Consider the following 56404-nt stretch of genomic DNA (forward strand, 5'->3'; position numbering starts at 1 on the left):
ACCTGGCGGGGCAGCGAACCCGACCACAGCTCGTGCATCCCGCCCTCCGGGTCGCACACCGACATCGGCTGCCAGGTGTCGCCGTGGTAGCCGCCGCGCCAGGTCAGCAGCCGCCGCTTCTCCGGACGCCCGGCCGAACGCCAGTACTGGAGGCACATCTTGACCGCGACCTCGACCGACACGGACCCCGAGTCGGCCAGGAACACGTGCTGGAGCGGCGCGGGCGTGATCTCCACCAGCTTGGCCGCCAGCCGGACGGCGGGCTCATGGGTGAGCCCGCCGAACATCACATGGCTCATCCGGTCCAGCTGCCCGCGGGCGGCCTCGTTGAGGACCGGGTGGTTGTAGCCGTGCACCGCCGACCACCAGGACGACATGCCGTCCACCAGCTCGTCCCGGCCCTCGACGGGTTCGGCGAGCCGCAGCCGCACTCCGGCTGCCGACTCCACGACCAGCGGCTCCTGGCGGCCCGGCATCGGACCGTAGGGGTGCCAGACGTGGGCGCGGTCCAACGCCCGCAGCTCGTCGGGGGCGTACGGCCGTCCGGCGCCGGACACCGGGCGTGCGGGGGCGTGCGGATCAGGCATTGGGCGCGAGATCCGTCCCCGCACCGCGACGGCGCACGGCCACCAGATCCGTACGCGCCTGGCCGCCCGCGCCCGTCCGCGCGGCCGGGACCTCCGCCGCCACCGGCTCGCCGTCGTCCGCGACCGGAGCCGCCTGCGCCCCGTGCCCGCCGCAGGGGCCGCAGCCGCCGTCGTGCGAACCGCACCCGGACTGCTCCGCCGCACCCCGCGAACCGCAGCCTCCGCCGGCCACCGCGTCCGCCCGGTGGCGGGGCAGGGTGGTGGTGCCCGCGCCCTCCACCTCGAACCCGGCGTCCGCGATCATGTCCAGGTCGGCCTGACCGGCCTGGCCCTCACTCGTCAGGTAGTCGCCCAGGAAGATGGAGTTGACCAGGTGGAGCGCCAGCGGCTGCATCGAGCGCAGGTGCACCTCGCGGCCACCCGCGAGCCGCACCTCGACGTCCGGGCAGACGAAGCGGACCATCGCCAGAATGCGCAGGCAGCGCTGCGGGGTGAGGTTCCACTCCTTGGCCAGCGGGGTGCCCTCGAACGGGATCAGGAAGTTCACCGGCACCGAGTCCGGGTCCAGGTCCCGCAGCGCGAACACCACGTCCACCAGGTCCTTGTCGCTCTCGCCCATCCCGGCGATCAGCCCGGAACACGCCGACAGCCCCGCCGCCTGGGCCTGCTGCACGGTCTCCACCCGGTCCGCGTAGGTGTGGGTGGTGGTGATCGCCCCGTACGTCTCCTCGGACGTGTTGAGGTTGTGGTTGTACGCGTCGGCGCCCGCCGAACGCAGCCGCCCGGCCTGCCCGTCGGAGAGCAGCCCGAGGCAGGCGCACACCTCGACGCCCTCGTTCTCCTCCTTGATGGCCTCGATGGTCCGGGTGACCCGGTCCACGTCCCGGTCCGTGGGGCCGCGCCCGCTCGCCACCAGACAGACCCGCTTCGCGCCGCCCGCGACCCCGGCGGCCGCCGCCTTGGACGCCTCCTCCGGCTTCAGCCAGGTGTACTTGAGGATGCCCGCCTTCGAGCCGAGCCGCTGCGAACAGTAGGAGCAGTCCTCCGGGCAGAGCCCGGACTTCAGATTGACCAGATAGTTGAGCTTGACGCGTCGCCCGAACCACTGACGGCGCACCTTCCCTGCGGCGGCCACCACGTCGAGCAGCTCGTCGTCGGAGGTCGCCAGCACGGCGAGCGCTTCTTCGCGGGTCGGCAGTTCGCGCCGCAGCCCCTTGTCCACCAGCGTGTTCAGCAGGTCCATGAGAGATGATCCTGGCTTACCGCACCGCCTCCAGCCAAGGAGGAACCAGACAGCAGAGCCGGGCGCGGGTGTGTGTATTGCCACACCCTGACCTGCTGCGCACCCCGCTAGGGTCTGTTGGCTGCCTACAAACGGACCGTGTGCCGCGCCGCCCGCCCCCTCGCCGGGCCGGGCCGCGCCGCCGTCCGCCGAGCGCCCGTCTACCCCAGGGACCGCCCCATGCCCTTCGCCCCGTTCGACTGGATCGACGAGGAGGCCCGCCGCCGGGCCGCCGCCGGACTCGTCCGCACCCTGCGCCCGCGCGGCGCCGGACCCCAGCCGCTGGACCTCGCGAGCAACGACTACCTCGGGCTGACCCGGCACCCGGAGGTCACCGCCGCCGCTGCCGCGGCCGCCCACCGCTGGGGGGCCGGGGCGACGGGGTCCCGGCTGGTCACCGGCTCCACCGCGCTCCACGCCGAACTGGAAGGCGGGCTCGCCGACTTCTGCGGTTTCGAGGCCGCCCTCGTGCTCTCCTCCGGATACGCCGCCAACCTCGCCGCCCTGACCGCGCTCGGCGGGCACGGCTCGCTCATCGTCTCCGACGCGGCCAACCACGCCTCGATCGTGGACGGCTGCCGGCTCTCCCGCGCCGCGACCGCCGTCGTCCCGCACGCCGACCCGGACGCCGTCGCCAAGGCGCTCCACGGCCATGAGGGCCGGGCGCTCGCCGTCACCGATTCGGTGTTCTCCGTCGACGGCGACGCCGCGCCGCTGCCCGCGCTCGCCGCCGTGTGCCGCTCCGCGAACGCCGCTCTGGTCGTGGACGACGCCCACGGCCTCGGCGTCCTCGGCGACGGCGGCCGGGGCGCGCTCGCCGCGGCGGGCCTGGCGGGCGGCGACGGGGTCGTCGCCACCCTCACCCTCTCCAAGTCGCTGGGCAGCCAGGGCGGAGCCGTCCTCGGACCGGCCCGGGTCATCGAGCACCTGGTCAACACCGCCCGTACGTTCATCTTCGACACCGGCCTCGCCCCGGCGGCGGTGGGCGGCGCGCTCGGCGCGCTCGGGGTGCTGCGCCGGGAGCCCGAACGGGCGGCCAGGGCACGGGAGGTCGCGGCCGCGCTGTACACCCGGCTCACCGCCGCCGGGCTGACCGCCGCCCGCCCCGACGCGGCCGTCGTCTCGGTGCGGGCGCCCTCGGCGGACGCGGCGGTGCGCTGGGCGGCCGACTGCCGTACGGCCGGGACGGCCGTGGGCTGCTTCCGCCCGCCGTCGGTTCCCGACGGGGTCTCCCGGCTGCGGCTGACGGCGCGCGCCGACCTGACCGAGGAGCAGATCACGGCCGCGGTGACCACGGTCGCCGCCACCGCTCCCCGGGAGGCGTCAGGGTGAGGAGCGGGCATGGTCGCGGCGGATACCGGCCATGAGGTCCCGGGAGCGCTCGGGCGACAGCGCCCGCTCCTGGAGAGCGCGGAAGGCCGCCCCGTACGTCCGCAGATCCTCCCGCCGCTCCAGGTAGAGGCCGCTGGTGAGGTGATCGAGGACGATCACGTCCAGATCGGCGGTGGCCGGGAAGGAGAAGATGGCGAAGGACGTCGTCAGCCCCGGGTAGCCGCCCGACGAGAAGGGCAGTAAGCGGACCGTGACGTGCGGCAGCCGGGACATCTCCTGAAGATGCCCCACCTGGTCCCGCATCACCGCCGGGCCGCCCACCTCGCGCCGCAGCACCGCCTCGTCCAGCACGGCGGTGAACCGGGGCGGCCGCGTCGCGCGCAGCACCCGCTGCCGGGTCAGCCGCACCTCCACCAGGGAGTCGAGGGAGTCCAGGGCCGCCGCCCGGTGGTCTGCCGTCCTATCCGGCGAAGTCCCGTCCGGCTCAGTCCCGTCCGGTGGGGCCCCGTCCAGCGAGGCCCGGATCACGGCCCTCGCGTACCCCGCGGTCTGGAGCAGTCCCGGAACCACCGAGGTCTCCAGCGTCCGGACCGCGTCGGCCTGCGACTCCAGACTGATGAAGTCGCCGAGGTGCGGCGGGATCAGCCCCCGGTAGGCGTGCCACCACCCCGGGCCGCCGCGGCCCGCCGACCCGGCGAGGACTTCCAGCAGAGCCCGTGACGGGGCGTCACGCACCCCGTAGACGTCCAGCAGCCGCGCCACGTCGCCCGAGGAGACCCCGCTGGCACCGGTCTCGATCCGGCTCACCTTCGACTGGTGCCAGCCCAGCAGGCGCGCCGCGTCCCGGCTGGTCAGCCCGGAGGCGTGGCGCAGGCTCCGCAGCTCCTCACCGAGTCTGCGCCTCCGTACGACGGGGCCGTGCGGCATACCGGTCTCCTTCCGCCTGGCGGGAGGACCCGGCCCTGTCGCCGGACCGGCCCGTGCCGGAACCGGCCCCGCAGGGAGGTCAGTGTGCCGCGCGCCCACGGCGTACGGGTTCCGAATTCACCGCTTCGGGCGACAGATATATGCACATCTTGGCCGAACACCGTTACAGGGAGCTGCATCAATGGCAGTCTGGCGCGAAGCACGATCCCGGTCGGCCGAGGGCCGACCGGGACGGGAAAGGGACGGCGTCGCCATGGCGGACCATCAGGAAGCAACCCTCACTCTGCCGAGCGATCCGGCGTCGGTCTCCTCGGCCCGCAGATACGTGGCCAGGACCCTGGCCGAGTGGGGACTGCCCGACGACACCGATTTCGCCGACACCATCCGGCTGATCGTCTCGGAGCTCGCCACCAACGCCGTCCAGCACACCTTCGGCCAGTCGCCCACCTTCACCGTGGACCTCCTCCTCGAACGGGACGAGGAGCTGCACCTCGGCGTGACGGACAGTCACCCCCGCTGGCCTCAGCGACTGCCCGCCGCCGTGCGCCAGGACAACGGCCGCGGCATGGTCATCATCCGGAGCCTGGCCAAGGAGCGCGGCGGGCGCCTCCAGGTCACGCCGACCGCCGAGGGCGGGAAGACGGTCTGGATCGTGCTGCCCTGGGCGGTCACGGTCCAGAGCTGACCCGGGGCCGCCGCCGCGCCGAGATCGCCGGGGAGCGGCGAGGCCGCCGGGTGAGCGGCGGGCGGCCCGCGAAGGTGCGCGCACCGCCCGTGCCGCCCGCGTCCTCCGCACGGGAAGACTCTCCGGCCGGTGGGTCAGCGGACCCGTCCGTACCAGACGCTCTTGGACCAGATCTTCGCCAGTCGCACCACGTCCCCCGACTTCGGGGAGTGCCAGATCTTCCCGGCCCCGGCGTAGATGCCCACGTGGTAGACGCCCCGCCGCGAGTGGAAGAAGACGAGGTCGCCGCGCTTGCGGTCCGACTTCGGGATGTGGCGGGTCTTGTTGTACTGCTGCTGGGCCGTGCGGGGGAGCTTCTTCCCGGCCTTCTTGAACGAGTAGGCCGTCAGCCCGGAACAGTCGAAACGGCTCGGACCGGCCGCTCCGTACTTGTACGGAGCCCCCTTCTTCGACGCGGCGACCTTGAGCGCCTTCGTCGAGTGGGTGGCGGCCTCGGCCTCGTGCACCAGGCCGGGCGCCAGCATCGTGGACGTCACCGCGAGGGTGAGCACCGAGGCCGTACCGACCCGGGCGAACAGAGACGGGACATGAACCTGCGCAGGCATGCGCAACCCTTCGTCAGCCGCCTGTGAAGGATGACCTGTCGGGTTCGGGCTGGCGAAGTCGCCCGGCCGCTACGCGGCTTCACCCCGAGGGCTTTCCGGTCTCCCGGTCGGCCCGTTGTGCTCGGGTCCTCCACTCCTGCCGATCCACTTCTGTCGACCAGTCATCCGCGCGGCGGCAGGACTCGGCGTCCGCCCGGACCGCCCCGCCGCGGCGGCGGGGGCTTGTCGTCCCAGGGATCTTGACCTACTCACCGCCGGATTTCCGAGCTGAAACGGTGATTTGTGAGTCTCCTCACCACTGATCCATTCGGGTGGACAGGGCGATTCGGACACCGCCGACGAGCCCTCCGCGGCGCCCCGCACCAGCGAAGAAGGCGGACATTCCGAGTACGGCGCGGACGCCGGGCGCAAGTCGGGCCGTCGCTCGCGCGAGTGATCCCGTACGCCGAACGAGCGAGGAAATTCGATCGCCACACCGGGCGTGTCACGCGGTGCGACGGCGGCGGCCGTCCCGTAGGGGCCCGGCCGGGGGTGATCCCGGGCGGTTCGGCATCGCCGCCGAGCACCCCGGCCCCGGGGACCGGGACGCCTGATACCCGGCCGCCGCGCGGGTCCGTATACGACGCGCGGCCGGGACGGCGGAGAACGGGTGAAGCCGTCCGTGTCCCACGGCCGCGCAAAAGATCAGTTAACGCAACGGAAAAACTTCCGCCCTAACGTGCAATACCTGGTCGCGAGGTCCGGATTCCCCGTTCAACGAACTGTTGAAGGCGGATAGGGTCCCGCTGCGCCCGGAGCCAGGAACCGGGCGGTGGACGATGAGGTGGAAGCGTGCAACTGACCCCGCACGAGCAGGAACGCCTGCTCATCCATGTGGCCGCCGACGTGGCCGAGAAGCGCCGGGCACGCGGGCTGCGGCTCAACCACCCCGAGGCCGTCGCCCTCATCACCGCCCACCTCCTGGAAGGCGCCCGGGACGGTCGTACGGTGGCCGAACTCATGGTGTCCGGCCGCGCCGTGCTCACCCGGGACGAGGTCATGGACGGCATCCCCGAGATGCTCCACGACGTCCAGGTCGAGGCCACCTTCCCGGACGGCACCAAGCTGGTCACCGTCCACGACCCGATCGTCTGACGGGCGGCCGCCGATGATTCCCGGAGAGATCCTGTACGGGGACGGGGACATCCCCCTCAACGAGGGCCGGAGCGTCACCCGCCTCACCGTCCTCAACGCCGCCGACCGGCCCGTCCAGGTCGGCTCCCACTACCACTTCGCCGAGGCCAACCCCGGGCTGCGCTTCGACCGGGCGGCCGCGCACGGACGGCGCCTGCACATCGCGGCCGGTACGGCGGTCCGCTTCGAACCCGGCATCCCCGTCGACGTCGAACTCGTCCCCCTCACCGGCCGCCGGGTCGTCCCCGGCCTGCGCGGCGAAACCGGAGGTTCCCTCGATGCCTGACCTCAGCAGGGCCGTGTACGCGGACCTCTTCGGCCCCACCACCGGCGACCGCATCCGGCTCGCCGACACCGACCTGCTGGTCGAGATCGAGGAGGACCGCTCCGGCGGCCCCGGACACGCGGGCGACGAGGCGGTCTTCGGCGGCGGCAAGGTGATCCGCGAGTCCATGGGACAGGCCCGCACCACCCGGGCCGAGGGTGCTCCCGACACCGTCGTCACCGGGGCCGTCGTCATCGACCACTGGGGCATCGTCAAGGCCGACATCGGCATCCGCGACGGCCGGATCACCGGCATCGGCAAGGCCGGCAACCCCGACACCATGGACGGGGTCCACCCCGACCTGGTGATCGGACCGGAGACCGAGATCATCGCGGGCAACGGGAAACTGCTCACCGCCGGAGCGGTCGACGCCCACGTCCACTTCATCTCGCCCACCCTCATCGACCAGGCGCTCTCCAGCGGCATCACCACGCTCGTCGGCGGCGGCACCGGACCCGCCGAGGGCTCCAAGGCCACCACCATCACCCCCGGCCCCTGGCACCTGGCCCGGATGTTCGAGGCCCTGGACGGCCTCCCCGTCAACATCGGGCTGCTGGGCAAGGGGAACACCATGTCCCGCGACGCCATGTACTCCCAACTGCGCGGCGGAGCCCTGGGGTTCAAGATCCACGAGGACTGGGGGGCCACCCCGGCGGCCATCGACGCCTGCCTCACCGTCTGCGAGGAGACCGGCGCCCAGCTCGCCATCCACACCGACACCCTCAACGAGGCCGGGTTCGTCGCCGACACCCTCGCCGCCATCGCCGGGCGCACCATCCACGCCTACCACACCGAGGGGGCGGGCGGCGGACACGCGCCCGACATCATCACCGTCGTCTCCGAGCCCCACGTCCTGCCCAGCTCCACCAACCCGACCCGCCCGCACACCGTCAACACCATCGAGGAACACCTCGACATGCTGATGGTCTGCCACCACCTCAACCCCGCCGTGCCCGAGGACCTCGCGTTCGCGGAGTCCCGTATCCGGCCCTCCACCATCGCGGCCGAGGACATCCTCCACGACCTCGGGGCCATCTCGATCATCTCCTCGGACTCGCAGGCCATGGGCCGGATCGGCGAGGTGATCCTGCGGACCTGGCAGACCGCCCACGTGATGAAGAAGCGGCGGGGCGCCCTGCCCGGCGACGGACGGGCCGACAACCACCGGGTCCGTCGCTATGTCGCCAAATACACCATCAATCCGGCCGTGGCCCAGGGCATGGACCGGGAGATCGGTTCGGTGGAGACCGGCAAGCTGGCCGACCTCGTGCTCTGGGACCCCGCCTTCTTCGGCGTCAAACCGCAGACCGTCATCAAGGGCGGCCAGATCGCCTACGCGCAGATGGGCGACGCCAACGCCTCCATCCCCACGCCCCAGCCGGTCCTGCCCCGGCCGATGTTCGGCGCGCTGGGCCGGGCGGCCTCCCAGGGCTCCGTCAACTTCGTCTCCACGGCCGCGATCGAGGACGGCCTGCCCGAACGCCTCGCCCTGCACAAGCGGTTCACGCCGATCACCAGCACCCGGAGGGTCACCAAGGCGGACATGCGGGAGAACGACGCCCTGACCCGCGTCCACGTCGACCCCGACAGCTTCGCCGTCACCATCGACGGCGAACCGGTCGAGCCCGCGCCCGCGGCGGAACTGCCCATGGCCCAGCGCTACTTCCTCTTCTGAGCCGGAGCGGACCACCACCCATGTCCCGCGCAGCCCTCCTCGTCCTCGCCGACGGCCGGTTCCCCGCCGGCGGCCACGCCCACTCCGGTGGCGCCGAACCGGCCGTCGGCGAGGGGCGCGTCCACGACGCCGACACCCTCGCCGCCTTCTGCCGGGGCCGTCTGCACACCACCGGGCTCACCTCCGCCGCCCTCGCCGCGGCGGCCGCCCGCGGTCTCGACCCGCTCGCCCTGGACGAGGCCGCCGACGCCCGGACACCCTCACCCGCCCTGCGGGCCACCGCCCGCAAGCTGGGCCGCCAGATGATGCGGGCCGCCCGCGCCACCTGGCCCAGCCCCGCGCTCGCCGAGCTCGCCGCGGCCCGGCCGCGCGGCGCCCACCAGCCCGTCGTCCTCGGGCTCGCGGCGCGGGCGGCGGGACTCGGGCCCGAGGACGCCGCGCACTGCGTCGCCTACGAGACCGTCAGCGGCCCGGCCACCGCCGTCGTCCGGCTGCTCTCCCTGGACCCCTTCCACGCCACCGCCGTACTCGCCCGGCTCACCCCCGAACTGGACCAGGTCGCCGCACGGGCCGCCGAGGCCGCCCGGCAGGGCATCGACGCCCTGCCCGCCGCCTCCGCCCCGCTGCTCGACATCACCGCCGAGGCCCACGCCGCCTGGCCCGTCCGCCTCTTCGCCTCGTAACCCGCACCCACTGGAGTCCCCATGCACCTCGGCCACACCCACGACGGCCCCGCGGCCGTCGGCGCCGACGCCACCCGCCCCGACGGCACCCGGCGCGCCCTGCGCATCGGCCTCGGCGGACCCGTCGGCTCCGGCAAGACCGCCACCGTCGCCGCCCTCTGCCGCGCCCTGCGCGACCGGTTCTCCATCGCCGTCGTCACCAACGACATCTACACCCGCGAGGACGCCGACTTCCTGCTGAACAACGCCGTCCTGCCGCCCGAGCGCATCCAGGCCGTCGAGACCGGCGCCTGCCCGCACACCGCGATCCGCGACGACATCTCCGCCAACCTCGAAGCCGTCGAGGACCTGGAGGACGCGGTCGGACCGCTCGACCTGATCCTCGTCGAGTCCGGCGGGGACAACCTCACCGCCACCTTCTCCAAGGGACTCGTCGACGCCCAGATCTTCGTCATCGACGTCGCGGGCGGCGACGACATCCCCCGCAAGGGCGGCCCCGGCGTCACCACCGCCGACCTGCTGGTCGTCAACAAGACCGACCTCGCCCCGTACGTCGGCTCCGACCTGGAGCGGATGGCCCTGGACGCCAAACGGCAGCGCGGTGAACTCCCGGTCGTCCTCACCTCGTTGACCTCGGCGGAGGGTGTCGGACCGGTCGCCGGCTGGGTCCGAGCCCAGCTCGCCGCCTGGACGGCGTGAGCGTCCGCGCCACGGCGCGGATCGCCGCCGGGCCCGACGGGCGGGGCGGCACCGCCCTGCCCGTCCTGGAGAGCGCCGGACCGCTCGCGCTGCGCCGCACCCGCTCCCGCTGCCCCGGCCGCGCCCGCGTCACCGTCGTCGGCGCGATGAGCGCGCCCCTGAACGGCGACCACCTGGCCGTCGAGGGGCGCGTTACCGACGGCGCCCGGCTGACCGTCGACGCGGCGGCCGCCACCGTCGCGCTGCCCGGCCCCCGGGCGGACGGCGAGAGCGCCACGTACACCGTGGACCTGAGCGTGGGGGAGGGGGCCGCCCTGCACTGGCTGCCCGAACAGCTGGTCTCCGCCCACGGCAGCGACCTCCGCCAGCTCACCCGGGTGGAACTCGCCGCCACCGGACGCCTGCTGCTGCGCGAGGAACAGGTACTCGGCCGCCACGGCGAACCCACCGGCGCGCTCACCACCCGGCTCACCGTCCACCGTGCGGGCCGCCCCCTGCTCGACCAGCAGCTGGCGTACGGGCCGGGCGCCCCCGACGGCTGGGACGGCCCCGCGGTGCTCGCAGGCCACCGGGCGGTGGGCCAACTGCTCCTGGCCGACCCGTCGTTCGAGGAAACCCCGCTGCCCGCCCGGCTGCTCGGGCCCACCGCCGCCCTCACCCCGCTCGCCGGCCCCGCCGTCCTGGTGACCGCCGTGGCGGCCGACGCCCGGCTGCTGCGCGGGATCCTGGACGAGGCGGCGCACGAACTGCTGGACGGCCTGAAGGCCGTCCAGCGCGGAGGCTGAGTCCGTTCAGCGGACGTTCTTCACCGGTTATGGGTTCGGTAAAGAAACAGATGTACGCCCTGGCCTCCGCGACCCCGGTGCCGCGAGGATTCCCCGGACACACCGATGACCACGTCGCCGACGGCGACGATCGGACGAAGGGGGAAGTTCCACGTGCGACGTACCACTGTGCTCGGCTCGGCCGGGGCACTCGTCGCGGGCACGCTCATAGCCGGAGCGCTGGCCGCGCCCGCGGCCGGAGCCCAGACCCGCCACCACGACAGGGGCGGCCCCGAGGCGCGCGGGGTCGCCCTCGCCGCGCAGCGGGCGGAGCGGGCCGGGATCGACTGGCAGGACTGCCCGCCGGACTGGGGACTGACCGCCCCCATCCAGTGCGGCTGGGTCACCGTCCCGCTCGACTACGCCAAGCCGGACGGACGGAAGATCAAGCTCGCCGTCGACCGGCACGTCAGCACCGGCACCCAGGGCGAGCGCCAGGGCGCGCTGCTCTACAACCCGGGCGGCCCCGGCGGTTCCGGGATGCGGTTCCCGACCCGGGTCACCACCAAGAACCCGCTCTGGACCAAGACCGCGAAGGCGTACGACTTCGTCGGCTTCGACCCGCGCGGGGTGGGCCGTTCCACGCCCATCTCCTGTGCCGACCCGCAGGAGTTCGTGAAGGCGCCCAAGGCCGACCCGGTGCCCGACGACGAGGCCGACAAGAGGGCGCAGCGCAAGCTGGCCCGCGAGTACGCCGAGGGGTGCGCGGAGCGCAGCGGCTGGATGCTGCCGCACATGACCACCCCCGACACCGCCCGCGACCTGGACGTCATCCGGGCCGCGCTCGGCGAGAAGAAGCTCAACTTCCTCGGCGTCTCCTACGGCACCTACCTCGGCGCCGTCTACGCCACCCTCTTCCCCGCCCACGTACGGCGCCTGGTCGTCGACAGCGTGGTGGACCCCTCGCAGGACAGCATCTGGTACCGGGCGAACCTCGGACAGAACGTCGCCTTCCAGACGCGCTGGGAGGACTGGAAGGCCTGGGTGGCGCGGCACGACTCCGTCTACGGGATCGGCGACACCCCGCGGAAGGTGGAGAAGGCGTGGCGCGAGCTGCGCGCGGCGGCCAAGAGGGAGCCGATCGGCGGGCTCGTGGGACCCGCCGAGCTGACCGGCTTCTTCCAAAACGCGCCGTACTACGACTCCGCCTGGGCCTCCACCGCGAAGACGTGGAGCGCCTACCGGGCCGGTGACACCCAGGCGCTCGTCGACGCCGCCGCCCCCGACCCGGACGACCGCGCGGGCAACGCCGCCGCCGAGAACGGCAACGCCGTCTACACCGCCGTCGAGTGCGCGGACGCCACCTGGCCCACGGACTGGCGCACCTGGGACCGTGACCACACCCGGCTCCACCGCGACCACCCGTTCATCACCTGGTCCAACGCCTGGATGAACCTGCCCTGCGCCACCTGGCCCGCCAAGCAGCGGACCCCGGTGGAGGTCAGGAGCGGCAAGGGACTGCCGCCGGTCCTCATCGTGCAGGCCGAGCGCGACGCCGCCACCCCCTACGAGGGCGCCGCCGAGCTCCAGCGGCGGTTCAAGGGGTCGCGGCTCATCACCGAGAAGGACGCCGGGTCCCACGGCGTCACCGGACTGGTCAACCCGTGCGTCAACGAGCGGGTGGACACCTATCTGCTCACCGGGAAGACCGGACGGCGCGACGTGACGTGCTCCCCGCACGCCACGCCGAAGCCGTAGGGAGTGTCCGCAGGGCCGGGACCGCTCAGCGGCGGTCCCGGCCGTACGCCGCCGGCCGGGCGTCCCGCGCCGCGTCGGAGCTCCGCCGCCCGCCCGGACCAGCCGGGCTCTGCCGCGGGCCGGTCCGCGCTCAGCGCCGCAGCTTCGGGAACTTCCGCGGCGGTGCGGCCTCCTGCTCGGCCGCCTTCACCTTCGCCGCGTACTCGTCCACGTACTCCTGACCGGACAGGGCGAGGATCGCGTACATGATCTCGTCCGTGACCGCCCGGATCGCGGCCTTCTGGTTCTCCAGGCCCGCGTAGCGCGAGAAGTCCAGGGGCTCCCCGAAGCGGATCGCCACCCGCTTGATCTTCGGCAGGACCTGGCCCGGCGGCTGGATCTCGAAGGTGCCGACCATCGCGCAGGGGATCACCGGAACGCCCGCGGTGATCGCCATCACCGCCACCCCGACCTTGCCCTTGTAGAGCCGTCCGTCGTGCGAGCGGGTGCCCTCCGGGTAGATCCCCAGCAGCTCGCCCTTGCCGAGCACCCCCAGCCCCTCGCGGATCGCCGCCTGTCCGGCGTCCTTGCCCGACCGGTCCACCGGGATCTGCCCCGCGCTGTGGAAGAACGCGGCCGTCAGCCGCCCCTTGAGCCCCGGGCCCGTGAAGTACTCGGCCTTCGCCAGGAAGGTGATGCGCCGCTTGAGGATGGCGGGCATGAGGAAGTGGTCGGAGAAGGAGAGGTGGTTGCCCGCGACGATCGCCGCGCCCTCCTCGGGGATGTTCTCCAGCCCCTCGATCCGGGGACGGAACAGCACCCGCAGCAGGGGCCCCAGCACGACATACTTCAGGACGTAATAAAACACCTTGTGGGTGCTCCTCGCTCTGCCGGGTCGGCGTCAGGGCTTACCGCCGGTCACCGTCGTGCCGGGGACCCACAGCGTAGATCCCCGGCGCCACCGTGCGACCGTAGCGGACCGATCTTCCGGCTCGTACCCCGCACCCGGCGCGAGCAGGCACCGTCCGTCGTGGACCGGGCGGTCAGGTGTCCTGGGTGGCCAGCATGCCGAGGGTGCACAGCCCCAGCACCACCCAGCCGAACCAGAGCCAGCCGCTGCTGCCGAGGGCCACCGTGTAGGCGGTGGTCACCACCAGGGCCCCGGCGGTCAGGTATCCCATGGTCTTCGTCGATCCGGACATGCGCGTACCCTCCTCGTCGGCCGCGCGGCCGTTCACCCCATGGTCACCCCGGATACACCTCCGGCGCTACTGTCGCGCCTGCAATGACGCGAGATAGGCGTTGTACGCCGCCAGCTCCTTGTCGCCGTCGCGGTCGGCGGCCCGGTCCGAGCGCCGGGCGGCGCGCTGCTCGGAGTGGTACCACTGGTAGACCAGTGCGATCAGCACCAGCACGGAGGGGATCTCGCTGAACGCCCACGCGATGCCGCCCGCCCAGTTCTGGTCGCTCAGCGCGTCGATGCCCAGCGAGGCGGGCGGGTTCTCGTAGGTCTTCACCATCGGCGTCGACGCCATCATCAGCGCGATCCCGAAGAACGCGTGGAACGGCATCCCGGCGAACAGCTCCAGCATCCGCATCACGTAGCCGGGGCGGTGCGGGCCCGGGTCGACGCCCATGATCGGCCAGAAGAACACCAGGCCGACGGCGAGGAAGTGGACCATCATGCCGATGTGGCCGGGCCTGGAACCCATCAGGAAGTCGAAGAGCGGCGTGAAGTACAGCGCGTAGAGGCTGGCGATGAAGACCGGGATCGTGAACGCCGGATGCGTGACGATCTTGATGTAGCGGCTGTGCAGCAGCTTCAGCAGCAGCTCGCGCGGGCCGGTCCGGCCCCGTCCCGCCGGGGGCAGCGCCCGCAGCGCCAGCGTCACCGGGGCGCCGAGCAGGAGCAGGATCGGCGACAGCATGCTGATCACCATGTGCTGCACCATGTGCACGCTGAACATGACCATGCCGTAGTCGTTCAGCTTGGTGCACATCACCAGCGCGATGCTCAGCACGCCCACGGTGAAGAACACGATCCGGTTCACCGGCCAGCCGTCCCCGCGCCGGCGCAGCCGTGCCACGCCCCAGCCGTACAGGGCGAGCGCCAGAAGACAGCCGGTCAGGAAGAACGGCTCGACGGAGAGCTCCAGCCCCCGTCCCAGCGTGAACGGCGGCAGATCCATGTTCATGCCGTGCCCGCTGTGATCCATCTGCTCACTCCCGCTGGGGACAGCTCCCCGTTTCGTGCCAGGTTGTCCGGTACAGCGTAGAACTGCCCCCGGCCGCGCTCACGGCCGGGGGCAGCTCTCGGGGACCGGGTGGCTCAGAGCACGCACTCCGCCTCGGCGTACCGCTCGGCGGGCACCGTCTTCAGCGTCCGCACCGCCTCCGCGAGGGGCACCATGGTGATCTCGGTGCCGCGCAGCGCGGTCAGCATCCCGAACTCGCCCCGGTGCGCCGCCTCCACCGCGTGCCAGCCGAACCGGGTCGCGAGGACCCGGTCGTACGCGGTGGGGGTGCCGCCGCGCTGGACGTGGCCGAGGATGACCGGGCGGGCCTCCTTGCCGAGCCGGTGCTCCAGCTCGCCCGAGAGCTGCGTGGCGACACCGGCGAACCGCTCGTGGCCGTAGATGTCCTTGACGCCCTGCTCGAACTGCATCGAACCCGCACGGGGCTTGGCGCCCTCGGCGACCACCACGATGGCGAACTTCTTGCCCGCCGAGAACCGCTTGCCGACCAGCTCGGTCAGCTCGTCGATGTCGAAGGGGCGCTCGGGCACCACGATGGCGTGGGCACCGGCGGCCATCCCGGAGTGGAGTGCGATCCAGCCGGTGTGCCGCCCCATCACCTCCACGATCAGCACCCGCTGGTGCGATTCGGCGGTGGTCTTCAGCCGGTCCAGCGCCTCGGTGGCTACGCCGACGGCGGTGTCGAAGCCGAAGGTGACGTCGGTGGATGCGATGTCGTTGTCGATGGTCTTCGGGACACCGACGATGGGCAGCCCGGCCTCGGAGAGGAGGTGGGCCGCCTTCAGCGTGCCCTCGCCGCCGATCGGGATGATCGCGTCCAGACCGAGGTCCGCGACATGGCCGCGGGCGCGCTCCACACCGTCGCGCAGATGCGCGGGCTGGACACGGGAGGAGCCGAGGATCGTGCCGCCGCGGGCCAGGATGCCGGCCACCGCGTCGAGGTCGAGCTTGCGGTAGTCGGCCTCCAGCAGGCCCTTCCAGCCGTCGTGGAAGCCGATGACCTCGTCGCCGTGGTCCACTGCCGCGCGGTGCACGACGGAGCGGATGACGGCGTTGAGGCCGGGGCAGTCGCCGCCGGAAGTGAGTACGCCAATGCGCATGGCCCGAAAACCTTTGCAATGTGAGGTCGACGGCCGGACCCCGTCGTCCGGCTGGATCCCCGCCACCCTACCGGCGCGGGGTGGCGGGACCGAACCGGACGTCCGCCTGCTGGACTGCGCTCAACCGAGCGGGAATTGTCTCATCAGGCGGGCTGCGTCGCCGCCGCGATCCGTTCCGTGCGCAGCGCCTCGTACCAGCGGTCGTCGGTGGGAGGCAGCGCGTTCACGTCGAGCGCCAGCTTCAGCAGGTGGTCGGCGATCTGCGGATTGCGCGCCAGCACCGGACCGTGCATGTACGTCCCGAAGACCGTGTCGTTGAACGCGCCCTCGGTGCCGTCCCCGGTGCCGTTGCCGTTGCCGAACCGCACCCGGGCCAACGGCCGTGCCGTCGGGCCGAGATGGGTGACGCCCTGGTGGTTCTCGAACCCGGTCAGCGGCTCCAGGCCGAGCTGCGGGTCGATGTCGCCCAGTACGTCGCCCACGCACCGCGCACCCTCGCCGCGGGTCGAGATCACGTCGAGCAGACCGAGGCCCGGCTCGCGCTGCCCGAGGTCGTTGATGAACTCGTGGCCGAGGATCTGGTAACCCGCGCAGACCGAGAAGATGATCGCGCCGTTGGACGCGGCGCGGGACAGCCCGCCGTCACGGCGCAGCCGCTCCGCCGCGAGGCGCTGCGGCCGGTCCTCGCCGCCGCCGATCAGGTAGATGTCGCCGGATGTCGGCACCGGCTGGTCGCTGCGCACGTCGACGCGCTGCACGTCCAGCCCGCGCTGCCGGGCCCGCCGCTCCACGACCAGGGCGTTGCCCTGGTCGCCGTAGGTGCTGAGCAGGTCGGGGTAGACCCAGACCAGACGCAGACCGTTGTTGCTCATGCTTCGTCCTCTCCGGAGGTGGCCGTGGCCGGGGTCAGTTGCCGACACGACGGCGCAGATCCTGGAAGGCGGTGTAGTTGGCGATGACCTCGATGCGGCCGGGCGGGGCGTACTGCACGGCCTCGTCGAGGTTCTCGCAGACCCGGAAGTCGAGACCGGCCACTTCGAGGCGGACCGCGAGGTCCAGCTTGCGGTCGCCGAGCACGAGGATCGGGTGACCGGCCAGCTGGGTGTAGTCCACGTCCCACAGCCAGGAGGTGTCCGTGCCGTCCGCGCCGCGGGCGTTGACCGAGAGGACCACCGGGGTCGGCGGCGGGTCGATCAGCGAGAACGTCTCCAGCCAGCCCGCCGGGTTCTTCGCCAGCAGCAGCCGCAGCTCACGGTTGTTGAAGCCCACCACGTCGTAGCGTCCGGCGACCGCCTGCACCTGGTACATGCGCTCCAGCGCGACCTGCGGCGGCACACCGAAGACGGCGGCCACGGCGGCCGAGCTGGTGGCGTTCGCCTTGTTGGCGCGGCCCGGCAGCTGGAGGTGGATCGGCCAGGCCGAACCGTGCGGGTCCAGGACGTAGTCGCCGTTGAGCGCCCAGCTCGGGGCGGGGCGGCGGAAGCCGCACTGCCCGCAGAACCAGTCGTCGCCGGGGCGCTGCATCACGCCGCCGCAGGACGGGCAGGACCAGGCGTCGTCCTTCCACGCCTGACCGGCCGCCACCCACACCACGTTGGGCGAGGAGGAGGCCGCCCAGACGACCAGCGGGTCGTCCGCGTTGGCGATGACCACGGCCTTCGAGCCGGACAGGCCCTCGCGCCAGTGCTCGGCCATCATCCGGGTCTCGGCCGCGCGGTCCAGCTGGTCGCGGGAGAGGTTGAGCAGCGCGATCGCCTTGGGGGTGGTGTCGCGGGCGACCCCGGCCAGGTACTTCTCGTCCACCTCGATCACGCCGAACTTCGCGTCCGAGCCGCCGGCCAGCGCCGAGGTGATGCCCGCCGGCATGTTCGCGCCGAGCGCGTTGGAGACCACGGGCCCCGCGGCCCGCAGCGCCTCGGCGATCAGCCGGGTGGTGGTCGTCTTGCCGTTCGTCGCCGACACGAGGATCACGTCCAGGTGCTGCGCCAGCCGCCCCAGCAGGTCGGGGTCGAGTTTGAGCGCCACCCGGCCGCCGATCACCGATCCGCTGCCCCGCCCCGCGGCGCGTGACACCGCCGCCGCGGCCTTGCCCGCCGTCACGGCCAGTTTGGCCCGCGGCGACAACGGCTCCGTGTTGCCTGCCATCGTCCTAGATCCTCCTTGCATCGGTCCGCGCCCAGCCTATCGATGTCCGGCGCGGCGGCCGCACCGCGGCACCACGGGAACTGCCGGGTCCGGCGGAACGTACGCTTGCCCGCATGCGAAACCGCCCGATCCCCGGCAGTTCCGGACGCGTCCGTACGATGACGCTGCTCGGCGATCCGTTGCTCCACCGGGCCTGCGACGAGGTCACCGACTTCGGCCCGGCGCTGGCGGAGCTGGTCGAGGACATGTTCGCCACGATGTACGCCGCGCGGGGTGTCGGGCTCGCCGCCAACCAGATCGGCGTCCCGCTGAGGGTGTTCGTCTACGACTGTCCGGACGACGACGATGTCCGCCATCTGGGACACGTGGTCAATCCCGAACTGGTCGAGGCGGACGGAGTCACCGTACGCGGACCGGAGGGCTGTCTGTCGCTGCCGGGCCTGGAAGCGGGCACCGAACGCTTCGACCACGCGGTCGTCGAGGGGCTGACCCTGACCGGCGAACCGGTGCGGATCGCGGGCACCGGGTGGTTCGCCCGGTGCCTCCAGCACGAGTGCGACCACCTCGGGGGCCGGGTCTACACCGATCGGCTGACCGGGCTGCGACGCACCCGGGCGCTGCGCGCGGCCCGCCGGGCGCCGTGGGCCCGGCGGGAGGGTCAGGGCACCCCGAAGGTCCCGTGAACCGGCGGCGGCCGGGTGAGGGCGGACCCTAGAACCCCGGGCCGCCGTGGCCGTCGCGGTCGCCCACCTCCGCGAGCCGCCCCCACAGCAGGTCGGCGAGGCTGCGCACCAGTTGCTCGCGGGAGCAGGGCCGGTCGCCGAGCCACCAGTCGCCCGCCGCGTGCATCATGCCCACGATGCCGTGCCCCCAGATGCGGGCCGTCTGTGCGTCGTCCGGGCCGAGGTCCACCCGCTCGGCGATCACCTGGCCCAGCTCCTCGCCCAGGCGGCGCAGCAGCGGGGCGGAGTGCCGGCCGACGTCGAAGCCCTGCTCCGGGACGGGGGCGGCGTCGGAGCCGTCGGCCGATCCGTCGGAGGGGTGCATCAGGAAGCGGTAGACCTGGGGGCGGGCCTCGATCGCCGCGAGATAGGTGTCGAGCGTGGCCTCCACCCGCGCGCGGCGCTCCGCGGGGGCGTCGAGGGCCGCCCGCAGGGCGCTGAGGAGTGCGTCGGTGTGGCGCTTGGCCAGCGCGCGGTAGAGACCGCCCTTGTCCCCGAAGTGCCGGTAGAGGATCGGTTTGGTGATCCCGGCCTCGGCGGCGATCGCGTTCATCGAGGCCTGCGGGCCGTCCCTGAGCACCACCCGGTCCGCGGCTTCGAGCAACTCGCGGCGTCGGCGCTCGGCCGTACTCCGCTGTCGCTCCGCGCCTCGTGCGGTCTCCATGTCGTTTCTCCCACCCCTGGCCGCGCGATGCCGTCGCACCGCTCCTGCACGCCTGGCAACGTAACACCCCGCCGGACGGGGAGGCCGGGCGTCACCGGGGCTGTTGACAGTTGCTACTTGCCGGTAACACACTGGTGTTACCGCAAGTAACGCACGGGTTTTCGCCGCAGTGCCTGGAGGGGAAACATGGCCGAGTTCACGCTTGACCTCAATGACGACCAGAAGCAGGTCCGCGACTGGCTCCACGGCTTCGCGGCGGATGTCATCCGCCCCGCCGCCGCGGAATGGGACGAGCGTGAGGAGACGCCCTGGCCCGTCATCCAGGAGGCGGCCAAGGTCGGCATCTACTCCCTGGACTTCTACGCCCAGCAGTTCTTCGACCCTACGGGGCTGGGCATCCCCGTGGCTATGGAAGAGCTGTTCTGGGGCGACGCCGGAATCGCGCTGTCGATCGTCGGTACGGGCCTGGCGGCCGTCGGCGTCCTCGCCAACGGCACCGAGGAGCAGATCGGCACCTGGATCCCGCAGATGTACGGCGACGCCGACGACGTGAAGGTGGCCGCCTTCTGCTCATCGGAGCCCGACGCCGGATCCGACGTCGCCGCCATGCGCACCCGGGCCGTCTACGACGAGGCCAAGGACGAGTGGGTGCTCAACGGGACCAAGACCTGGGCGACCAACGGCGGCATAGCCGGCGTCCACGTGGTCGTCGCCGTCGTCGACCCCGGTCTCGGCTCCAAGGGCCACGCCTCCTTCATCGTGCCGCCCGGCACCCCCGGCCTCTCCCAGGGCCAGAAGTTCAAGAAGCACGGCATCCGCGCCTCGCACACCGCCGAGGTGGTCCTGGAGGACGTCCGCGTCCCCGGCCACTGCCTCCTCGGCGGCAAGGAGAAGCTCGACGAGCGCCTCGCCCGCGCCCGGGAGCGCGCCAAGGCGGGCGGCGAGCGGGTCAAGAACGCCGCGATGGCGACCTTCGAGGCATCCCGCCCGGCCGTCGGCGCGATGGCCGTGGGCACCGCCCGCGCCGCCTACGAGGTCGCCCTGGACTACGCGAAGACCCGCAGCCAGTTCGGCCGCCCGATCATCGACAACCAGGGCATCGCCTTCCAGCTCGCCGACATGCGCACCCGTATCGACGCCGCCCGGCTGCTGGTCTGGCGCGCCTCCTGGATGGCCACCACAGGCAAGCCGTTCACCTCGGCCGAGGGCTCCATGTCGAAGCTGTACGCGAGCGAGACCGCCCGGGACGTCACCGCGCAGGCCGTCCAGATCCTCGGCGGCAACGGCTTCACCCGGGAGTATCCCGTCGAGCGCATGCACCGCGACGCGGCCATCTACACCATCTTCGAGGGCACCAGCGAGATCCAGCGCCTGGTCATCGCCCGCACCCTGTCGGGCATGCCGATCCGCTAGCGGAGACGGGGGAGGGGGCCGTCACCGACGGCCCCCTCCCCGCCGCGCGGCTCAGCCCGGCAGCTGCGCCTCGATCGCCGTGACGACCTCCGCCGCCTCCGGCTCGGTGCGCGGGCGGATCCGGGCCACCGGCTCACCGGCGGGCGAGATCACGAACTTCTCGAAGTTCCACTGGACGTCCCCGGCCTCGCCGTCCGCGTCCGCCACCTTCGTCAGCTCCGCGTACAGCGGGTGCCGGTCCGCCCCGTTGACGTCCACCTTCTCCAGCAGCGGGAAGCTGACCCCGTACGTCGTCGAGCAGAAGGTCTGGATCTCCTCCGCGCTGCCCGGCTCCTGACCCGCGAACTGGTTGCACGGCACGCCGAGCACGGTCAGCCCCCGGTCCCCGTACGTCTGCTGCAACCGCTCCAGCCCCTCGTACTGCGGGGTGAGCCCGCACTTGGAGGCCACGTTCACCAGCAGGACGGCCCGGCCGCTGTACGCGCCCAGCGTCGTCGGCTCGCCCGCAAGGGTGCGCAGCGGAATGTCGTGCAGCGTCATGAATCTCTCCTTGTTGCCTGTTGCCTGTTGCCCGTGTTCCGGCGTGTGACCATCGTGCCGCCCGCCGCTCACGGTGCGGCGAGCTGCTTGTAGTAGAAGGTGGTCGGCCGGAGACTGCCCGAGGGGTCCGCCGCGTATCCCGGCACCGAGCCGACCCGCGTCCAGCCCGCCTTGCAGTAGACCTGCTCCGCGAGGCTGCCGGACTCCGTGTCCAGGATCAGCAGCGTGATGCCCTCGCTCGCCGCGTACGCCTCCACCGCGTCCAGCAGCGTCCGCCCGACGCCCCGGCCCCGGGCGGAGGAGCGGACCATCAGCTTGGCGACCTCCGCGCGGTGCCGGGCGTTCGGCAGCGGCGCGCGGACCAGCGCGATCGTCCCCAGCACCCGGGCGCCCTCGCGGGCGATCCAGGTGTCGATCCGCCCCGCTCCGGTGTCCCCGGCCCGCTCCCGCCACCAGTCGGCGGCCGTCTCCCGGTCCAACGGGGCCAGGAAACCCACCGACGACCCCTCCTCGACGGTCTCCACCAGCAGCTCGGCCATCTCGTCGGCGTAGGTGACCAGTTCGGGAGCGGAGACATGGACGATCTCGGTCATGGGCGACGGGGTCCTTTCGAGCGGAACGGTCACGGGTCGGGGGAGGCGCGGACACCGGCCAGGGTGGATCATGGACCCCTGCGCTGTCCGCGATGAGGAAGGATCTTGCCGTGCGGTCTCCCGAACCCTTCCCCGAACCGCTGCCCGCAGTCGATCAGGAGGGGCATTCCGGTGACGCGGCCGACCGCGTCGTCCGCTGCCGCCTCTGCGGCCGCCCGCTCACCGGCACCGACTCGCGCCGCACCGGCCTCGGCCCGACCTGCGACGCCAAGCTGCACCCCGCGCCGCCGGACATCCGCACCCGCCGCCACGAGGTGGAACAGGACCCGCTGCCGGGCACCTGAGACCTACGGCCGCTCCAGCCGCCGGAACAGACCCTCCTGCACCACCGACACCAGCAGCTGACCCGAACGGTCGTAGATCCGGCCGCGCGCCAGCCCCCGGCCGCCCGTCGCGATCGGCGACTCCTGGTCGTACAGGAACCACTCGTCCGCCCGGAACGGCCGGTGGAACCACATCGCGTGGTCCAGGGACGCCATGTCGAAGCCGCGCGGCCCCCACAGCGGCTCCACCGGGATCCGCACCGCGTCCAGCAGCGTCATGTCGCTCGCGTACGTCAGCGCGCAGGTGTGCACCAGCGGGTCGTCGCCCAGCGGGCCCACCGCGCGCATCCACACCGCGCTGCGCGGATCGGCCTCCCTGATCTCCTCGCTCGTCCAGCGCAGCCGGTCCGCGTACCGGATGTCGAAGGGCTGGCGCCGGGCCATCCGCTCCAGCGCCTCGGGCAGCGCGCCCAGGTGCTCACGCACCTCCTCCGCGACCGTCGGCAGCTCCTCCGGGTCCGGGACGATCCGGGCGGGCGGCAGCTGGTGCTCGAAGCCCGCCTCCTCGGGGCGGTGGAAGGACGCCGTCAGGTTGAAGATCGTCCGGCCCTCCTGGACGGCCGTGACCCGGCGGGTGGTGAAGGAGCGGCCGTCGCGCACCCGCTCCACCTGGTAGACGATCGGCACCCCGGGGTGGCCCGGCCGCAGGAAGTAGGCGTGCAGCGAGTGCACCGGCCGCTCCCCGTCGGTGGTCCGGCCCGCCGCGACCAGTGCCTGGCCCGCCACCTGCCCGCCGAAGACCCGTTGCAGGGACTCCTCGGGGCTGCGGCCCCGGAAGATGTTGACCTCGATGCGCTCCAGATCGAGAAGGTCGACCAGGTGCTCGGCCGGATTCGTCATGCCGTGTCTCTCCGCTCCAGTGCCAGGGGGTTGTTCACAGCTGGCCGACCTCGGTGACCCGGACGACCGCCCGGCCCTCCTCGTCGGAGGCGGCCAGGTCCACCTCGGCCCGGATGCCCCAGTCATGGTCGCCCGCCGGGTCGGCGAACGCCTGCCAGACCCGCCACAGACCGTGCGCCGGGTCCTCGTCGATCTTCAGCAGCTTCGGGCCGCGCGCGTCGGGGCCGGTGCCGATCTCCTCGTGGGCGTCCCAGTACGCGTCCAGCGCCTCGCCCCACGCGTCCTCGTCCCACCCGGCCTCGCCGTCCAGCTCGCCCAGGTCACCGGCCCGGTCCAGCGCGGCCAGCTCCACCCGGCGGAACATCGCGTTGCGCACCAGCACCCGGAAGGCGCGGGCGTTCGCGGTGACCGGCTTGACCTCGTCGGCCTTCTCCTGGGCCTCCTCGGCGGTCTCCACCTCCGGGTTGGCCAGCTGCTCCCACTCGTCCAGCAGACTGGAGTCCACCTGCCGCACCATCTCACCCAGCCAGGAGATCAGGTCCAGGAGGTCCTCGGACTTCAGGTCGTCCGGGACCGTGTGCTCCAGCGCCTTGTACGCGCTCGCCAGATACCGCAGCACGATGCCCTCGGTGCGGGCCAGCTCGTAGTGCGAGGTGAACTCCGTGAACGTCATGGCCCGCTCGAACATGTCCCGGATCACCGACTTCGGCGACACCGGGTGGTCGCTCACCCACGGGTGGCTCCGGCGGTACACGTCGTAGGCGTGCCACAGCAGCTCGCTCAGCGGCTTGGGGTAGGTGACCTCCTGGAGCCGCTCCATCCGCTCCTCGTACTCGACCCCGTCCGCCTTCATCTGCCCCACGGCCTCGCCGCGCGCCTTGTTCTGCTGGGCCGCCAGGATCTGCCGGGGGTCGTCCAGCGTCGACTCCACGACCGAGACCATGTCCAGCGCGTACGACGGGGACTCGGCGTCCAGCAGGTCGAACGCGGCCAGCGCGAACGTGGAGAGCGGCTGGTTGAGCGCGAAGTCCTGCTGGAGGTCGACCGTCAGCCGGACGATCCGGCCCTCGGCGTCCGGCGTCTCAAGCCGCTCCACCACCCCGCCGTCCAGCAGCGAGCGGTAGATGGCGATGGCCCGGCGGATGTGCCGCAGCTGCGCCCGGCGCGGCTCGTGGTTGTCCTCCAGCAGACTCCGCATCGCCTCGAAGGCGTTGCCGGGGCGGGCGATCACCGCGAGCAGCATCGTGTGGGTGACCCGGAAACGGGAGGTGAGCGGCTCCGGCTCGGACTGGATCAGCTTGTCGAACGTCGTCTCCGACCAGGCGACGAAGCCCTCGGGGGCCTTCTTGCGGACCACCTTGCGCTTCTTCTTCGGGTCGTCGCCCGCCTTCTTCAGCGCCTTCTCGTTCTCGATGACGTGCTCGGGGGCCTGCGCCACGACGAACCCGGCCGTGTCGAACCCGGCCCGCCCCGCGCGCCCCGCGATCTGGTGGAACTCCCGCGCGCGCAGGGTCCGCACCCGGGTCCCGTCGTACTTGGTGAGCGCGGTGAACAGCACCGTGCGGATCGGCACGTTGACGCCGACGCCGAGCGTGTCCGTCCCGCAGATCACCTTCAGCAGGCCCGCCTGCGCCAGCTTCTCCACCAGACGGCGGTACTTGGGCAGCATCCCCGCGTGGTGCACCCCGATCCCGTGGCGTACGTAACGGGAGAGGTTCTGGCCGAACTTGGTGGTGAAGCGGAAGCTGCCGATCAGATCGGCGATCTTCTCCTTCTCCTCCTTCGTGCACATGTTGATGCTCATCAGCGACTGCGCCCGCTCCACGGCCGCCGCCTGCGTGAAGTGCACGATGTAGACCGGCGACTGCCGGGTGTCCAGCAGTTCGGTCAGCGTCTCGGTGATCGGCGTGAAGCGGTACTCGTAGCTCAGCGGCACCGGGCGGGTCGCCGAGCGCACCACGGAGGTCGGGCGGCCCGTGCGGCGGGTCAGGTCCTTCTCGAACATCGAGACGTCGCCGAGCGTCGCGGACATCAGCACGAACTGCGCCTGCGGCAGCTCCAGGATCGGGATCTGCCAGGCCCACCCCCGGTCCGGTTCGGCGTAGAAGTGGAACTCGTCCATCACGACCTGGCCGATGTCGGCGTACTTCCCGTCGCGCAGCGCGATCGAGGCCAGGACCTCGGCCGTGCAGCAGATCACCGGGGCGTCCGCGTTGACCGAGGCGTCACCGGTGAGCATCCCGACGTTCTCGGTGCCGAAGAGCTTGCACAGGTCGAAGAACTTCTCCGAGACCAGCGCCTTGATCGGAGCGGTGTAGAAGGTGACCTTGTCCTGGGCCAGCGCGGTGAAGTGCGCGCCCGCCGCCACCAGGCTCTTGCCCGACCCGGTCGGGGTGGACAGGATCACGTTCGCCCCGGAGACCACCTCGATCAGCGCCTCCTCCTGTGCCGGGTACATCGTGATGCCCTGGCTCTCGGTCCATGACGAGAAGGCCTCGAAGAGGGCGTCCGGGTCGGCGGTCTGCGGCAGCTGGTCGATGAGGGTCACGCCCCCATCTTGCCTGCCGTGCGACCGGATCAGGGAACCGGCCGACGCGACCAAGATCATGGGCGATACGCTGCGCTCTCAACCAGCCCGCGCCGCACCGGCGATGGGCCCGTGACGCACTGGGGGCTGAGGCGACCATGATGGGACCGGCACACTCGCTGTCAGGGGCGGCGGCCTGGCTGGGGGTGGGCGCGGCGGCCGCCGCCACGGGGTACACGATGCCCTGGCCCGTCCTGGTCGTCGGGGCGCTGATCAGCGCCGGAGCCGCGCTCGCCCCCGACCTCGACCACAAGGCCGCGACCATCTCGCGCGCCTTCGGCCCCGTCTCCAAGGCGCTCTGCGAGATCACCGACAAGCTCTCGTACGCCGTCTACAAGGCCACCAGGAGCACGGCCGACCCCCGCCGCACCGGCGGCCACCGCACCCTCACCCACACCTGGTTCTTCGCCGTCCTGATGGGGGCGGCCTGCTCCTTCGCCGCCGTCTCCGGCGGACGCTGGGCGGTCCTGGCGATCCTCTTCGTCCACCTGGTGCTCGCCGTCGAGGGGCTGCTGTGGCGGGCCGCCCGGGTCTCCAGCGACGTCCTCGTCTGGCTGCTGGGGGCGACCAGCGCCTGGATCCTGGCCGGAGTCCTGGACCAGCCGGGCCACGGCGCCGACTGGCTCTTCGACGCCCCGGGGCAGGAGTACATGTGGCTCGGCCTGCCCATCGTGCTGGGAGCGCTGGTCCACGACATCGGCGACGCCCTGACCGTCTCGGGCTGCCCGATCCTGTGGCCGCTCCCGATCGCCGGCAAGCGGTGGTATCCGCTCGGCCCCCCGAAGTTCATGCGCTTCCGGGCCGGGAGCTGGGTGGAGAACAAGATCCTGATGCCCGTGTTCATGCTGGCCGGGGGAGTGGGCGGGGCGGCCGCGCTCAACTACATATGACCCGGCGCGAGCGCCGCCCCGGGCCCCGGCGGGCGACGCGCCCGCAACCCCGCCGGCGGGCGGTGCGCCCCGGCGCGTAGCACCATGGCCGCATGCTGCTCGCCGAGCTCGCCCAGGTCTCCCTGGAAGTCGCCGCCACCTCCGCCCGCTCCAGGAAGGTGGCGCTCCTCGCCGGTCTCTTCCAGGACGCCGGACCCGAGGACGTGCCCGTGGTCATCCCCTACCTCGCCGGACGGCTGCCCCAGGGCCGCATCGGGGTGGGGTGGCGGTCCTTCGGCGACCCGGTGGAGCCCGCGTCCGAACCCACCCTCACCGTCACCGGCGTCGATGCCGGACTGACCGCCCTCGCCGCCGTCTCCGGCCCCGGCTCCCAGGCCCGGCGCAAGGAGCACCTGCGCGCCCTGTTCGCCGCCGCCACCGAGGACGAGCAGCGGTTCCTGCGGGCCCTGCTCACCGGCGAGGTCCGGCAGGGCGCCCTGGACGCGCTCGCCGCCGACGCCCTGGCCCAGGCCGCACAGGCCCCGCCCGCCGACGTCCGGCGGGCCGTGATGCTCGCCGGGTCGCTCCAGGAGGTGGCCACGGTCCTCCTCGCGGACGGACCCCCGGCGCTCGCCGCCTTCCGGCTGACCGTGGGGCGGCCCGTCCAGCCGATGCTCGCGCAGACCGCCGCCTCGGTCGGCGAGGCCGTCGACCGGCTGGGGCCCTGCGCGGTGGAGGAGAAGCTGGACGGCGTGCGGGTGCAGGTGCACCGGGACGGCGACCGGGTCCGCGCCTACACCCGGACCCTCGACGACATCACCGACCGGCTGCCCGAACTAGTCGCCGCCGTCGCCGCGCTCCCGGCGGACCGCTTCATCCTGGACGGCGAGGTCATCGCCCTGGGGGAGGACGGCAGGCCGCGCCCCTTCCAGGAGACCGCCTCCCGGGTGGGCTCCCGGCGGGACGTGGCCGGTGCCGCGGCGCACGTGCCCGTCGTCCCGGTCTTCTTCGACGCCCTCTCGGTGGACGGCGAGGACCTGCTCGACCTGCCCTTCGCCGAACGTCACAGCGCCCTCGCCCGGCTGGTCCCCGAACACCTGCGGGTCCGGCGCGTCCTCGTCCCCGACCCGGCGGACCCGGGGGCCCGCGAGGCCGCCGGAACGTTCCTCGCCGACACCCTGGAGCGCGGCCACGAAGGCGTCGTCGTCAAGGACCTGGCCGCCGCCTACAGCGCGGGGCGGCGGGGCGCGTCCTGGCTCAAGGTGAAGCCCGTGCACACCCTGGACCTGGTGGTGCTGGCCGTCGAGTGGGGCAGCGGCCGGCGCACGGGCAAGCTCTCCAACCTGCACCTGGGCGCCCGCCGCCCCGACGGTACGTTCGCGATGCTCGGCAAGACCTTCAAGGGGCTCACCGACGCCCTGCTGGAGTGGCAGACCGAGAAGCTGGGCGCCCTGGCCACCGGCGACGACGGGCACGTCGTGACCGTACGCCCGGAACTCGTCGTCGAGATCGCCTACGACGGACTCCAGCGCTCCACCCGCTACCCCGCCGGGGTGACCCTCCGCTTCGCCCGCGTCCTGCGCTACCGCGAGGACAAGAGGGCCGAGGAGGCCGACACCGTGGAGACCGTGCTGTCCCGGCAGCGCTGAGCGCGCCCCACCGGGCCGGCGGGGCGCGCTCAGCGGACGGCGGTCAGTGCTGGATGACCGCCGACTCGGTGTACTTCCTGACCTGCTCGGGCGTCAGATAGCCGTCCGTGTACTCGAAGTCCCGCAGCGTCGCCGGCTTGCGGGACTGGAACCCGGTCCGGACGAAGTCGTCCCCGGCGACCGCGTTCAGCAGCCAGTTCGTCATGACCCGGGTCTTGGCGACGTTCGTCCGCAGCGCCGACCAGTGGTAGCCGCGCGCCACCGCCTGCGCGGGCGCCCCGCGCAGCTCGACGCCCAGCGGCTTGGACACCGCGTCCCGGCCGCCCAGGTCCACGACCAGACCCAGGTCCCGGTGGACGTAGTCCTTCAGCGGCTGCGCCCGCAGCGAGGCGATCAGGTTGTCCGCCATCACCCGCCCCTGGCGCATCGCGTGCTGGGCGGTCGGCGGGCAGACCGCCCCGTCGCCCTTCGCCAGATCGGGCACCGCCGCCGCGTCTCCGAGCGAGAACACCCCGTCCGCGCCGGGCAGCCGCAGCTGCGGCGTCACGGCGAGCCGTCCGCGTACCGTCTCCGCGCCGAGCGTGGCGATCAGCGGGCTCGCCGCGACCCCCGCGGTCCAGATCAGCGTCCGGCAGGGCAGCACCCGCCCGTCGGTGAACGTGACCTCCTCCGCGTCGGCCTTGGCGATCGAGACCCCGAGCGACACCTCGATGTTCCGCTTGCGGAGCACCTCCAGGGCGGCCTGCCCCAGCTTGTCGCCCAGCTCCGGCATCAGCTTGGGAGCGATGTCGATCAGGTGCCACTTGATCAGCTTCGGGTCCAGCCGCGGATAGTGCTTCACCGCGTTGGTGGTGAGCCGCTCCAGACAGGCGGCGGTCTCCGTGCCCGCGTATCCGCCGCCGACCACCACGAACCGCAGCCGGGAGGCCCGCTCGGCCTCGTCCCGGCTGGCGTCCGCCAGATCCAGCTGCGCGATGACGTGGTCCCGGACGTACGCGGCCTCGGCCAGTGTCTTCATCCCGCGCGCGTGGTCCAGCAGCCCGGGGATGTCGAAGGTCCGGGTGACGCTGCCCGCCGCCAGCACGATGAAGTCGTAGGGCTCGTTCACGATCTCGTCCGTGATCTTCCTGATCACGCAGACCTTCGCCTTCGTGTCCACGCCGATCGCCCCGCCCGGCACGATCCGGGTCCGGTGACGGCGGCTGCGGCGCAGCGACACCGCGACCGACTGGGGCGTCAGCACCCCGGAGGCCACCTGGGGGAGCAGCGGCAGGTAGAGCTGGTACGAGAACGGTGTGACGAGCGTGATCTGAGCCTCGCCCGGAGCCAGCCTGCGCTCCAGGCGCCGTACGCATTCGACGCCTGCGAAACCGGCGCCGACAACGAGAATCCTGGGTGGTGCCACGGTCTGCGTCCCTTCTCGGGCTTGCGTGGTTCTGCGCTCGCCTGCCCCGTATCCCGGGTGATTCACCCCTCATCCTCACCGGACGTCTCGTCATCCGCCTCCCGGCGGGGGTGAAACGGGGCCCGCCCACCGGGCGCGCGGCGGCCCGAAGCTCCCGGCGGCGCCCTGCGGATCGGCCTGCCCGCACGGCCCGTTGGGGCCGGGACCACCCGTTCCGCCCCGTGCGAGGATGCTGCCGTGACCCCACCGTCCTCACCGCCCGTGGCGGACCTCCCCGCTCCCGGCCGCGGCCTGGGCCCCCGCGCCGCGGCGGTCCTCGTCTTCGCGTCCTCCGCCGCGGTCCTCGTCGTCGAGATCGTCGCGCTGCGGCTGCTCGCCCCCTACCTCGGCCTCACGCTGGAGACCAGCACCCTGGTCATCGGCATCGCCCTCTCCGCGATCGCCCTCGGCTCCTGGCTCGGCGGGCGGCTCGCCGACCAGGTCGACCCGCACCCGCTGATCAGCCCCGCGCTCGGCGTCTCCGGTGTCGTCGTCGCGCTCACCCCGCTGCTGCTGCGCACCACCGCGGAGTGGGCCCCGCCGCTGCTCCTGCTGGTCGCGGCGGCGACGCTCCTGGTGCCCGGCGCCCTGCTCTCCGCGGTGACCCCGCTGGTGACGAAGCTGCGGCTGACCAGCCTCGCGGAGACCGGGACGGTCGTGGGACGCCTGTCGGGGGTCGGGACCTTCGGCGCCATCGTCGGCACCGTCCTCACCGGGTTCGTCCTCGTCTCGCGGCTGCCGGTGAGCGCCATCCTGATCGGCCTGGGGGTGCTGCTCGTGATCGGCGCGGCGCTCGCCGGATGGCAGGCGCGCCGGTGGCGGCGGGCCTCCGCGGTGGCGCTGGCCACCGTCGTCGTTGGCTCCCTCGCCACCGCGTTCGCCCCGGGCGGCTGCGACGCGGAGACCCGCTACCACTGCGCCCGGATCGTCGCGGACCCCGACCGGGCGAGCGGCCGCACCCTGGTCCTGGACGGTCTGCGCCACTCCTACGTCGACGTCGAGGACCCCACGTACCTCCGGTTCGGGTACATCCGCGCCCTCGCGGCCGTGGTCGACACCGCCTTCCCCACCGGCACGCCACTGGCCGCGCACCACCTCGGGGGCGGCGGCCTCACCTTCCCCCGCTACCTCGCGAGCACCCGCCCCGGCACCCGCAGCCTCGTCTCCGAGATCGACGGCGGGGTCGTCCGCATCGACCGCGAACGGCTCGCCCTGGGGGAGACCACCGGGATCGAGGTACGCGTCGAGGACGGACGGCTGGGCCTGAAGCGGCAGGCCGCCGACAGCCGTGATCTCGTCGTCGGCGACGCCTTCGGCGGCGTCAGCGTGCCCTGGCACCTCACCACCTCCGAGGCGCTCAGGGACGTACGCCGGGTGCTCAAGGACGACGGGGTGTACGCCGCCAACCTCATCGACCACGGCCCGCTGGCCTTCGCCCGCGCCCAGGCCGCCACCCTCGCCTCCGTCTTCGAGCACGTCGCCCTCGTCGGCAGGCCCGGGGACATCGGCCTGGACCCCGCCGCGGGCGTCGAGGGCGGCAACCTCGTGGTGGTCGCCTCCGACCGGCCGCTCGACGCCCCCGCGGTCCAGGCTGCCCTGGACACCCGGGAGACCGACTGGCGGATCGCCACCGGCGCGGCCGTCGCCGCCTGGACCGGCGACGCCCAAGTGCTCACCGACGACTACGCCCCCGTCGACCAGCTCCTCCAGCCGCACCGCACCCGCACGGTCAGCTGACCCGGCCCGCGGCGGACCCGCGGCGGACCCGCGCGGGACCGCGCCCCGCTCAGCCGTGCCAGGACCGCCACAGCGACGCGTACGCGCCGTCCGCCGCGACCAGTTCGTCATGGCTGCCCAGCTCGCTGATCCGGCCGTCCTCCACCACCGCGATCACATCGGCGTCGTGCGCGGTGTGCAGCCGGTGCGCGATCGCGATCACCGTCCGGCCCTCCAGGACCCGGGCCAGTGAGCGTTCCAGATGACGGGCCGCCCGCGGGTCCAGCAGGGAGGTCGCCTCGTCCAGCACCAGCGTGTGCGGATCGGCCAGCACCAGCCGGGCCAGGGCGATCTGCTGGGCCTGCGCCGGGGTCAGCGCGAAGCCGCCCGACCCGACCTCGGTGTCCAGCCCCTCCGCCAGGGCCCGCGCCCAGCCGTCCGCGTCGACGGCGGCCAGCGCCACCCACAGCTTCGCGTCCCCCGCCCCCTCCCGCGCGAGGCGCAGATTGTCCCGGAGCGACCCGACGAAGACATGGTGCTCCTGGTTGACCAGCGCCACCTGCTCCCGGACCCGCTCCGCCGTCATCCGCGACAGCTCCGCCCCGCCGAGCGTCACCTCACCCGTGCGCGGGGCGTAGATCCCCGCCAGCAGCCGCCCCAGCGTCGACTTGCCCGCGCCGGACGGGCCGACCAGGGCGAGCCGGGTGCCCGGCGCCACGTCGAGCGACACCCGGTGCAGCACGTCGACGCCCTCGCGGTAGCCGAAGCGGACGTCGTCCGCCCGTACCGTCCGGCCGTCCGGGTCCACCCCGGCCTCGCCCGCGTCCGGCTCGATCTCCCGGACGCCGACCAGCCGGGCCAGCGACACCTGGGCCACCTGCAACTCGTCGTACCAGCGCAGGATCAGCCCGATCGGGTCGACCATCATCTGCGCCAGCAGCGCCCCCGTCGTCAGCTGCCCGACCGTCAGCCACCCCTCCAGCACGAACCAGCCGCCGAGCAGCAGGACCGCGCCGAGGATCGTCACGTACGTCGCGTTGACGACCGGGAACAGCACCGAGCGCAGGAACAGCGTGTACCGCTCCCACGCCGTCCACTCCTTGATCCGCCGGTCCGACAGCGCCACCCGGCGGCCACCGAGGCGGTGCGCCTCCACGGTCCGCCCGGCGTCCACGGTCTCCGCGAGCACCGCGGCGACGGCCGCGTAACCGGCGGCCTCCGAGCGGTACCCCGAGGGGGCCCGGCGGAAGTACCAGCGGCAGCCCACGACCAGCACCGGCAGCGCGATCAGCACGGCCGCCGCCAGCGGGGGAGCGGTCACCGTGAGCGCGCCGAGCAGCAGTCCCGCCCAGACGACGCCGATCGCCAGCTGCGGCACGGCCTCGCGCATCGCGTTCGCCAGCCGGTCGATGTCCGTGGTGATCCGCGACAGCAGGTCACCGGTCCCGGCCCGCTCCAGAACGCCCGGCGGCAGCCCCACCGACCGTACGAGGAAGTCCTCGCGCAGGTCGGCGAGCATCTCCTCGCCCAGCATCGCCCCCCGCAGCCGCATGGAGCGGGTGAACACCGTCTGCACCACCAGCGCGAGCGCGAAGACCGCGACCGTGCGCTCCAGATGCAGGTCGCTCACCCCGGCGGACAGGTCCTCCACCAGGGCGCCCAGCAGATACGGCCCGGTGATCGACGCGATCACCGCCACCGCGTTGACCGCGATCAGGACGGTGAACGCTCCGCGGTGGCGCCGCAGCAGACCCCGTACGTAACTCCGTACGGTCGTCGGCGTGCCCACGGGCAGCGTGGTGGCCGACTCCGGGGCCGCGGGGTCGTACGCCGGAGGTGCGACGCCGATCATGCCCTCTCCTCGACTTCCTGGACGGTGACTTCCTGGGCGTCCTTCATGGCGGGGACGCCTCCGAGGCCGTTCGCGGCGGCCGCCTCCTCGTCGGTCTCCCGGGTGACGACCGCCCGGTAGCGGGGTTCGGCGCGCAGCAGGTCGCGGTGGTTCCCGACGGCCACGACGCTGCCCTCGTGGACAAGGACCACCCGGTCGGCGGCGTCCAGCAGCAGCGGCGACGAGGCGAAGGCGACCGTCGTACGGCCCCGGCGCAGCCGCGCGATCCCGGCGGCGACCCGTGCCTCGGTGTGCGAGTCGACCGCGGAGGTCGGCTCGTCCAGCACCAGCACCGGTGGGTCGGTGACCAGCGACCGGGCCAGTGCCAGGCGTTGGCGCTGGCCGCCGGAGAGGGACCGGCCGCGCTCGGTGATCCGGGTCCGCGCCGGGTCGCCGTCGTCGTCGGGGGAGGCCTGCGCCAGGGCGCTCAGCACGTCCTCGCACTGGGCGGCCTCCAACGCGGCCGCGGCGGTGACCAGTCCGGACGACGGGACGTCCAGCAGCTCCCCGAGGGTGCCGGAGAGCAGCACCGGGTCCTTGTCCTGGACCAGCACCGCGGTCCGGGCGGCGTCCAGCGGGAGCTCGTCCAGGGCCACCCCGCCGAGCAGCACCGAGGGGGCCGCCGGGGTCTCCGGCTCCGCGTCGCCGTTCTGGGCCTGGCCGTTCGCCTGGCCGTTCTGGGTCTGGCCGGTCCGCGCCTGACCGTTCCGCTCGTTCCCGGTTCGCGCGGGGCCGGTCCGGGTGTCCTCGGTCTGGGCGTGGCCGCCGAGCCGCTCGGCCAGCCGTCCCGCCTCGTCCGGGTCGCCGCAGACGACGGCGGTGAACCGGCCGGCCGGGGCCATCAGCCCGGTAGCCGGGTCGTACAGATCGCCGGACGGTGCCACGCCCTCGACGGTGGCCTCCCGCGCGGCGCGGCGCAGCGACAGCACCCGGACCGCGCGCTGCGCGGACGGCCGGGAGAAGGAGTACGCCATCGCGATCTCCTCGAAGTGACGCAGCGGGAACAGCATCAGGGTGGCCGCGCTGTAGACCGTGACCAGCTGGCCGACGTCGACGCGGCCGTCCCGGGCGAGCGTCGCCCCGTACCAGACCAGCGAGATCAGCAGGATGCCCGGCAGCAGCACCTGCACCGCCGAGATCAGCGCCCACATCCGGGCCGAACGGACCGCGGCCCGGCGGACCTCCTGGGAGGCGCGGCGGTAGCGGCCGAGGAACAGGCTCTCGCCGCCGATGCCGCGCAGCACCCGCAGTCCGGCCACCGTGTCCGAGGCCAGCTCGGTGGCCTTTCCGGCCTTGTCGCGCTGCTCGTCCGCGCGCCGGGTGGCGGGCGGCAGCAGCGGCAGGACGGCCAGGGCCAGCACCGGCACGGCCAGGGCCACCAGCACACCGAGGGAGGGGAGGTAGAGGACCAGACCCACACAGACGATCACGAGCGCGGCGGTCGCGGCGACGAAGCGGGACAGCGCCTCGACGAACCAGCCGATCTTCTCCACGTCGCCCGTCGAGACGGCGACGACCTCACCGGCCGCGACCCGGCGCGTCAGCGCCGCGCCCAGCTCGGCGGTCTTGCGGGCGAGCAGCTGCTGCACCCGGGCCGCCGCGGTGATCCAGTTGGTCACGGCGGCGCGGTGGAGCATGGTGTCGCCGACGGCGATGACCACGCCGAGCGCCACGATCAGCGCGCCCACCAGGGCGAGGCGGCCGCCGGAGCGGTCGACGACGGCCTGCACGGCCAGCCCCACGGCGAGCGGAAGTCCGGCGATGCCCAGCTGGTGCAGCAGCCCCCAGGAGAGCGACGTGAGCTGTCCGGCGAGCTGGTTGCGCCCGAGCCAGAGCAGGAAGCGGGGACCGGAGCGGACATCGGGGTCGCCGGGATCCGAGTACGGAAGGTCGCGAATCTGCATGACGTCCCAGGGCTGGTGAACGGGGCTGACGAAACGGCGCCCCCGCGGACTCCGCTCCGGGGCGACGTGCAAGGTTCCCTGTTCGTCCCATTCCTGGGCAACCGGTTTTCCCGCCCCGCGGGGTCCCGGGCAGGCAGGCCCGGGACCCCGCGGGGCCCGGCGTCATCCGGCGGGCTTCTCCGAGTCCGTCCCCGGCCGGGCCTTTTTCCACTCGCCCCGGGTGAAGTCCGGGATCGGCAGAGGCGCGCCCTTGGCCTTGATGGACAGATGGCTCAGCGGCACCGGCGCCGTCCAGACCGCCGCGTCGTACACGTCGAAGTCGGGCACCAGCCCGAGCCGCATGCACTGCATCAGGCGGAACACCATGATGTAGTCCATCCCGCCGTGGCCGCCCGGCGGATTGGCGTGCTCCTTCCACAGCCAGTGGTCCCACTCGGCGTACTTCGCGAAGTCGTCCCACTGGTGGTCGGTGTTCGTGGGCTCCAGATAGATCCGCTCCGGGTAGTCCTCGAACACGCCCTTGGTCCCGCCGAGGCTGTTGATCCGCGAGTACGGGTGCGGCGACGACACATCGTGCTCCAGCCGGATCACCCGGCCCTTGGCGGTCTGCACGAGGCTGATGGTCCGGTCGGCCCCGATGTACGACTCCTTCCAGCTCGGGTCGCCCGCGGGCATGTGCTCCTCGCGGTAGGCGGCGAGACCCAGGGGGGTGGTGCCGACACTGCTGATGCTGACGACCCGGTCACCCCGGTTGACGTCCATGTAGTTGGCGACCGGACCGAATCCGTGGTTGGGGTAGAGGTCACCGCGCAGCCGGGTGTGCCACAGCCGCCGCCACGGGCCCTCGTAGTAGTCGGGGTCGAACATCAGCTCACGCAGATCGTGGTTGTAGGCCCCCGCGCCGTGCTGCAGTTCGCCGAAGAGACCCGCGTGCGCCATGCGCAGCACCCGCATCTCGTTCTTGCCGTAGCAGCAGTTCTCCAGTTGCATGCAGTGCCGCCGGGTGCGCTCGGAGAGATCCACGAGCTGCCACAGCTCGTCCAGGCGCATCGCGATCGGGCACTCCACCCCGACGTGCTTGCCGTTCAGCATCGCCGTCCTCGCCATCGGGAAGTGCAGCTCCCACGGCGTCACCACGTAGACGAAGTCGATGTCCCCGCGCTTGCAGAGGTTCTCGTAGTCGTGCTCGTCCTTGGCGTAGATCGCGGGGGCGGGCTGACCGGCGGCCGTCACCTTCTTGGCGGCCTTCTCCGCCTTGTCCCGGACCGTGTCGCACACCGCCTTGACCTGGACGCCGGGGAGGGCGAGGAAGAGGTCGATCATGCTGTCGCCGCGGTTGCCGAGCCCGATGATCCCGACCCGTACCGTCGAGCGCCGCTCGAAGGGCACGCCCACCATGGTGCGGCCCTGCCGGGCGGGCGCGGCCGCCACGGCTTCGGGTGCGACCGGGCCGGAGGCCGACGCGGTGCCGCCGCCCAGAGCACCGAGCCCCAGTCCGGCTCCGGCCACGCCCGCCGTGGTCCACAGCACCGAACGGCGGCTCGGGTCCTGTCGTCCGGCCTCGTCGGCGCTGCCGTCGTGCGGGGAGAGATCCCGCGGTTCCGGTGCGGGCCGGGCGTCGTCGTTCATCGAGCCTCCAGGTGGGGTTGGCGGTCCAGACGTGCGCGAGCAGCACCGGTCCCCGGGCAGGAACGCCTGCGGGGAGCGGGTCTCGGTAAGGACCCTGGAGGGTGAGGTTGACGTTGCGCAAGAGAACTATGTGGACTCTCGTCACCAAACCTTGGACTTTTGTTCTCCTACGCGAAAACCCCGACTGGTGCAACCAGTTGGGGCCTTCGAGCGCTCAGTTGTGAGCCTTTCTCAGCGCCTTCGGGGCGCTCGGCGGACGGGTGGCCGGGTGGCGCGCTCCAACGCGATCAGGGCCGATCGGTAGGGGTGTCCGGTGGCCCGTTCCATCCCGATCTCGCACATCCTGTTCGCCGACAGGTAGAGGTCGTAGGAGCGGCTGCCGACCTCCGCCGCCTCCTTGGCCGTCGCCGAGTCGGTCAGCTCCTTGTGCAGCATGCCCCGGTCGCCCGCGAAGGCGCAGCACCCCGCGTCGTCCGGCACGGTGACCTCCTCGGCGCAGGCGGCGGCCAGCACGCCCAACTGCCGCTCGTCGCCGAGGTGCTGCATCGAGCACGTCGGGTGCACGACGGCCGCGCCGGTCCGCTCGGTGACCGTCAGCTCCGGCAGCAGCTCCTCGGCCGCCCACACCAGCGAGTCCACGACCGTCAGCTCCTCGTGCAGCTCCCGGTTGTCCGCAGTGAGGTGGGGCACCACCTCCTCGGCGATGCCGAGCGTGCAGGAGGAGGCGTCGACGACCAGCGGCAGCGTCCCGCCCGCCGTCCAGCCCCAGGCGGCCTCCACGATCCGGTTCGCCATGACCTCGTTGCCCTCGGCGTACCCCTTGGAGTGCCAGATCGTCGCACAGCAGGTGCCCGCCACGTCCCCGGGAATCCACACCGGCTTCCCGGCCCGCCCGGACACCGCCACCACCGCCTCGGCCAGCGAGAGCCCCGGCCCGTCGTCGGGCCCGCCGAAGATCCGGTTGACGCACGCCGGGTAGTAGACGGCACTTGCCCCGGCCCGGGTCGTGGGCGGCAGCCGCCGGGCCGCCGCGCCGGGGATCTGCGGCAGCCACTCCGGTACGAGACCGGGGCGCACGGCCTTGCGGGCGAGACGTGTCAGCGCTTGCAGCGGCCGGTCGCCCACCCGCTCCCCGAGCGCGTCGGCGGCCGCCACGGCGAGCCGGGCAGAGGCCTCCACCACCCGGAAGTTCTTCGCGGCGAGGGCGGCGACCCGCTCCTCGCGCGGCGTGTGCCCGCGGTGCCGGAAGTCCTTCATCATCGCCCCGGTGTCGATGCCGACCGGGCAGGCGAGCTTGCATGTGGAGTCCCCGGCGCAGGTGTCCACCGCGTCGTAGCCGTAGGCGTCCAGCAGCCCCGTCTCCACCGGCGAGCCGTCGGCCTGGCGCATCATCTCCCGGCGCAGCACGATGCGCTGACGCGGCGTGGTCGTCAGGTCCTGGCTGGGGCAGGTGGGTTCGCAGAACCCGCACTCGATGCACGGGTCGGCGACCGCCTCCACCTTCGGGATGGTCTTCAGCCCCCGCAGATGGGCTCGTGGGTCCCGGTCCAGCACGATCCGCGGGGCGAGCACCCCCGCCGGGTCGATGACCTGCTTGGTGCGCCACATCAGCTCCGTGGCGCGCGGTCCCCACTCCCGCTCCAGGAACGGGGCGATGTTGCGGCCGGTGGCGTGCTCCGCCTTCAGCGACCCGTCGAACCGGTCCACGACGAGCGCGCAGAACTCCTGCATGAACGCGTCGTACCGCTCGACGTCCGCCGGCTCCGCCGCGTCGAAGGCCAGCAGGAAGTGCAGGTTGCCATGGGCGGCGTGACCGGCCACCGCGGCGTCGAACCCGTGCCGCGACTGGAGCTCCAGCAGCGCCCGGCAGGCGTCGGCCAGCCGGGCGGGCGGCACCGCGAAGTCCTCGGTGATCAGCGTGGTGCCCGAGGGCCGGGAGCCGCCGACCGCCGTGACGAACGCCTTGCGGGCTTTCCAGTACCCGGCGATCGCGGCGGCGTCCCGGGTGAACGTGTTGGTCACCGACGCCGCCGGACGGACCAGGTCCAGACCGGCCACGACCGCCTGGGCCGCGCTCTCGAACGCCTCCTGCCCCGCCTCGTCGGCCGCCCGGAACTCCACCAGCAGCGCCGTCGTCTCCCGGGGCAGCGCCGCCCAGTCCGCCGGAACGCCCGGCACGCTCACCGAGGCCCGCAGGGTGTTGCCGTCCATCAGCTCCACCGCGATGGCCCCCGCCTCGTTGAACCGGGGCACGGCGGTCGCGGCGGCGGCGAGGGAGGGGAAGAACAGCAAGGCGCTGGAGACGCGCCGCTCCAGCGGCAGGGTGTCGAAGACGGTCTCGGCGATGAAGCCGAACGTCCCCTCGGAGCCCACCATCAGCCCGCGCAGGATGCCCACCGGCGTCGCCCCGTCCAGGAAGGCGTCCAGGCGGTAGCCGTTGGTGTTCTTGATCGTGTACTTGGCGCGGATGCGGGCGCTCAGCTCCGCGTCCGCCTCGATCTCCGCCTTCAGCCCCAGCAGCCCGGCGCACAGCTCCGGTTCGGCGCGGGCCAGCTCCTCGTCGGCGGCCGGACCGGCGGTGTCGACCACGGTCCCGCTCGGCAGGACGAAGGTGAGCGAGGCCAGCGTGCGGTAGGAGTTGCGGGTGGTGCCCGCGGTCATCCCCGAGGCGTTGTTGGCGACGACCCCGCCGAGGGTGCAGGCGATGGCGCTCGCCGGGTCGGGCCCCAGCAGCCTGCCGTACCGGGCGAGCGCGGCGTTGGCCCGCAGCACCGTCGTCCCCGGCCGGATCCGGGCCCGCGCGCCGTCGTCCAGCACCTCGGTCCCGGTCCAGTGACGGCGTACGTCGACGAGGATGTCCTCGCCCTGCGCCTGGCCGTTGAGGCTGGTGCCCGCGGCCCGGAACACCACGGCGCGGCCGTTGTCGTGGGCGTAGGAGAGGATCGCGGAGACGTCGGCGAGGTCCTTCGGGACCAGGACGACCCGGGGGAGGAAGCGGTAGGGGCTGGCGTCGGAGGCGTACCGCACGAGGTCGGACACCTTCCACAGCACCTTGTCCGCGCCGAGCAGGGCGATCAGCTCGGAGCGCAGCGGCTCCGGGGTGCCGCCCGCACTGCGGTCGGTGACCCGGTCGGGGGCGGGGGCCCGTGCCGTACCGGCTCGCAGGGCTTTCGGGTCGGGTTCCAGCAGCGGCATGGCGGCGGTCTCCTCGGCTCGGTGCTCAGCAGTGCCGCTCCGGCATTCCGTCGACCAGAGCGGACAGCAGCCCGCCGAGCACCTCGCGCTGATCGGCGGTCAATGGAGCCAGGATCTCCTCCGCGGCCGCCCGGCGCGCGCTGCGCAGGGACCGCAGCGTGGCGCGCCCCTCGTCGGTGATCTCGACGCGGACCACCCGGCGGCTGTCGGGGTCGGGGGCGCGGCGGACCCGGCCGCTCGTCTCCAGGGCGTCGACCAGCGTCGTCACGGCGCGCGGGACCACCTCCAGACGCTGGGCGAGATCCGCCATCCTGGGGGCCGCGTCGTACTGCGCGACCGTGCGCAGCAGCCGGAACTGGGCCGGGGTGATCCCGATCGGCTCCAGCTGGCGGCTCTGGATGCGGTGCAGCCGCCGGGTCAGCCGCAGCAGCTGCTCGGCGAGCATGCCGTCGGTGTCGGAGGAGCCCGAGGAGCTGGAGGATGTGGCGGAGCCAGGGGCGCCGGGGGAGCTGGCGGAGCCGGGGGTACCGGAAGCGGCGGGGGGCGCGTCGACGGGGGCGGGGGAATCGGGGGCGTCCATACGGGAACAATATCAGGACCTTGTTCATTGTGAGTACAGGTGACAATGAGCTAGGCTCTCCATGTGCGCGATTCCGGTCCGCCCGGCCGCGCCCCACGCCCGACGAAGGAGCCCATGAAACCCGACGAACCCACCTGGACGCCCCCGCCGGAGGGGTCCGGCCGCCCGCCCGCCGAAGTGCCCCGCATCCTGCGCCTCTTCCGCCCCTACCGCGGCCGCCTCGCCGTGGTCGGTCTGCTCGTCGGCGCCTCCTCCCTGGTGTCGGTCGCCTCCCCGTTCCTGCTGCGCGAGATCCTGGACACCGCCATCCCGCAGGGGCGTACGGGGCTGCTGACCCTGCTGGCGCTCGGCATGGTCCTCACCGCTGTGATGAACAGCGTCTTCGGCGTGCTCCAGACCCTGATCTCCACCACGGTCGGCCAGCGCGTCATGCACGATCTGCGCACCGCCGTCTACACCCAGCTCCAGCGGATGCCGCTCGCCTTCTTCACCCGCACCCGCACGGGCGAGGTCCAGTCCCGCATCGCCAACGACATCGGCGGCATGCAGGCGACGGTCACCTCCACGGCCACCTCGCTCGTCTCCAACCTGACGGCCGTCATCGCGACCGTCGTCGCCATGCTCGCCCTCGACTGGCGGCTCACGGTCGTCTCGCTGCTCCTGCTGCCCGTCTTCGTCGCGATCAGCCGCCGCGTCGGCCGGGAGCGCAAGAAGATCACCACCCAGCGCCAGAAGCAGATGGCCGCGATGGCGGCCACGGTCACCGAGTCGCTGTCGGTCAGCGGCATCCTCCTGGGGCGGACCATGGGCCGCTCCGACTCCCTCACCCGGGGCTTCGCCCAGGAGTCCGAGCGGCTGGTCGACCTCGAAGTGCGCTCCAGCATGGCCGGACGCTGGCGGATGTCCACCATCGGCATCGTGATGGCCGCCATGCCCGCCGTCATCTACTGGGTGGCGGGCCTCACGCTCCAGTCCGGGGCGACCGCCGTCTCCCTCGGCACGCTCGTCGCCTTCGTCACCCTCCAGCAGGGGCTGTTCCGCCCGGCGGTCAGCCTGCTCTCCACCGGTGTGCAGATGCAGACCTCCCTCGCACTCTTCCAGCGGATCTTCGAGTATCTCGACCTCACGGCCGACATCACCGAACCGGAGAAGCCGGTCCGCCTGGAGAAGATCCGCGGCGAGATCGCCTTCGAGCAGGTCGACTTCAGCTACGACGAGAAGAACGCCCCGGCCCTCACCGGCATCGACGTCACCGTCCCGGCGGGCGGCAGCCTCGCCGTCGTCGGCTCCACCGGCTCCGGCAAGTCCACCCTGAGCTATCTGGTGCCCCGGCTGTACGACGTCACCGGCGGCCGCGTCACGCTCGACGGGGTGGATGTCCGCGACCTGGACTTCGACACCCTCGCCCGCGCGGTCGGCGTGGTCTCCCAGGAGACGTACCTCTTCCACGCCTCCGTCGCCGACAACCTCCGCTTCGCCAAGCCGGACGCCACCGACGACGAGCTGGTGGCCGCCGCCCGCGCCGCGCAGATCCACGACCACATCGCCGCCCTGCCCGAGGGGTACGACACCCTCGTAGGCGAGCGCGGGTACCGCTTCTCGGGCGGCGAGAAGCAGCGCCTGGCCATCGCCCGCACCATCCTGCGCGACCCGCCGGTGCTGATCCTCGACGAGGCGACCAGCGCCCTCGACACCCGTACGGAACACGCCGTGCAGGAGGCGATCGACGCCCTGTCCGCCGGACGCACCACCCTGACCATCGCCCACCGCCTCTCCACCGTCCGCGACGCGGACCAGATCGTCGTCCTGGACGAGGGCCGGGCCGCCGAGCGCGGCACCCACGAGGAACTGCTGGCGCGGGACGGGCGCTACGCGGACCTGGTCCGCCGCGACGCCCACGGACCCCTCAGCCCGGCGCCGGTCTCCTGACCGGCCCCCGCCCCGGCGCCCCGGGGAGACCGGCGCCACGCCCGTACGGCATGATCGCCGCGCATGGAAGCTCTCCTCGGGGTGGCACTCCCCGGCTACCGCCCGGTGGACACCGGCACCTGGCTGAACGACTTCGGCGACGTGCTGTCGCTGCACCACTTCGACCTGCCGCCCGACCTGCCCGCCGCACTCGACGACGGCCCGGCCCTGCGCCATCGCCTCACCCACATCACCGCCCAGGCGGGCGGCGGACTCGTGGAGGCTGCGGTGAAACGGCTGGGCGGCCTGCCCGCCCTGCGCCAGATAGTCAAGCTCCCCCTCCCGGGACAGCCAGGCGGCCAGGCGTTCCTCGGCAGCTTCACCGTGCCGCGCGCCGGGTGCAGCACGGTGGTCAAGATCCAGGCGGCCGAGCGGGGGATGACGGGGATGCGGGAGGCCGTGGTGCTGGCCAGGCTCGGCCCCGCCCAGTACTTCCGCCCCCACCCCTACGCACCCGAGGTCCAGGGCGGGCTGCCCTTCCACGCGGCCGACCACGCCCGGTGGGACGCGGAGTTCCCGGACCATCCGCTGACCCGGGTGCGCGGGACGCTCGACACCCTCGTGGAGACGGTGACGGTCGCGCCCGCGTTCGGCGCACTGCCCCCGTTCACCGGCCCCGCCCCGTCGGGCGGCTGACGCCGGCCCGCCCCGCACACACGGCGGCGCCGCCGCTCCCGTGGGACGGGGAGCGACGGCGCCGGGCGGAGCTGTGGTCAGACGAGCCAACCCACGAAGTGGACGACACCGGCCAGCAGGTTGGTCAGGAAGTTCATCTGGTCTTTCTCCTTGTACATGGTGCATGTGTGGGACTGCGCAGTAGCGGTCTGCAGCCCGTTGACTGCGCTCTGCAATCATCACTCCCCGGACGAGTGAAGAGCAACGAATCCCCTGACGATCACGCGTTCCAGCGAACACCCGATCCCCTGTTCGCCTGTTCTGTCGTGCGGGCGTTCTGGTCGCGCCGTACGGCGTTCGTGTCGCCCGGGGCCGACGCCTGCTCGGGCTACCGGCCGCAGCTCACGGCCCGGGTTAACGTGCCCGCATGGTGAACGAGTCCCCGGACGCCCGCCCCCGCCCCCGCCGCAGACTCCGCCCGACGCGCCGAGGCAAGGTGGTCCTCGTCGTCGGGGCCCTGCTCGTCGTGTCGGCCGCCGTGCTGATCCCGCTGGCCCTGACCGGACCGGACGAGGAGAAACAGCAGGCGCAGAACACCCTGGTCATCCCGGAGGGGCGCCGCGCCTCCCAGGTGTACGAGGCCGTCGACCAGGCGCTCGACCTGAAGCCGGGCAGCACGCTCAAGGCCGCCCCCACGGTGGACCTGTCCCTGCCCGGCCAGGCCGAGGGCAACCCCGAGGGGTACCTCTTCCCGGCCACCTATCCGCTCGACGCCGACACCACCCCGTCCGGCCTGCTGCGCTACATGGCCGAGACCGCCCGCAAGCACTTCGCGGCGGACCACGTCACCGCGGGGGCCCAGCGCAACAATGTCTCCGTCTACGACACCGTCACGATCGCGAGCATCGTCCAGGCCGAGGCGGACACGGACGCCGACATGGGCAAGGTGGCGCGGGTCGTCTACAACCGGCTGCTCAAGGACATGCCGTTGCAGATGGACTCCACCCTGAACTACGCCCTGCGGCGCTCCACGCTGGACACCAGCGCCGAGGACACCCGGATCAAGAGCCCCTACAACAGCTACGAGCGCAAGGGCCTGCCGCCGTCCCCCATCGGCAACCCGGGCGAGGCGGCCCTGAAGGCGGCGATCAGCCCCACCCCCGGCCCCTGGCTGTACTTCGTCACGGTCGGCCCCGGGGACACCCGGTTCACCGAGAGCTACGACGAGCAGCGGACGAACGTCGAGGAGTTCAACCGCAACCGCCGCGCCGCCGCGTCCAGCTGACCACCGCCCGAGGTCTCCCGGCGGCCGCGCCGGCGCCAGGGGTGTCCTCCCGGTCGGGCCGGGGCACCCCTACGCCGGTACGGCCGCCCCGGACTCCCGGGCCGCCTGCTCCCCACCCGTCTCCTTCAGCAGCCGGACCACCGAGCGCACGGCGGTGCGCCCCGCCCGGTTGGCGCCGATGGTGCTGGCGGACGGCCCGTAGCCGACGAGGTGGACGCGCCGGTCGCGTACGGCGCGGGTGTCCTCGACCCGGATGCCGCCGCCCGGCTCGCGCAGCCGCAGTGGCGCGAGATGGTCGACGGCGGGCCGGAAGCCGGTCGCCCACAGGATCACGTCCGCCTCGACCCGCCGCCCGTCGTCCCACTCCGCCCCGCCCGGGGTGATCCGGTCGAACATCGGCAGCCGGTCGAGCACGCCCCGCTCCCGGGCGCTGCGTACCGCGTCGGTGACGGCCAGTCCGGTCACGCTGACCACGCTGCGCGGCGGCAGCCCGTTGCGTACCCGCTCCTCCACCATCGCCACGGCCGAGCGACCCCACTCCTCGGTGAACGGCCCCTCGCGGAAGACCGGTTCGCCGCGGGTCACCCAGAAGGTCGCCGCGGCGTGCTCGGCGATCTCCATCAGATGCTGCGTTCCCGACGCGCCGCCCCCGACCACGATGACCCGCTGCCCCGCGAACTCCCGCGGTCCCGGATAGTCCGCCGTGTGCAACTGCCGCCCGCGGAAGGTCTCCTGGCCCGGGTAGCGCGGCCAGAACGGCCGGTCCCAGGTGCCGGTCGCGTTGATGAGTGCCCGGGGGGCGTACGACCCCTCGGAGGACTCCACCAGCAGCCGGCCGCCGGTCCCCTCCCGTACGGCGCTGACCTCGACCGGGCGGTGCACCCGCAGGCCGAAGCGGTCCTCGTAGGCCGCGAAGTAGGCCCCGATCACCTCGGAGGAGGGCCGGTCGGGGTCGGCCCCGGTGAGCTCCATGCCCGGCAGCGCGTGCATCCCGTGGACCTTGCCGTACGTCAGGGAGGGCCAGCGGAACTGCCACGCGCCGCCCGGCCGGGGGGCGTGGTCCAGCACGACGAAGTCCTCGTCCGGCTCCAGCCCGGCGCGGCGCAGATGGTAGGCGGCGGACAGTCCCGCCTGACCCGCGCCGATCACCACGACGTCCAGCTCGCGGGCCGCGGACCGCTGACGCACCCCAGAAATGTTCACGCTTCTACTAACTCGTCGGGCGTCCGGGATCTTCCCGGACGCCCGACGGCCACCACCGGCACCGCCCTGCGGCTCAGCGGCCCCCGGCGACCAGCAGCGGCGCCCCGCCGGGAGCCGAGGCCGGACGGTTCTCGCGGCCGCCCGCCCCGTGCAGCAGCGGCGACGCCGGTACGGTCGGCAGCAGCCCGCGCCGGGCCAGCTCGGGCGTGACGCCCTCACCGAACCAGTACGCCTCCTCCAGATGCGGATATCCGGACAGCACGAAGTGCTCCACACCCAGCGCGTGGTACTCCTCGATCCGGTCCGCGACCTCGGCATGGCTCCCCACCAGCGCGGTCCCGGCCCCGCCGCGGACCAGGCCCACACCCGCCCAGAGGTTCGGCGCGATCTCCAGCTTGTCCCGGGAACCGCCGTGCAGCGCCAGCATCCGCTGCTGGCCGACCGACTCGCTCCTCCCCAGCGCCTGCTGCGCGGCCGCGACGGTGTCCGGGTCCAGATCGCCCAGCAGCCGGTCCGCCGTCGCCCACGCCTCACGCGAGGAGTCCCGCGAGATGGTGTGCAGCCGGATGCCGAACCGGACCGTACGCCCCTGCTTCTCCGCGAGACCCCGGATCCAGTCGGTCTTCTCCTTCACGGCGGCGGGCGGCTCACCCCAGGTCAGATAGACGTCGGCATGGGCGGCGGCCACCGGACCGGCCGCCGCGGACGACCCGCCGAAGAAGACCTCCGGCAGCGGGTCCGGCGGCAGAGCGGTCAGCCCGCCCTCGATCTGGTAGTGCTCCCCGTCGAAGTCGTAGGGCCGACCGCTCCAGGCGCCCCGGACGACCGACAGGAACTCCGCGGTGCGCGCGTAGCGCCGGTCGTGGTCGAGATGGTCCCCGAACCGCCGCTGCTCGGTCGAGTCGCCCCCGGTGACGACGTTCAGCAGCAGCCGCCCCCGGGTGATCCGCTGATAGGTCGCCGCCATCTGCGCGGCGAGCACGGGCGAGATCACCCCCGGCCGGAAGGCCACCAGGAACTTCAGCCGCTCGGTGTGCTGGGCGAGCGCCACCGTGGTCAGCCAGGCGTCCTCGCACCAGGTGCCGGTCGGTGTCAGCACGGCCTCGAAGCCCAGCTGCTCGGCCGCCTTGGCGATCTGCGTCAGATACTCGATGTCCGGGGCGCGCACCCCGCTCACCGGGGTGATCCGGTCGCGTTTGATGCCCCCGTCGGTGTAGGCGTGCCGGTCGACCAGCGTACGGCCGTCGCCGCCGGTGGGCAGGAACCAGTGCAGGTGGACGTTCATGAGGAAGCCTTTCCGTAGCTGCGGGGGGCGGTGGTGGACGGGGGCAGGTCACGGTTGAAACGGGTGTCCACGTAGTCCTTGAAGGCGAACCTCCGGGGAATGAGGCCCAGTTCGGCGAAGGTGTCGGCGATCTCCTGCTCGGAGGCGACGGCGGCGGCGTCGACCGCCACCGGGACGCGGGTGCCGTAGGAGCGCTTCACGGCGTCCAGCGCCACCTCGTAGGGGAGACCGGTCTCCTTCGCCCAGACCTCCGCCCACTTCTCCGGGTGCTCGAAGACCCACTTCTGGGCTCGCTGGAGCCGCGTGAGCAGGTCCCCGATGGCCCGGGACTTCTCCGGGTCCTTGAGCGCGGCCGGCGAGGCGACCTGGAATCCGAGACCGTTGACGACGCCTTCCCCGGTGGTCAGCACCCGGGCGTCGGCCGTACGCAGGATCTGCGAGGTGTACGGGTCCCAGATCGCCCAGGCGTCGACCTTGCCCCGGCTGAACGCGGCCAGCGCGTCGGCCGGCTGGAGGTACTTCAGCTCCACGTCCGCGATACCCAGCCCCGCCTTCCGGAGCGAGGCGACCAGCTGGAAGTGGGCCGAACTGCCCTGGGCGACCGCGATGGACCTGCCCTTGAGCTGCTCGGGCCGCTTCAGCGGCGAGTCCTCGGGCACGACGACGGCCTCTCCGGCCGACGAGCCGTGGGTGGCGCCGACGACCGTGATGCGGGAGTCCGACCCGGCGGCGAAGACGGGCGGGGTGTTGCCGACGCTTCCGATGTCCACGGCCCCCGCGCTGACGGCCTCCAGCATCGGCGGCCCGGAGGTGAACGTGGACCACTTGACGCGGTAGTCGAGATCGTCGAGCTCTCCGGAGGCGCGCAGGATCGCCTCGGAGCCGCCCTTCTGATCACCGACGTCGAGGGTCAGGCTGCCCTTCCCGTCGGTGCTGCCGCCCGATCGCGCGGAGGAGGCCCCGCCGCAGGCGGTGAGGAGGAGGGCGAGGGGCAGGAGAAGGGCGGGCAGGGTACGGCGTTTCATGGTGGTTCTCCGTGGTGTTCGGGGAGGGGTGCCGGGCGGCGGGAGGTGGGTCACGCGTCGGGGCGGGCGGCGCCGACGGGCGCCTCCCGCCGCTCGTCGGGCCCGGTGTGCGCGGCCTCGTCCGCGACCCCCAGCTCGCCGAGCAGCCGCGAGCGCAGCCCGGCGAACCCGGGGGCACCGACACCCCGCGGTCGGTCCAGGCCGACCGGCGTGTCGTACGCGATCCCCCCGTCCCGCATCACCAGCACCCGGTCGGCGAGCAACAGCGCCTCGTCCACGTCATGGGTGACCAGGAGCACCGCGCAGCCGCGCCGCTGCCAGAGCTCGGCGACGAGCTGCTGGGCCTTGATCCGGGTCAGCGCGTCCAGCGCGCCGAACGGCTCGTCGAGCAGCAGCAGATCCGGCTCCCGCACCAGGGCGCGCGCCAGCGAAGCACGTTGGGCCTCACCGCCGGACAGCGTCTTGGGCCAGGCCCCGGCCCGCTCGGCGAGCCCGACCTCCGCCAGGGCCTTCTCGGCCACGGCCCGTCCGGGCCGGTCGGGCAGACCGAGCAGCACATTGCGCCAGACCCGCTTCCAGGGCATCAGCCGGGGTGCCTGGAAGGCGACGGCCCGCCGCCGGGGCACGAGGACGGTGCCGGAGATCTCCCGGTCGAGCCCGGCCAGCACCCGCAGCAGCGTCGACTTCCCGCAGCCGCTGCGCCCGAGGAGCGCGGTGAACTCGCCGGTACGCAGGGTCAGATCGAGCTGGTCGATGACCGCGCGCCCGTCGAACGAGCGGGTGAGCCCTTCCACCCGTACGGCGTCGTCGGGCCCTGTCGCGGGGGAAGGGGCCGGGGCGCTCACTGGCCGGTGAAGGTCGGTCGCCATTGCAGCAGCAGCCTTTCGAGGGTCCGGACGATGACATCGGCGGTGAGGCCGAGGAAGGCGTACACGACGAGGCAGACCACGATCACGTCGGTCCGGAAGAACTCCCGGGCCTGGTTCATCAGGAAGCCGATGCCGGCGTCGGCGTTGATGGACTCGCCGAAGACGAGGGCGAGCCAGGCGGTGGCGAGGGAGTAGCGCAGTCCGGTCATGGCCCCGGGCAGCGCACCCGGCAGCACGACATGCCGTACGAGCCCCCAGCGTCCCAGCCCCAACGACTCACCCGCCTCGATGAGTTGAGCGTCCACACCCCGGATCCCGGCGTACACGTTGAGGTACAGGTGGAAGGCCACCCCCAGCGCGATGAGGGCCACCTTCGGCGCCTCGCCGATGCCGAGCCAGATGATGAACAGCGGGATCAGCCCGACCCAGGGCACGGTCCGCAGCATCTGGACCGTCGCGTCGACCAGGTCCTCCCCGAGGCGCGAGAGCCCCGACACGAGCGCGAGCGCCGTCCCGGTCACCCCGCCGAGCAGCAGCCCCACGACGACACGCTGGAGCGAGACCCCCATGGCGGCGGGCAGTGTCCCGTCGGCGACCAGACCGGCTCCCGCGCGGGCGATGGTCCTCGGCGAGGCGAGCACGTCCGGATGCAGCACCCCCGTGGCGCTGAACACCTGCCACAGCGCCAGCAGCAGCAACGGCCCCACCGTGCGCCGCAGCCACCGCGGCACGGCCCGCAGCCGGGCCCGTCGTACGGACGCCGGGACGACCGGCTCCAGCTCCGGGGGAGTACGGCGGCCCGGCGCGGGGGCCTGCTCCGCGGCGGCGGAGAGATCGGGTGGTGCGTGACTGATGGTCATGAGGGCTCCAGGGAAAGCCGAAGGAGGCGGCGCTCGGCGAGGGTCGGTGACGGAGACACGGCGGGGCCGACGCCCGCTCAGCCCCGCCGAAACCGACCGGTGCCGGGGCGCGCGGCACCGGGGGACCGGACAGCGGCAGCCGGGGCCCCGGGCGACGGCAGCCGCGGAGAGCCTCGGGAGATCAGCGGACCGGCATGCCGCAGTGGCGCCGCGACGGCACGACGGCGTACGGCGCAGCGGGAGTGACGGGACGGGCGAAGCGGACGGGAGACCCGTTCAGAGAAGGCGCGAGAGGCGCTGAGAGAACGTCAGCAGCCGCGACGACACGCGGCGGATGCCACCCGCAGCAGGTCGATGTGACCGCGCGAGGTGAGCAGAGCTGATCGGAACATGGCGCTGAACGTAGCTATCCCACCGGGACACGGTCAATGGTGTCTCGGAGCGTGGACGCGTCATTCCGGCCCGGCGAGAGATGATGGGGGCATGTCGGATTCCCTCACCACCACGGTCCTGAACATCACCACGGGCGGGGCGGAGACCGTCACGGACCTGACACGCGACTGCGAGAGCTTCCTCACCGGCGCGGCGGCAGGCCGGGACGGGCTGCTGAACGTCTTCGTCCCCCACGCCACGGCGGGGATCGCCGTCCTGGAGACCGGCGCGGGCAGCGACGACGACCTGCTGGCCGCCCTCCACCACCTGCTCCCGGCGGACGACCGCTGGCAGCACCGCCACGGCAGCCCCGGCCACGGACGCGACCACGTACTGCCCGCACTCGTCCCGCCGCACGCCACGCTGCCGGTGATCGGGGGGAGGCTGGCACTGGGCACGTGGCAGTCGGTGTGCCTGGTGGACACCAACGTTTCTAAAGATAACCGTCAGGTTCGTCTGAGCTTCCTCAGCTGACCAAGATCGTTCAGCGGGGCGTGGCCGCCGATTCTCCGTACGATGCGCGCTCGAACGCAGAGAAGAAATGCGCGGTACGGACCTCAACACGACCGAACGACCCTACGACGGATGCGGCAAGTGCCTGCTCGGAGTGCGGCGGCTGTCGCGCGTGAAGCTGGCGACGTCTTCGCCTGAGCGCCAGCGCGAGAACGTGCTCACTGCCGCCGCCTCCGTCAGGGCCCACATCATCGGCTAAGCGGACGACTGGGAGGTCTCCGGCGCCACGGATCCCGTGACCCGCCCCAGCCTGGGCCCGTGGCTCCGTGACGAGAAGGGCCCGCACGACGGCCTGGTCGCGGCAGCGGTGGACCGGCTCGGCCGCAACGTCGTCGACTGCCTGAACACCGGCTACAAGATGCGGGACGAAAAGAAGATGCTCGTCACGTACGGGCACGACGGTGCCTGGAACCTCGACGACCCCGCCGACCAGAACCGTTTCACCATGGAAGCCTGGGGCGCGCAGATGGAACTGCGCGCGATCCAGCGCAGGAACCGTGACGCCGCCGTCAAGACCCGCGCAGCCGGCCGCCCGAAAGGCAAGCCGTCGTACGGCTTCCAGTACGTCCGGAAGGTGATGGGAGGGAAGATGGACCTGGTCGAACTGCATCCGCATGCCTCGGAAGTACTGCGGAACGTCGCCCGCCGCATCCTGGCCGATCCTGACAATGTCACCTGCAGTAGCGAGGCCGCACGTCTCAATCGTGCCGGGGAACTCTCACCTGCGGATCACCTGGCCGTGATGTACGGCAAGCCGGCAGGGGGGCGACCGTGGTCTCCCTAGAGCCTGAAGAACATCCTTCTGTCAGAGGCCACCCTCGGGTACCTGATGCACCGCAACAAGCCCGTCCTCGGCAGGGGGGACGGTCACCCTGTACGGCTCTGCGAGGGGCTGTGGGACCGGGCCACACACGAGGCGCTCAGGAGCGCCATCTTGTCCCGAAAGGCTCCCTGGACCCGCCGATCCAACCGCGAATACCTGTTGACCACGGTCGCCCTGTGCGGGCAGTGCCATACGCGTCTCTACGTCACCAGTCGGGCGTGGCGGGACGTGACCGGCTCGAACTGTCCGGGAAGTGCCGCTCCACATGCCTCGCACATCCACCTGGCCACGCTGTTCCTCCTGTTCCAGACTCGTGTCTCATGGTGCGCTACTGCTGACGGGCGTCAGACGAGTTCCTCTCGATCGTTCTGCTCGTGGTGGTCCCTGGCGGATTGGTGGTCCTCCCAGACGGCATACGTCGCCCTGTAGTCGACCGACCTCTCCGGGATCTGTCCTCCCTGCCAGTAACTGCGGAGGGCGCGACTGGTCTCGTCGATAAGGTCTCGGACCGCGATGAGCCGTTGAGGGTCGTTGAACTGCTCCGGTACCAAGAACTCCCAGTCCGTGAGCATGTCCGCGACTTCTTCGAGCCGACTCCGCAACTCGTCGGTGGCGAAACTGAAGGAGGACAGACGCAGACGGTCCAGCTCCGCGTTAAGGAGGTGTTCCCAGTCGGGCACAACCGCTCCAAACCTCCTGCGGCGAAAGAGATCTTTGGCCGCGAACAGAGCGCTGGCCGCCGACTCGAAGGCCGCGTCATGCAGCGTGGCGGCCCGTTGCTGCTTCACGGTCCTGGCCTGCTGGCGCTGCTGAAGCCATGTTCCACCGAATGCGAAACAGCCTCCAACGACGGCTCCGCCAAATCCAATCAGAGCTGTTGAGATCCCCGGGTCCATGCCGGTCATCATGCCGACGGGACCAGCCCGCGTGGGGCTGATCCCGTTAATTCCCCCTGAGCCGGCTCACCGCGGCTCAGTCGAAGGGATTGCCACCCTGCGACTGGACTCCGGCGGTGACTGCTGCCAGGTAGGCGGCGTAGGTCTCCCTCTGGTTCCACGTGAAGAGGACGGTGCGGGAGTTGTTTGCGATGGCCTTCTGGGCCTCGGCGGTCGCGATGCGGAGCTGTCCCCGGTCCTCCTCGGTGGCGAGCTGCACGTACCCGTTCACGAGGCGGGTCGGCTCCTTGGACTGCACCTTGATGACGTCGGCGAGGGGGATCACGGCGTCCCGGGCTCCGGTCACCTTGCCCATGAGCTTGCGCTTGATCTCAGCTCGGTCCGCGTGGAGCGTGACGGTCGCGACGTAGCCCTTGAAGACCTGAGCTTCGGACTGAGGTGCAGGTGCGCCCTTTGAGAGGTCGTATGCCATCGGATCAGTGTGCCGCTCTGCCGGCCGAGCTGCGGGAGGTATGCCCGAAGTGGTCGGCACATACGGGGTTCTCAGCCCTGGTAGGGACAGCCCTCGACCCACCAGTCGCACTCGCCGCAGTAGTTGGGCGCGAGGCGGGCGAGGATCTTCTTCAGGCGCTTCATGGGGTTGAGCTCTCGATCGGCCCGATGACGTTGACGTGGGTCCGCGCAGGGTTCTCGTGGTCGGGGACCGAGATGATCCGGGCCCCGCGCGGGAGGCGGGTCACGGTCAGCTTGGTGTCGTTGTTGGCGTGACCAGGACCAACAACAGGTCCAGGACCTTCCGGGGAGGGGCTGGGAGAGGGGGACCGTCACGCAGACGCGAATGCTCCGCCGGGTGAAGACGGAGCTGGCCCACACGACACAGCGGATGTCTGACGCGCCGTAAAGGCCATGACGGTGTCAGGGTCTGTCCGTATCGTCTTCCTATGGGCACGAACCCAGGCAAGCCGAAGTTGAAGCGCCATCACCACACTGTCCCCCGCCTGCTGCTGCGGCGGTTTGCGGATGGCAAACGGATCATGCGCGTTCCACTCGACGGGAGCGAGCCAAAACCCATCGGCATTGGTGACGCGACGGTCCGCAGCCACTTTTACTCAATGCAGGACGAGACAGGGCAGCGCGACGACACGATCGAGAATCTGTTGTCCGACCTCGAAGACCAGGCCGCCCGGGTGCTTACGAAAATCATCACCGAGTACGTGTGGCCATTGTCCCCTGGCGATCGAGCGGTGCTTGGGGATTGGGTTGCAGCTCAGGTCGCGCGCATTCCGGCCGCGCGGCAGGCCAACAACGAGATCACTGATCAGCTCATGAAGATCGAGATTGCCGCTGGAGGCAAGCCCGAAGTCCGTTGCCGCTTGGAGGCCACGAGGGGAAGGCCGGCCTCGGACGAAGAAGTCAATGCCGCCTGGGCCGAGCTGACGGACTTCTCCAGCTACTACATCGAGCTGCCGGTAAACGACCACTTGCTCAGCATGGCGGAGGCGATGGAAGTTGCGTACGGATGGATCATGGCTCGCTCGTGGCAACTGTGCCGATTCGAGCGCAGGGCGCTGCTGCTATCGGACCACCCGGTGACCCTGCTCCGGGATGAAACCGGACCTCCATGGACCGGTGTCGGCCTAGCTAACGCTGCCGCGATCATGGTGCCCATCGACCGCCGGGCGGCGATCATCATGACGACTCCCCGAGATGGAGACGGCCTATTTCCAGCCAACACCAAGGTAGCGAGGGAGCTGAACCATCGCTTCGCGTGGAACTCGCGCTCAGAGCTGTTTTATCACCCGGATGACGATCCTGTTGCCGGAATCAAGTTGCCACCCGTCCGCGATCGTGAGGCCGAGTTCAGCCAGACCGCCGAGCGCTTCCTCATGCCTGAGGGCCCGTCGGAGGCGTTCAAGTCCGTCACATTCGATGGGCCTCCCGCTCACGCCAGAGCACCTCGACGCGGTCCGGGTTCCAGACGTTGAAGGGCCGGGGCGCGGCGTGGAAGGATCTCCTTGATCAGGCCGTGGTACGTCAACTGCTTCGAGGCGACGGAGTAGTGTACCCGCTCGCCGAGAAGCGAGCGAAGCACAGCGCGGATTTCGACACAGCCGACCTGTGTTGGTCCACCGTGAACGCCGTCCTCAATGACCTGGCGGCCAGTCGCGTTTGACTACCTCCCCAAAGCCTGGCTGCGCCTCGGCGCTGCCGCGCAGCCCGCCACCAGGGCGCAGCCAGGCAGTGTTCAGGTTCAGTTCGTAGTGGTCACCTTCGTGTCCGGAGGGAGCCAGGCCACTTCTGGGAGCGGGTCCGCCGATCGATCCTTGGGGACGTGACCAGGTAGCGTGACGGTTGCCTTAACGGAGATTGGTTGAGTCGAGGGGCACCAACATAGACAATTGCAGCGCATGCTCCGAGCGCTTAATGGCGCGCCCGTTCGGTACTGTGTCGTACGCGCGGTGCCTCCCGGAGGCGGTCGGTTCTCAGGTGTCGAGTAGTTGACGGAGGGCGTCCTGATCGAGACGCTTGTCCGCATCGGCGACGGTTCCGTCGAAGCGGACTTCCTCGGTTCCGAGGATTGCTGTGCGAACTGGGCATCGGTGAAGGTCGGTGACTTCGCCGGACCCGCCGAAGGCGGGCCCTCGTCCGTTCGAGATGGCCTGACACTTGCTGCTTGATCGATCCGGTTACCCCGGCCCGGCGTGCTGGGCCAAGCGGCTCAGCCGAGCGCTTCTGCCAGAGCGAATCCGGTTTCGCGCGCAGTCAGGTAGGGGCGAACGTCGTGGGCATGCGCGCCGTTGTTGACGGTCTGGTCCTGGATGCGGGTTCCGAATGAAGGGGCGAGCTCTTTGATCAGAGCCACGGCGTCGCCGTGGTCGGCGATGTTGATCCAACGCTTCACGGGCACTGGCCACCGGGCCGTTCCCCCGTGAGGGGTGGGTCGAAGTCGATCGAAAACGAGGCCGTGTACGGCTAGGGGTGACCCCAGAGTGATCAGCGTGAGGTCCTGCCACTGCGGGTGGGCACACAGCGTCTCGTAGGCGACGACACTGCCCAGGGAATGGGCGACGATCACCGTGGTCTCGCCGGTCACCGCGCGAGCCAGACGTTCTCCTGCCGCCCCACGGACCTCTGGCTCGGTGAAGTAGCGTCTGACCTGGCGCGCGCTGCCGATCATCGAGCCCTCGGCGAGGCCAGTGAAGAAGGTCGAGCGGCTGAGTGCGTTGAGCGCCCGCTGGGCGACGCGGGGAGTACGTAGCCGGCCAGCTGCATCCGGTCCGGGTACGCGGCTCTCGGCATCCGCGGCTGCCTCCCACCAAGACAGGAGCAGCTCGTGTTCGAGTCCGGGTTCCACGTCGGACGCTTCGAGCAGCGGCTCGCCCAGGCCGCGGTGACCAGGTCGGCGGAACAGGTCACCATAAAAGGCGGCCGAGACGTCATCGCGAGGCAGTGTGCCGGCACCTGAGAGGGCGAGGCCGTCGTTGAGGGACGGAAGCCATGCCTCTGCGATCGTCTCCGGCCCTTTGAGTTGCTGCGCGATGCCGTGGACGAGGACGACACGGGTCATCTGAAATCCCCCTGTTCCTTATGGGCTGCGGAGGTCAGGCGGAGCGCCACCAGCCCCATGTCGGTCGCCACGCAGACCCGGCCCGCCTCGTCGACGTCGACACCGTTGATCCCGCTGCCGACGTTGATCTCCGCCTGGAGGGCGACTGCTGCGAGGTCCCAGACGCGTACCAAGCCGTACCCGTCGGCGGCTACGAGCGTAGGGGTGCCGCCTACGTTCGCCACGCGCACGCGTCGCACCGCAGCCGGGAACCGGTCCAGTTCGGTGTCGGAGGGCGAGTAGCCGTCCAACGGCGCCATGCAGACCCGGCCGTCACCAGCTCCGGTCAGTAGGTGGTCGCGCCCGCCGATTACTGCCAGATCCAGTGCGGTCGCTCCCATCTCATAGCCGGTTCTGACCTCCCCGTGAGGGCTACCGGTCCGGAGATCCCACACGCGCACGGTTCCGTCGTACGAGGCGCTGGCCACTA

General features: G+C 72.1%; 53 protein-coding genes, 1 pseudogene and 1 riboswitch (2 of these 55 running past the window's edge). Of the genes and pseudogenes, 22 read left to right on the plus strand and 32 right to left on the minus strand.

The features are described from left to right. Both ACIRRU_RS15010 and bioB read right to left on the minus strand, forming a co-directional pair. Positions 1-587: the 5' portion of an adenosylmethionine--8-amino-7-oxononanoate transaminase gene (locus tag ACIRRU_RS15010; protein ID WP_403680094.1), read on the minus strand. The gene continues 757 nt to the left of window position 1, outside the view; 587 of the gene's 1344 nt are visible here — the first part of the coding sequence; it begins with the start codon at positions 585-587; the stop codon falls past the left edge of the window. After that, positions 580-1830 carry a biotin synthase BioB gene (bioB, locus tag ACIRRU_RS15015; RefSeq protein ID WP_403680096.1) on the minus strand — a complete coding sequence of 417 codons (1251 nt, stop codon included), beginning with the start codon at positions 1828-1830 and terminating at the stop codon, positions 580-582. The genes ACIRRU_RS15010 and bioB overlap by 8 nt, the downstream gene beginning before the upstream one ends. Positions 1831-2049: 219 nt before the next feature. On the opposite strand from bioB, the gene ACIRRU_RS15020 reads away from it, so the two are divergent. Continuing rightward, positions 2050-3201: an 8-amino-7-oxononanoate synthase gene (locus ACIRRU_RS15020; RefSeq protein WP_403680099.1), complete on the plus strand. Its 1152-nt coding sequence runs from the start codon at positions 2050-2052 to the stop codon at positions 3199-3201. Here ACIRRU_RS15020 and ACIRRU_RS15025 read toward each other — a convergent pair. After that, positions 3193-4128 carry a helix-turn-helix domain-containing protein gene (locus ACIRRU_RS15025; RefSeq protein ID WP_403680102.1) on the minus strand — a complete coding sequence of 312 codons (936 nt, stop codon included), beginning with the start codon at positions 4126-4128 and terminating at the stop codon, positions 3193-3195. The two genes, ACIRRU_RS15020 and ACIRRU_RS15025, sit on opposite strands and share 9 nt — an antisense overlap. A gap of 253 nt (positions 4129-4381) precedes the next feature. Between ACIRRU_RS15025 and ACIRRU_RS15030 the strand changes: the two genes are divergently transcribed. After that, a complete protein-coding gene (locus ACIRRU_RS15030) occupies positions 4382-4813 on the plus strand; it encodes an ATP-binding protein (protein WP_363202277.1) in 432 nt (143 codons plus the stop codon). 134 nt (positions 4814-4947) lie between these two features. On the opposite strand, the gene ACIRRU_RS15035 is transcribed toward ACIRRU_RS15030, so the two are convergent. Continuing rightward, positions 4948-5418: a C40 family peptidase gene (locus ACIRRU_RS15035; RefSeq protein ID WP_403680105.1), complete on the minus strand. Its 471-nt coding sequence runs from the start codon at positions 5416-5418 to the stop codon at positions 4948-4950. Between the two features lie 3 nt (positions 5419-5421). Continuing rightward, positions 5422-5584: riboswitch (cyclic di-AMP (ydaO/yuaA leader) on the minus strand. Between the two features lie 665 nt (positions 5585-6249). Between ACIRRU_RS15035 and ACIRRU_RS15040 the strand changes: the two genes are divergently transcribed. From ACIRRU_RS15040 to ACIRRU_RS15070, 7 genes are all read left to right on the plus strand, one after another. Next, on the plus strand, positions 6250-6552 hold the full coding sequence (locus ACIRRU_RS15040) for an urease subunit gamma (protein ID WP_403680108.1): 303 nt from the start codon (positions 6250-6252) through the stop codon (positions 6550-6552). Between the two features lie 13 nt (positions 6553-6565). Further along, entirely contained in the window at positions 6566-6877 is a 312-nt protein-coding gene (locus ACIRRU_RS15045; protein ID WP_403680111.1) for an urease subunit beta, read from the plus strand. Beyond that, positions 6870-8591 carry an urease subunit alpha gene (locus ACIRRU_RS15050; protein WP_403680113.1) on the plus strand — a complete coding sequence of 574 codons (1722 nt, stop codon included), beginning with the start codon at positions 6870-6872 and terminating at the stop codon, positions 8589-8591. The genes ACIRRU_RS15045 and ACIRRU_RS15050 overlap by 8 nt, the downstream gene beginning before the upstream one ends. A gap of 20 nt (positions 8592-8611) precedes the next feature. Beyond that, positions 8612-9274: an urease accessory protein UreF gene (locus tag ACIRRU_RS15055; protein ID WP_403680116.1), complete on the plus strand. Its 663-nt coding sequence runs from the start codon at positions 8612-8614 to the stop codon at positions 9272-9274. A 21-nt stretch (positions 9275-9295) separates the two neighbouring features. After that, positions 9296-9973: an urease accessory protein UreG gene (gene ureG / locus ACIRRU_RS15060; RefSeq protein WP_403680119.1), complete on the plus strand. Its 678-nt coding sequence runs from the start codon at positions 9296-9298 to the stop codon at positions 9971-9973. Then, complete coding sequence (locus ACIRRU_RS15065) at positions 9970-10758, plus strand: urease accessory protein UreD (RefSeq protein WP_403680121.1); 789 nt, start codon at positions 9970-9972, stop codon at positions 10756-10758. Before ureG ends, ACIRRU_RS15065 begins: the two co-directional genes overlap by 4 nt. A gap of 153 nt (positions 10759-10911) precedes the next feature. Continuing rightward, a complete protein-coding gene (locus ACIRRU_RS15070) occupies positions 10912-12495 on the plus strand; it encodes an alpha/beta hydrolase (RefSeq protein ID WP_403680123.1) in 1584 nt (527 codons plus the stop codon). 130 nt (positions 12496-12625) lie between these two features. Here the strand turns inward: ACIRRU_RS15070 and ACIRRU_RS15075 are convergent, their stop codons facing one another. The 6 genes from ACIRRU_RS15075 to ACIRRU_RS15100 form a co-directional block, all read right to left on the minus strand. Further along, complete coding sequence (locus tag ACIRRU_RS15075) at positions 12626-13342, minus strand: lysophospholipid acyltransferase family protein (RefSeq protein WP_363202286.1); 717 nt, start codon at positions 13340-13342, stop codon at positions 12626-12628. Positions 13343-13517: 175 nt separating this feature from the next. Next, positions 13518-13676: a hypothetical protein gene (locus ACIRRU_RS15080; RefSeq protein WP_363202287.1), complete on the minus strand. Its 159-nt coding sequence runs from the start codon at positions 13674-13676 to the stop codon at positions 13518-13520. Between the two features lie 66 nt (positions 13677-13742). After that, entirely contained in the window at positions 13743-14690 is a 948-nt protein-coding gene (locus ACIRRU_RS15085) for a cytochrome c oxidase assembly protein (RefSeq protein ID WP_363202288.1), read from the minus strand. A gap of 113 nt (positions 14691-14803) precedes the next feature. After that, positions 14804-15829, minus strand: coding sequence for a 6-phosphofructokinase (locus ACIRRU_RS15090; protein ID WP_363202289.1), 1026 nt, complete (start codon positions 15827-15829; stop codon positions 14804-14806). 143 nt (positions 15830-15972) lie between these two features. Next, on the minus strand, positions 15973-16701 hold the full coding sequence (locus ACIRRU_RS15095; protein ID WP_403680127.1) for a type 1 glutamine amidotransferase: 729 nt from the start codon (positions 16699-16701) through the stop codon (positions 15973-15975). A gap of 34 nt (positions 16702-16735) precedes the next feature. Then, positions 16736-17974, minus strand: coding sequence for a MurT ligase domain-containing protein (locus tag ACIRRU_RS15100; RefSeq protein WP_403680130.1), 1239 nt, complete (start codon positions 17972-17974; stop codon positions 16736-16738). 113 nt (positions 17975-18087) lie between these two features. On the opposite strand from ACIRRU_RS15100, the gene def reads away from it, so the two are divergent. Then, entirely contained in the window at positions 18088-18657 is a 570-nt protein-coding gene (gene def / locus ACIRRU_RS15105) for a peptide deformylase (protein ID WP_403680132.1), read from the plus strand. Positions 18658-18685: 28 nt separating this feature from the next. Here the strand turns inward: def and ACIRRU_RS15110 are convergent, their stop codons facing one another. Then, positions 18686-19360: a TetR family transcriptional regulator gene (locus ACIRRU_RS15110; protein WP_403680135.1), complete on the minus strand. Its 675-nt coding sequence runs from the start codon at positions 19358-19360 to the stop codon at positions 18686-18688. 186 nt (positions 19361-19546) lie between these two features. Between ACIRRU_RS15110 and ACIRRU_RS15115 the strand changes: the two genes are divergently transcribed. Then, the gene (locus ACIRRU_RS15115) at positions 19547-20773 is read left to right on the plus strand and encodes an acyl-CoA dehydrogenase family protein (RefSeq protein ID WP_363202294.1); all 1227 of its coding nucleotides are present in this window, start codon (positions 19547-19549) and stop codon (positions 20771-20773) included. 51 nt (positions 20774-20824) lie between these two features. Here the strand turns inward: ACIRRU_RS15115 and ACIRRU_RS15120 are convergent, their stop codons facing one another. Further along, complete coding sequence (locus tag ACIRRU_RS15120; RefSeq protein WP_403680138.1) at positions 20825-21313, minus strand: glutathione peroxidase; 489 nt, start codon at positions 21311-21313, stop codon at positions 20825-20827. Positions 21314-21381: 68 nt separating this feature from the next. After that, complete coding sequence (locus tag ACIRRU_RS15125; protein ID WP_403680141.1) at positions 21382-21906, minus strand: GNAT family N-acetyltransferase; 525 nt, start codon at positions 21904-21906, stop codon at positions 21382-21384. Positions 21907-22016: 110 nt separating this feature from the next. On the opposite strand from ACIRRU_RS15125, the gene ACIRRU_RS15130 reads away from it, so the two are divergent. Next, a complete protein-coding gene (locus tag ACIRRU_RS15130; RefSeq protein WP_363202297.1) occupies positions 22017-22250 on the plus strand; it encodes a DUF6011 domain-containing protein in 234 nt (77 codons plus the stop codon). Positions 22251-22253: 3 nt separating this feature from the next. On the opposite strand, the gene ACIRRU_RS15135 is transcribed toward ACIRRU_RS15130, so the two are convergent. Together ACIRRU_RS15135 and ACIRRU_RS15140 are read right to left on the minus strand one after the other, a co-directional pair. Further along, positions 22254-23129 carry an acyl-CoA thioesterase II gene (locus tag ACIRRU_RS15135; protein ID WP_363202298.1) on the minus strand — a complete coding sequence of 292 codons (876 nt, stop codon included), beginning with the start codon at positions 23127-23129 and terminating at the stop codon, positions 22254-22256. Positions 23130-23163: 34 nt separating this feature from the next. After that, a complete protein-coding gene (locus tag ACIRRU_RS15140) occupies positions 23164-25737 on the minus strand; it encodes a DEAD/DEAH box helicase (RefSeq protein ID WP_403680144.1) in 2574 nt (857 codons plus the stop codon). A gap of 77 nt (positions 25738-25814) precedes the next feature. Between ACIRRU_RS15140 and ACIRRU_RS15145 the strand changes: the two genes are divergently transcribed. Then, positions 25815-26606 carry a metal-dependent hydrolase gene (locus ACIRRU_RS15145; RefSeq protein WP_403680146.1) on the plus strand — a complete coding sequence of 264 codons (792 nt, stop codon included), beginning with the start codon at positions 25815-25817 and terminating at the stop codon, positions 26604-26606. Between the two features lie 92 nt (positions 26607-26698). Beyond that, entirely contained in the window at positions 26699-28234 is a 1536-nt protein-coding gene (locus ACIRRU_RS15150; RefSeq protein WP_403680149.1) for an ATP-dependent DNA ligase, read from the plus strand. A 43-nt stretch (positions 28235-28277) separates the two neighbouring features. On the opposite strand, the gene ACIRRU_RS15155 is transcribed toward ACIRRU_RS15150, so the two are convergent. Beyond that, the gene (locus ACIRRU_RS15155; RefSeq protein WP_403680152.1) at positions 28278-29639 is read right to left on the minus strand and encodes an NAD(P)/FAD-dependent oxidoreductase; all 1362 of its coding nucleotides are present in this window, start codon (positions 29637-29639) and stop codon (positions 28278-28280) included. 237 nt (positions 29640-29876) lie between these two features. Between ACIRRU_RS15155 and ACIRRU_RS15160 the strand changes: the two genes are divergently transcribed. Further along, positions 29877-31415 carry a fused MFS/spermidine synthase gene (locus ACIRRU_RS15160; RefSeq protein WP_403680155.1) on the plus strand — a complete coding sequence of 513 codons (1539 nt, stop codon included), beginning with the start codon at positions 29877-29879 and terminating at the stop codon, positions 31413-31415. Between the two features lie 49 nt (positions 31416-31464). Here ACIRRU_RS15160 and ACIRRU_RS15165 read toward each other — a convergent pair whose 3' ends face one another. From ACIRRU_RS15165 to ACIRRU_RS15185, 5 genes are all read right to left on the minus strand, one after another. Further along, a complete protein-coding gene (locus tag ACIRRU_RS15165) occupies positions 31465-33246 on the minus strand; it encodes an ABC transporter ATP-binding protein (RefSeq protein WP_403680158.1) in 1782 nt (593 codons plus the stop codon). Further along, on the minus strand, positions 33243-35189 hold the full coding sequence (locus tag ACIRRU_RS15170) for an ABC transporter transmembrane domain-containing protein (RefSeq protein WP_403680161.1): 1947 nt from the start codon (positions 35187-35189) through the stop codon (positions 33243-33245). The genes ACIRRU_RS15165 and ACIRRU_RS15170 overlap by 4 nt, the downstream gene beginning before the upstream one ends. Positions 35190-35351: 162 nt before the next feature. Then, positions 35352-36818, minus strand: a complete 1467-nt coding sequence (locus tag ACIRRU_RS15175; RefSeq protein ID WP_403680164.1) for a Gfo/Idh/MocA family protein — start codon at positions 36816-36818, stop codon at positions 35352-35354. A 231-nt stretch (positions 36819-37049) separates the two neighbouring features. Next, positions 37050-40013 (minus strand): FAD-binding and (Fe-S)-binding domain-containing protein, encoded by a 2964-nt coding sequence (locus ACIRRU_RS15180; RefSeq protein ID WP_403680167.1) that lies wholly within the window; start codon positions 40011-40013, stop codon positions 37050-37052. Positions 40014-40038: 25 nt separating this feature from the next. Next, positions 40039-40593: a MarR family winged helix-turn-helix transcriptional regulator gene (locus tag ACIRRU_RS15185; protein WP_403680170.1), complete on the minus strand. Its 555-nt coding sequence runs from the start codon at positions 40591-40593 to the stop codon at positions 40039-40041. A gap of 114 nt (positions 40594-40707) precedes the next feature. Here ACIRRU_RS15185 and ACIRRU_RS15190 point away from each other — a divergent pair, with 114 nt between their 5' ends. Together ACIRRU_RS15190 and ACIRRU_RS15195 are read left to right on the plus strand one after the other, a co-directional pair. After that, positions 40708-42522 (plus strand): ABC transporter ATP-binding protein, encoded by a 1815-nt coding sequence (locus tag ACIRRU_RS15190; RefSeq protein ID WP_403680172.1) that lies wholly within the window; start codon positions 40708-40710, stop codon positions 42520-42522. Between the two features lie 63 nt (positions 42523-42585). Further along, complete coding sequence (locus ACIRRU_RS15195) at positions 42586-43197, plus strand: hypothetical protein (protein WP_403680175.1); 612 nt, start codon at positions 42586-42588, stop codon at positions 43195-43197. 77 nt (positions 43198-43274) lie between these two features. On the opposite strand, the gene ACIRRU_RS15200 is transcribed toward ACIRRU_RS15195, so the two are convergent. Then, entirely contained in the window at positions 43275-43412 is a 138-nt protein-coding gene (locus ACIRRU_RS15200) for a hypothetical protein (RefSeq protein WP_363202311.1), read from the minus strand. Positions 43413-43603: 191 nt separating this feature from the next. On the opposite strand from ACIRRU_RS15200, the gene mltG reads away from it, so the two are divergent. Then, on the plus strand, positions 43604-44461 hold the full coding sequence (gene mltG, locus ACIRRU_RS15205) for an endolytic transglycosylase MltG (RefSeq protein WP_403680178.1): 858 nt from the start codon (positions 43604-43606) through the stop codon (positions 44459-44461). Between the two features lie 69 nt (positions 44462-44530). Here mltG and ACIRRU_RS15210 read toward each other — a convergent pair whose 3' ends face one another. From ACIRRU_RS15210 to ACIRRU_RS15235, 6 genes are all read right to left on the minus strand, one after another. Beyond that, positions 44531-45664, minus strand: a complete 1134-nt coding sequence (locus ACIRRU_RS15210; protein ID WP_403680181.1) for an FAD-dependent oxidoreductase — start codon at positions 45662-45664, stop codon at positions 44531-44533. Between the two features lie 73 nt (positions 45665-45737). Next, positions 45738-46949, minus strand: coding sequence for an LLM class flavin-dependent oxidoreductase (locus tag ACIRRU_RS15215; RefSeq protein ID WP_403680184.1), 1212 nt, complete (start codon positions 46947-46949; stop codon positions 45738-45740). Next, positions 46946-47974, minus strand: coding sequence for an ABC transporter substrate-binding protein (locus ACIRRU_RS15220; protein ID WP_403680187.1), 1029 nt, complete (start codon positions 47972-47974; stop codon positions 46946-46948). The genes ACIRRU_RS15215 and ACIRRU_RS15220 overlap by 4 nt, the downstream gene beginning before the upstream one ends. A gap of 50 nt (positions 47975-48024) precedes the next feature. Further along, on the minus strand, positions 48025-48843 hold the full coding sequence (locus ACIRRU_RS15225; RefSeq protein ID WP_403680190.1) for an ABC transporter ATP-binding protein: 819 nt from the start codon (positions 48841-48843) through the stop codon (positions 48025-48027). Further along, complete coding sequence (locus tag ACIRRU_RS15230; RefSeq protein ID WP_403680193.1) at positions 48816-49703, minus strand: ABC transporter permease; 888 nt, start codon at positions 49701-49703, stop codon at positions 48816-48818. The genes ACIRRU_RS15225 and ACIRRU_RS15230 overlap by 28 nt, the downstream gene beginning before the upstream one ends. 308 nt (positions 49704-50011) lie before the next feature. Continuing rightward, positions 50012-50095, minus strand: a complete 84-nt coding sequence (locus ACIRRU_RS15235) for a putative leader peptide (protein ID WP_350692898.1) — start codon at positions 50093-50095, stop codon at positions 50012-50014. A 91-nt stretch (positions 50096-50186) separates the two neighbouring features. Between ACIRRU_RS15235 and ACIRRU_RS15240 the strand changes: the two genes are divergently transcribed. Continuing rightward, positions 50187-50609 carry a YjbQ family protein gene (locus ACIRRU_RS15240; protein ID WP_403680196.1) on the plus strand — a complete coding sequence of 141 codons (423 nt, stop codon included), beginning with the start codon at positions 50187-50189 and terminating at the stop codon, positions 50607-50609. 259 nt (positions 50610-50868) lie between these two features. Then, positions 50869-51432, plus strand: a pseudogene (locus ACIRRU_RS15245) (recombinase family protein); the annotation flags it as partial. Between the two features lie 383 nt (positions 51433-51815). Here ACIRRU_RS15245 and ACIRRU_RS15250 read toward each other — a convergent pair. Then, positions 51816-52367, minus strand: a complete 552-nt coding sequence (locus ACIRRU_RS15250) for a hypothetical protein (protein WP_403680199.1) — start codon at positions 52365-52367, stop codon at positions 51816-51818. A gap of 76 nt (positions 52368-52443) precedes the next feature. After that, on the minus strand, positions 52444-52839 hold the full coding sequence (locus tag ACIRRU_RS15255) for a hypothetical protein (RefSeq protein WP_403680202.1): 396 nt from the start codon (positions 52837-52839) through the stop codon (positions 52444-52446). 469 nt (positions 52840-53308) lie between these two features. Here ACIRRU_RS15255 and ACIRRU_RS15260 point away from each other — a divergent pair, with 469 nt between their 5' ends. Continuing rightward, positions 53309-54352: a DUF4238 domain-containing protein gene (locus ACIRRU_RS15260; protein WP_403680204.1), complete on the plus strand. Its 1044-nt coding sequence runs from the start codon at positions 53309-53311 to the stop codon at positions 54350-54352. 513 nt (positions 54353-54865) lie between these two features. Further along, positions 54866-55045, plus strand: coding sequence for a hypothetical protein (locus ACIRRU_RS15265; RefSeq protein ID WP_403680206.1), 180 nt, complete (start codon positions 54866-54868; stop codon positions 55043-55045). Positions 55046-55086: 41 nt separating this feature from the next. Here the strand turns inward: ACIRRU_RS15265 and ACIRRU_RS15270 are convergent, their stop codons facing one another. Both ACIRRU_RS15270 and ACIRRU_RS15275 read right to left on the minus strand, forming a co-directional pair. After that, positions 55087-55935, minus strand: coding sequence for a hypothetical protein (locus ACIRRU_RS15270; protein ID WP_403680208.1), 849 nt, complete (start codon positions 55933-55935; stop codon positions 55087-55089). Next, on the minus strand, positions 55932-56404 hold the final stretch of the coding sequence (locus tag ACIRRU_RS15275) for a caspase family protein (protein ID WP_403680210.1). 4765 nt of this gene lie beyond the right edge of the window; the window shows 473 of its 5238 coding nt (coding positions 4766-5238); the start codon falls outside the window, past its right edge; the stop codon is at positions 55932-55934. The genes ACIRRU_RS15270 and ACIRRU_RS15275 overlap by 4 nt, the downstream gene beginning before the upstream one ends.

The organism is Streptomyces sp. NPDC101181 (genome assembly GCF_044767975.1).
Taxonomy (GTDB): Bacteria; Actinomycetota; Actinomycetes; order Streptomycetales; family Streptomycetaceae; genus Streptomyces.

Coding starts and splice junctions, on each gene's coding strand:
- bioB (WP_403680096.1), bottom strand. CDS start 1,830: ATGGACCTGCTGAACACGCTGGTGGACAAGGGGCTGCGGCGCGAACTG.
- ACIRRU_RS15020 (WP_403680099.1), top strand. CDS start 2,050: ATGCCCTTCGCCCCGTTCGACTGGATCGACGAGGAGGCCCGCCGCCGG.
- ACIRRU_RS15025 (WP_403680102.1), bottom strand. CDS start 4,128: ATGCCGCACGGCCCCGTCGTACGGAGGCGCAGACTCGGTGAGGAGCTG.
- ACIRRU_RS15030 (WP_363202277.1), top strand. CDS start 4,382: ATGGCGGACCATCAGGAAGCAACCCTCACTCTGCCGAGCGATCCGGCG.
- ACIRRU_RS15035 (WP_403680105.1), bottom strand. CDS start 5,418: ATGCCTGCGCAGGTTCATGTCCCGTCTCTGTTCGCCCGGGTCGGTACG.
- ACIRRU_RS15045 (WP_403680111.1), top strand. CDS start 6,566: ATGATTCCCGGAGAGATCCTGTACGGGGACGGGGACATCCCCCTCAAC.
- ACIRRU_RS15050 (WP_403680113.1), top strand. CDS start 6,870: ATGCCTGACCTCAGCAGGGCCGTGTACGCGGACCTCTTCGGCCCCACC.
- ACIRRU_RS15055 (WP_403680116.1), top strand. CDS start 8,612: ATGTCCCGCGCAGCCCTCCTCGTCCTCGCCGACGGCCGGTTCCCCGCC.
- ureG (WP_403680119.1), top strand. CDS start 9,296: ATGCACCTCGGCCACACCCACGACGGCCCCGCGGCCGTCGGCGCCGAC.
- ACIRRU_RS15080 (WP_363202287.1), bottom strand. CDS start 13,676: ATGTCCGGATCGACGAAGACCATGGGATACCTGACCGCCGGGGCCCTG.
- ACIRRU_RS15085 (WP_363202288.1), bottom strand. CDS start 14,690: ATGGATCACAGCGGGCACGGCATGAACATGGATCTGCCGCCGTTCACG.
- ACIRRU_RS15090 (WP_363202289.1), bottom strand. CDS start 15,829: ATGCGCATTGGCGTACTCACTTCCGGCGGCGACTGCCCCGGCCTCAAC.
- ACIRRU_RS15095 (WP_403680127.1), bottom strand. CDS start 16,701: ATGAGCAACAACGGTCTGCGTCTGGTCTGGGTCTACCCCGACCTGCTC.
- ACIRRU_RS15100 (WP_403680130.1), bottom strand. CDS start 17,974: ATGGCAGGCAACACGGAGCCGTTGTCGCCGCGGGCCAAACTGGCCGTG.
- def (WP_403680132.1), top strand. CDS start 18,088: ATGCGAAACCGCCCGATCCCCGGCAGTTCCGGACGCGTCCGTACGATG.
- ACIRRU_RS15110 (WP_403680135.1), bottom strand. CDS start 19,360: ATGGAGACCGCACGAGGCGCGGAGCGACAGCGGAGTACGGCCGAGCGC.
- ACIRRU_RS15115 (WP_363202294.1), top strand. CDS start 19,547: ATGGCCGAGTTCACGCTTGACCTCAATGACGACCAGAAGCAGGTCCGC.
- ACIRRU_RS15120 (WP_403680138.1), bottom strand. CDS start 21,313: ATGACGCTGCACGACATTCCGCTGCGCACCCTTGCGGGCGAGCCGACG.
- ACIRRU_RS15125 (WP_403680141.1), bottom strand. CDS start 21,906: ATGACCGAGATCGTCCATGTCTCCGCTCCCGAACTGGTCACCTACGCC.
- ACIRRU_RS15135 (WP_363202298.1), bottom strand. CDS start 23,129: ATGACGAATCCGGCCGAGCACCTGGTCGACCTTCTCGATCTGGAGCGC.
- ACIRRU_RS15140 (WP_403680144.1), bottom strand. CDS start 25,737: ATGATCTTGGTCGCGTCGGCCGGTTCCCTGATCCGGTCGCACGGCAGG.
- ACIRRU_RS15145 (WP_403680146.1), top strand. CDS start 25,815: ATGATGGGACCGGCACACTCGCTGTCAGGGGCGGCGGCCTGGCTGGGG.
- ACIRRU_RS15150 (WP_403680149.1), top strand. CDS start 26,699: ATGCTGCTCGCCGAGCTCGCCCAGGTCTCCCTGGAAGTCGCCGCCACC.
- ACIRRU_RS15165 (WP_403680158.1), bottom strand. CDS start 33,246: ATGATCGGCGTCGCACCTCCGGCGTACGACCCCGCGGCCCCGGAGTCG.
- ACIRRU_RS15170 (WP_403680161.1), bottom strand. CDS start 35,189: ATGCAGATTCGCGACCTTCCGTACTCGGATCCCGGCGACCCCGATGTC.
- ACIRRU_RS15175 (WP_403680164.1), bottom strand. CDS start 36,818: ATGAACGACGACGCCCGGCCCGCACCGGAACCGCGGGATCTCTCCCCG.
- ACIRRU_RS15180 (WP_403680167.1), bottom strand. CDS start 40,013: ATGCCGCTGCTGGAACCCGACCCGAAAGCCCTGCGAGCCGGTACGGCA.
- ACIRRU_RS15185 (WP_403680170.1), bottom strand. CDS start 40,593: ATGGACGCCCCCGATTCCCCCGCCCCCGTCGACGCGCCCCCCGCCGCT.
- ACIRRU_RS15190 (WP_403680172.1), top strand. CDS start 40,708: ATGAAACCCGACGAACCCACCTGGACGCCCCCGCCGGAGGGGTCCGGC.
- ACIRRU_RS15195 (WP_403680175.1), top strand. CDS start 42,586: ATGGAAGCTCTCCTCGGGGTGGCACTCCCCGGCTACCGCCCGGTGGAC.
- mltG (WP_403680178.1), top strand. CDS start 43,604: ATGGTGAACGAGTCCCCGGACGCCCGCCCCCGCCCCCGCCGCAGACTC.
- ACIRRU_RS15215 (WP_403680184.1), bottom strand. CDS start 46,949: ATGAACGTCCACCTGCACTGGTTCCTGCCCACCGGCGGCGACGGCCGT.
- ACIRRU_RS15220 (WP_403680187.1), bottom strand. CDS start 47,974: ATGAAACGCCGTACCCTGCCCGCCCTTCTCCTGCCCCTCGCCCTCCTC.
- ACIRRU_RS15225 (WP_403680190.1), bottom strand. CDS start 48,843: ATGGCGACCGACCTTCACCGGCCAGTGAGCGCCCCGGCCCCTTCCCCC.
- ACIRRU_RS15230 (WP_403680193.1), bottom strand. CDS start 49,703: ATGACCATCAGTCACGCACCACCCGATCTCTCCGCCGCCGCGGAGCAG.
- ACIRRU_RS15235 (WP_350692898.1), bottom strand. CDS start 50,095: ATGTTCCGATCAGCTCTGCTCACCTCGCGCGGTCACATCGACCTGCTG.
- ACIRRU_RS15240 (WP_403680196.1), top strand. CDS start 50,187: ATGTCGGATTCCCTCACCACCACGGTCCTGAACATCACCACGGGCGGG.
- ACIRRU_RS15250 (WP_403680199.1), bottom strand. CDS start 52,367: ATGGACCCGGGGATCTCAACAGCTCTGATTGGATTTGGCGGAGCCGTC.
- ACIRRU_RS15255 (WP_403680202.1), bottom strand. CDS start 52,839: ATGGCATACGACCTCTCAAAGGGCGCACCTGCACCTCAGTCCGAAGCT.
- ACIRRU_RS15260 (WP_403680204.1), top strand. CDS start 53,309: ATGGGCACGAACCCAGGCAAGCCGAAGTTGAAGCGCCATCACCACACT.
- ACIRRU_RS15270 (WP_403680208.1), bottom strand. CDS start 55,935: ATGACCCGTGTCGTCCTCGTCCACGGCATCGCGCAGCAACTCAAAGGG.